59 protein-coding genes and 1 pseudogene (2 of these 60 running past the window's edge) are annotated in these 57,671 nt (G+C 28.9%); 46 read left to right on the top strand and 14 right to left on the bottom strand.

Translation table 11 applies throughout. The features are described from left to right. The 3 genes from IPP08_08310 to IPP08_08300 all read right to left on the bottom strand — a co-directional run. Positions 1–218, bottom strand: partial view of a BamA/TamA family outer membrane protein gene (locus tag IPP08_08310; GenBank protein ID QQS65777.1) — the 5' end (the start) only. Its footprint begins 1,399 nt before the window's first position; 218 of the gene's 1,617 nt are visible here — the first part of the coding sequence; it begins with the start codon at positions 216–218; the stop codon falls past the left edge of the window. Positions 219–354: 136 nt separating this feature from the next. Then, the gene (locus IPP08_08305) at positions 355–1,722 is read right to left on the bottom strand and encodes an ATP-dependent Clp protease proteolytic subunit (protein ID QQS65776.1); all 1,368 of its coding nucleotides are present in this window, start codon (positions 1,720–1,722) and stop codon (positions 355–357) included. 93 nt (positions 1,723–1,815) lie between these two features. Next, positions 1,816–3,906, bottom strand: coding sequence for an insulinase family protein (locus tag IPP08_08300; GenBank protein QQS65775.1), 2,091 nt, complete (start codon positions 3,904–3,906; stop codon positions 1,816–1,818). A 414-nt stretch (positions 3,907–4,320) separates the two neighbouring features. Here IPP08_08300 and rpsJ point away from each other — a divergent pair, with 414 nt between their 5' ends. The 30 genes from rpsJ (at position 4,321) to rplQ (ending at position 19,670) form a co-directional block, all read left to right on the top strand. After that, complete coding sequence (rpsJ, locus tag IPP08_08295; GenBank protein QQS65774.1) at positions 4,321–4,629, top strand: 30S ribosomal protein S10; 309 nt, start codon at positions 4,321–4,323, stop codon at positions 4,627–4,629. A gap of 55 nt (positions 4,630–4,684) precedes the next feature. Continuing rightward, positions 4,685–5,311: a 50S ribosomal protein L3 gene (gene rplC, locus IPP08_08290; GenBank protein ID QQS65773.1), complete on the top strand. Its 627-nt coding sequence runs from the start codon at positions 4,685–4,687 to the stop codon at positions 5,309–5,311. A 28-nt stretch (positions 5,312–5,339) separates the two neighbouring features. Further along, positions 5,340–5,963, top strand: a complete 624-nt coding sequence (gene rplD, locus IPP08_08285) for a 50S ribosomal protein L4 (protein QQS65772.1) — start codon at positions 5,340–5,342, stop codon at positions 5,961–5,963. Positions 5,964–5,982: 19 nt separating this feature from the next. Continuing rightward, complete coding sequence (rplW, locus tag IPP08_08280; GenBank protein ID QQS65771.1) at positions 5,983–6,276, top strand: 50S ribosomal protein L23; 294 nt, start codon at positions 5,983–5,985, stop codon at positions 6,274–6,276. A 38-nt stretch (positions 6,277–6,314) separates the two neighbouring features. Next, positions 6,315–7,157 carry a 50S ribosomal protein L2 gene (gene rplB / locus IPP08_08275; GenBank protein QQS65770.1) on the top strand — a complete coding sequence of 281 codons (843 nt, stop codon included), beginning with the start codon at positions 6,315–6,317 and terminating at the stop codon, positions 7,155–7,157. 34 nt (positions 7,158–7,191) lie between these two features. Beyond that, positions 7,192–7,458: a 30S ribosomal protein S19 gene (rpsS, locus tag IPP08_08270; protein QQS65769.1), complete on the top strand. Its 267-nt coding sequence runs from the start codon at positions 7,192–7,194 to the stop codon at positions 7,456–7,458. A gap of 66 nt (positions 7,459–7,524) precedes the next feature. Continuing rightward, on the top strand, positions 7,525–7,866 hold the full coding sequence (gene rplV / locus IPP08_08265; protein QQS65768.1) for a 50S ribosomal protein L22: 342 nt from the start codon (positions 7,525–7,527) through the stop codon (positions 7,864–7,866). 28 nt (positions 7,867–7,894) lie between these two features. After that, entirely contained in the window at positions 7,895–8,533 is a 639-nt protein-coding gene (gene rpsC / locus IPP08_08260; protein ID QQS65767.1) for a 30S ribosomal protein S3, read from the top strand. Positions 8,534–8,585: 52 nt separating this feature from the next. After that, positions 8,586–9,002: a 50S ribosomal protein L16 gene (gene rplP, locus IPP08_08255; GenBank protein QQS65766.1), complete on the top strand. Its 417-nt coding sequence runs from the start codon at positions 8,586–8,588 to the stop codon at positions 9,000–9,002. A 23-nt stretch (positions 9,003–9,025) separates the two neighbouring features. Beyond that, a complete protein-coding gene (rpmC, locus tag IPP08_08250) occupies positions 9,026–9,229 on the top strand; it encodes a 50S ribosomal protein L29 (protein ID QQS65765.1) in 204 nt (67 codons plus the stop codon). A gap of 29 nt (positions 9,230–9,258) precedes the next feature. Then, positions 9,259–9,558 (top strand): 30S ribosomal protein S17, encoded by a 300-nt coding sequence (rpsQ, locus tag IPP08_08245; protein ID QQS65764.1) that lies wholly within the window; start codon positions 9,259–9,261, stop codon positions 9,556–9,558. 61 nt (positions 9,559–9,619) lie between these two features. Next, complete coding sequence (rplN, locus tag IPP08_08240) at positions 9,620–9,988, top strand: 50S ribosomal protein L14 (protein QQS65763.1); 369 nt, start codon at positions 9,620–9,622, stop codon at positions 9,986–9,988. Positions 9,989–10,026: 38 nt separating this feature from the next. Beyond that, a complete protein-coding gene (rplX, locus tag IPP08_08235) occupies positions 10,027–10,392 on the top strand; it encodes a 50S ribosomal protein L24 (GenBank protein ID QQS65762.1) in 366 nt (121 codons plus the stop codon). Positions 10,393–10,414: 22 nt separating this feature from the next. After that, positions 10,415–11,017, top strand: coding sequence for a 50S ribosomal protein L5 (rplE, locus tag IPP08_08230; GenBank protein QQS65761.1), 603 nt, complete (start codon positions 10,415–10,417; stop codon positions 11,015–11,017). Between the two features lie 32 nt (positions 11,018–11,049). Continuing rightward, entirely contained in the window at positions 11,050–11,319 is a 270-nt protein-coding gene (gene rpsN / locus IPP08_08225; GenBank protein ID QQS65760.1) for a 30S ribosomal protein S14, read from the top strand. Positions 11,320–11,363: 44 nt separating this feature from the next. After that, complete coding sequence (gene rpsH, locus IPP08_08220; protein QQS65759.1) at positions 11,364–11,753, top strand: 30S ribosomal protein S8; 390 nt, start codon at positions 11,364–11,366, stop codon at positions 11,751–11,753. 41 nt (positions 11,754–11,794) lie between these two features. Further along, complete coding sequence (rplF, locus tag IPP08_08215; GenBank protein QQS65758.1) at positions 11,795–12,340, top strand: 50S ribosomal protein L6; 546 nt, start codon at positions 11,795–11,797, stop codon at positions 12,338–12,340. A gap of 27 nt (positions 12,341–12,367) precedes the next feature. Further along, complete coding sequence (locus tag IPP08_08210; GenBank protein ID QQS65757.1) at positions 12,368–12,733, top strand: 50S ribosomal protein L18; 366 nt, start codon at positions 12,368–12,370, stop codon at positions 12,731–12,733. A gap of 35 nt (positions 12,734–12,768) precedes the next feature. Beyond that, positions 12,769–13,272 (top strand): 30S ribosomal protein S5, encoded by a 504-nt coding sequence (rpsE, locus tag IPP08_08205; protein ID QQS65756.1) that lies wholly within the window; start codon positions 12,769–12,771, stop codon positions 13,270–13,272. A 14-nt stretch (positions 13,273–13,286) separates the two neighbouring features. Beyond that, positions 13,287–13,469: a 50S ribosomal protein L30 gene (gene rpmD, locus IPP08_08200; protein ID QQS65755.1), complete on the top strand. Its 183-nt coding sequence runs from the start codon at positions 13,287–13,289 to the stop codon at positions 13,467–13,469. A gap of 28 nt (positions 13,470–13,497) precedes the next feature. Then, positions 13,498–13,959 carry a 50S ribosomal protein L15 gene (rplO, locus tag IPP08_08195; protein ID QQS65754.1) on the top strand — a complete coding sequence of 154 codons (462 nt, stop codon included), beginning with the start codon at positions 13,498–13,500 and terminating at the stop codon, positions 13,957–13,959. A 10-nt stretch (positions 13,960–13,969) separates the two neighbouring features. Then, complete coding sequence (gene secY / locus IPP08_08190) at positions 13,970–15,316, top strand: preprotein translocase subunit SecY (protein ID QQS65753.1); 1,347 nt, start codon at positions 13,970–13,972, stop codon at positions 15,314–15,316. A 17-nt stretch (positions 15,317–15,333) separates the two neighbouring features. Then, entirely contained in the window at positions 15,334–16,110 is a 777-nt protein-coding gene (map, locus tag IPP08_08185; protein QQS65752.1) for a type I methionyl aminopeptidase, read from the top strand. A 3-nt stretch (positions 16,111–16,113) separates the two neighbouring features. Then, positions 16,114–16,332: a translation initiation factor IF-1 gene (gene infA, locus IPP08_08180; GenBank protein ID QQS65751.1), complete on the top strand. Its 219-nt coding sequence runs from the start codon at positions 16,114–16,116 to the stop codon at positions 16,330–16,332. A 2-nt stretch (positions 16,333–16,334) separates the two neighbouring features. After that, entirely contained in the window at positions 16,335–16,451 is a 117-nt protein-coding gene (rpmJ, locus tag IPP08_08175; protein ID QQS65750.1) for a 50S ribosomal protein L36, read from the top strand. A gap of 42 nt (positions 16,452–16,493) precedes the next feature. Next, positions 16,494–16,871: a 30S ribosomal protein S13 gene (gene rpsM / locus IPP08_08170; GenBank protein ID QQS65749.1), complete on the top strand. Its 378-nt coding sequence runs from the start codon at positions 16,494–16,496 to the stop codon at positions 16,869–16,871. Between the two features lie 32 nt (positions 16,872–16,903). Further along, complete coding sequence (gene rpsK, locus IPP08_08165; GenBank protein ID QQS65748.1) at positions 16,904–17,293, top strand: 30S ribosomal protein S11; 390 nt, start codon at positions 16,904–16,906, stop codon at positions 17,291–17,293. Positions 17,294–17,317: 24 nt separating this feature from the next. Next, a complete protein-coding gene (gene rpsD / locus IPP08_08160; GenBank protein ID QQS65747.1) occupies positions 17,318–17,950 on the top strand; it encodes a 30S ribosomal protein S4 in 633 nt (210 codons plus the stop codon). A 103-nt stretch (positions 17,951–18,053) separates the two neighbouring features. Continuing rightward, entirely contained in the window at positions 18,054–19,040 is a 987-nt protein-coding gene (locus IPP08_08155) for a DNA-directed RNA polymerase subunit alpha (protein ID QQS67855.1), read from the top strand. A 69-nt stretch (positions 19,041–19,109) separates the two neighbouring features. Further along, positions 19,110–19,670, top strand: coding sequence for a 50S ribosomal protein L17 (gene rplQ, locus IPP08_08150; protein QQS65746.1), 561 nt, complete (start codon positions 19,110–19,112; stop codon positions 19,668–19,670). 76 nt (positions 19,671–19,746) lie between these two features. Here rplQ and IPP08_08145 read toward each other — a convergent pair whose 3' ends face one another. Both IPP08_08145 and IPP08_08140 read right to left on the bottom strand, forming a co-directional pair. Beyond that, on the bottom strand, positions 19,747–20,733 hold the full coding sequence (locus tag IPP08_08145; GenBank protein ID QQS65745.1) for an aspartate-semialdehyde dehydrogenase: 987 nt from the start codon (positions 20,731–20,733) through the stop codon (positions 19,747–19,749). A gap of 2 nt (positions 20,734–20,735) precedes the next feature. Next, the gene (locus IPP08_08140) at positions 20,736–22,268 is read right to left on the bottom strand and encodes a DUF4397 domain-containing protein (GenBank protein ID QQS65744.1); all 1,533 of its coding nucleotides are present in this window, start codon (positions 22,266–22,268) and stop codon (positions 20,736–20,738) included. A 326-nt stretch (positions 22,269–22,594) separates the two neighbouring features. Here IPP08_08140 and IPP08_08135 point away from each other — a divergent pair, with 326 nt between their 5' ends. Further along, a complete protein-coding gene (locus IPP08_08135) occupies positions 22,595–24,886 on the top strand; it encodes a carboxypeptidase-like regulatory domain-containing protein (GenBank protein ID QQS65743.1) in 2,292 nt (763 codons plus the stop codon). A gap of 78 nt (positions 24,887–24,964) precedes the next feature. Here the strand turns inward: IPP08_08135 and IPP08_08130 are convergent, their stop codons facing one another. Beyond that, a complete protein-coding gene (locus IPP08_08130) occupies positions 24,965–25,405 on the bottom strand; it encodes a hypothetical protein (GenBank protein QQS65742.1) in 441 nt (146 codons plus the stop codon). A 70-nt stretch (positions 25,406–25,475) separates the two neighbouring features. Continuing rightward, positions 25,476–26,684, bottom strand: a complete 1,209-nt coding sequence (locus tag IPP08_08125) for a thiolase family protein (protein QQS65741.1) — start codon at positions 26,682–26,684, stop codon at positions 25,476–25,478. 217 nt (positions 26,685–26,901) lie between these two features. Here IPP08_08125 and IPP08_08120 point away from each other — a divergent pair, with 217 nt between their 5' ends. The 6 genes from IPP08_08120 (at position 26,902) to IPP08_08095 (ending at position 35,806) form a co-directional block, all read left to right on the top strand. Beyond that, entirely contained in the window at positions 26,902–28,239 is a 1,338-nt protein-coding gene (locus IPP08_08120) for a hypothetical protein (protein QQS65740.1), read from the top strand. Positions 28,240–28,292: 53 nt separating this feature from the next. Next, positions 28,293–29,000, top strand: coding sequence for an ABC transporter ATP-binding protein (locus IPP08_08115; GenBank protein ID QQS65739.1), 708 nt, complete (start codon positions 28,293–28,295; stop codon positions 28,998–29,000). A gap of 39 nt (positions 29,001–29,039) precedes the next feature. After that, positions 29,040–29,831: a hypothetical protein gene (locus IPP08_08110; protein ID QQS65738.1), complete on the top strand. Its 792-nt coding sequence runs from the start codon at positions 29,040–29,042 to the stop codon at positions 29,829–29,831. A gap of 5 nt (positions 29,832–29,836) precedes the next feature. Continuing rightward, complete coding sequence (locus IPP08_08105; GenBank protein QQS65737.1) at positions 29,837–30,733, top strand: DUF1460 domain-containing protein; 897 nt, start codon at positions 29,837–29,839, stop codon at positions 30,731–30,733. A 106-nt stretch (positions 30,734–30,839) separates the two neighbouring features. Beyond that, complete coding sequence (gene porU / locus IPP08_08100) at positions 30,840–34,853, top strand: type IX secretion system sortase PorU (GenBank protein QQS65736.1); 4,014 nt, start codon at positions 30,840–30,842, stop codon at positions 34,851–34,853. 149 nt (positions 34,854–35,002) lie between these two features. Beyond that, on the top strand, positions 35,003–35,806 hold the full coding sequence (locus IPP08_08095) for a DUF2807 domain-containing protein (protein QQS65735.1): 804 nt from the start codon (positions 35,003–35,005) through the stop codon (positions 35,804–35,806). A 95-nt stretch (positions 35,807–35,901) separates the two neighbouring features. Here IPP08_08095 and IPP08_08090 read toward each other — a convergent pair whose 3' ends face one another. Together IPP08_08090 and ruvX are read right to left on the bottom strand one after the other, a co-directional pair. Then, positions 35,902–37,347 (bottom strand): beta-lactamase family protein, encoded by a 1,446-nt coding sequence (locus tag IPP08_08090; GenBank protein QQS65734.1) that lies wholly within the window; start codon positions 37,345–37,347, stop codon positions 35,902–35,904. 98 nt (positions 37,348–37,445) lie between these two features. Then, the gene (gene ruvX / locus IPP08_08085) at positions 37,446–37,853 is read right to left on the bottom strand and encodes a Holliday junction resolvase RuvX (protein ID QQS65733.1); all 408 of its coding nucleotides are present in this window, start codon (positions 37,851–37,853) and stop codon (positions 37,446–37,448) included. Between the two features lie 57 nt (positions 37,854–37,910). Between ruvX and IPP08_08080 the strand changes: the two genes are divergently transcribed. From IPP08_08080 to IPP08_08070, 3 genes and pseudogenes are all read left to right on the top strand, one after another. Then, positions 37,911–39,545: a ribulokinase gene (locus tag IPP08_08080; GenBank protein QQS65732.1), complete on the top strand. Its 1,635-nt coding sequence runs from the start codon at positions 37,911–37,913 to the stop codon at positions 39,543–39,545. Between the two features lie 106 nt (positions 39,546–39,651). Then, a complete protein-coding gene (locus IPP08_08075; GenBank protein ID QQS65731.1) occupies positions 39,652–40,452 on the top strand; it encodes a hypothetical protein in 801 nt (266 codons plus the stop codon). A 136-nt stretch (positions 40,453–40,588) separates the two neighbouring features. Further along, positions 40,589–42,002, top strand: a pseudogene (locus tag IPP08_08070) (bifunctional response regulator/alkaline phosphatase family protein). Between the two features lie 42 nt (positions 42,003–42,044). Here IPP08_08070 and IPP08_08065 read toward each other — a convergent pair. After that, positions 42,045–42,950 carry an ABC transporter substrate-binding protein gene (locus IPP08_08065; protein ID QQS65730.1) on the bottom strand — a complete coding sequence of 302 codons (906 nt, stop codon included), beginning with the start codon at positions 42,948–42,950 and terminating at the stop codon, positions 42,045–42,047. 23 nt (positions 42,951–42,973) lie between these two features. Between IPP08_08065 and IPP08_08060 the strand changes: the two genes are divergently transcribed. Both IPP08_08060 and IPP08_08055 read left to right on the top strand, forming a co-directional pair. Then, positions 42,974–44,770, top strand: a complete 1,797-nt coding sequence (locus IPP08_08060; GenBank protein QQS65729.1) for a M61 family metallopeptidase — start codon at positions 42,974–42,976, stop codon at positions 44,768–44,770. Positions 44,771–44,812: 42 nt separating this feature from the next. After that, entirely contained in the window at positions 44,813–46,885 is a 2,073-nt protein-coding gene (locus IPP08_08055) for an OmpA family protein (GenBank protein ID QQS65728.1), read from the top strand. 83 nt (positions 46,886–46,968) lie between these two features. Here the strand turns inward: IPP08_08055 and IPP08_08050 are convergent, their stop codons facing one another. Continuing rightward, a complete protein-coding gene (locus tag IPP08_08050; protein ID QQS65727.1) occupies positions 46,969–48,372 on the bottom strand; it encodes a phosphatase PAP2 family protein in 1,404 nt (467 codons plus the stop codon). 301 nt (positions 48,373–48,673) lie between these two features. Between IPP08_08050 and IPP08_08045 the strand changes: the two genes are divergently transcribed. The 3 genes from IPP08_08045 to IPP08_08035 all read left to right on the top strand — a co-directional run bounded on the left by IPP08_08045 (position 48,674) and on the right by IPP08_08035 (position 52,598). Beyond that, positions 48,674–49,219: a hypothetical protein gene (locus tag IPP08_08045; GenBank protein QQS65726.1), complete on the top strand. Its 546-nt coding sequence runs from the start codon at positions 48,674–48,676 to the stop codon at positions 49,217–49,219. 104 nt (positions 49,220–49,323) lie between these two features. Next, entirely contained in the window at positions 49,324–50,937 is a 1,614-nt protein-coding gene (locus tag IPP08_08040; GenBank protein ID QQS65725.1) for a heavy metal sensor histidine kinase, read from the top strand. A 119-nt stretch (positions 50,938–51,056) separates the two neighbouring features. After that, positions 51,057–52,598 (top strand): YifB family Mg chelatase-like AAA ATPase, encoded by a 1,542-nt coding sequence (locus tag IPP08_08035; GenBank protein ID QQS65724.1) that lies wholly within the window; start codon positions 51,057–51,059, stop codon positions 52,596–52,598. 107 nt (positions 52,599–52,705) lie between these two features. Here the strand turns inward: IPP08_08035 and IPP08_08030 are convergent, their stop codons facing one another. The 3 genes from IPP08_08030 to IPP08_08020 all read right to left on the bottom strand — a co-directional run bounded on the left by IPP08_08030 (position 52,706) and on the right by IPP08_08020 (position 57,402). Continuing rightward, positions 52,706–55,339 (bottom strand): hypothetical protein, encoded by a 2,634-nt coding sequence (locus IPP08_08030; GenBank protein ID QQS65723.1) that lies wholly within the window; start codon positions 55,337–55,339, stop codon positions 52,706–52,708. A gap of 102 nt (positions 55,340–55,441) precedes the next feature. Continuing rightward, positions 55,442–56,665, bottom strand: a complete 1,224-nt coding sequence (locus IPP08_08025) for an oligosaccharide flippase family protein (GenBank protein QQS65722.1) — start codon at positions 56,663–56,665, stop codon at positions 55,442–55,444. Positions 56,666–56,790: 125 nt separating this feature from the next. Further along, positions 56,791–57,402 carry a hypothetical protein gene (locus tag IPP08_08020; protein QQS65721.1) on the bottom strand — a complete coding sequence of 204 codons (612 nt, stop codon included), beginning with the start codon at positions 57,400–57,402 and terminating at the stop codon, positions 56,791–56,793. 123 nt (positions 57,403–57,525) lie between these two features. Here IPP08_08020 and rfaE1 point away from each other — a divergent pair, with 123 nt between their 5' ends. Further along, on the top strand, positions 57,526–57,671 hold the 5' portion of the coding sequence (gene rfaE1, locus IPP08_08015; protein QQS65720.1) for a D-glycero-beta-D-manno-heptose-7-phosphate kinase. The gene runs 841 nt beyond the window's last position; only the first 146 of its 987 coding nucleotides appear in the window; it begins with the start codon at positions 57,526–57,528; the stop codon falls past the right edge of the window.

Genomic DNA, 57,671 nt, shown 5'->3' with positions numbered 1-57,671 from the left:
TTCTGATTTAACGTATCTCCTTCAGAAAAAGTCAATCTGTATCGTATTGTTTTTATTTTAGTTGTTACATGAAGTTTGTTTAAAAATGGTCCTGCTATTGGCAAATCAATTCCAGATGTATCAAATACTTCATCAGTAATATAATAAATAGAATCAACAATACAAATTGGTTTAAAATTGGTTGTAGATTGAGAATAACATTTTATTGTATGTACCAAAAACAATAGGAAAATTATGTGAATTAATCTCATTGAATATTATTTAAATCAGATAAAAATCTTTACTTTGTTTGAAAAAGTTGAAAATTTCTCGAATATTTTTTAATAGTTAATTTTATTAGGCTGATATGTCAAATTAAAAAGGAATATTTTTTCTAACAACAATCCTTCTACCTTCAATTTGAATTATTTCAACTTTCTCCTTTTTGTTGATAAAATCTCCTTCAGAAACTACATCATATTTTTTAGAATCAAACATAGCAACACCAGCAGGACGAAGTGTAGAAATTACAATGCCAGACTTACCAATCATGCTTTTAAAGTCTTCAACAGCTAAAAATCCATCTTTAGAACTTTGTACAGTTTGCAATGTTAACATTCCAAATGCTTTTGAAGTTGGCATATACTTTATTATAAAATATATTATAATAGAAAATCCAACAAATCCACCTGCAAGACTATAAATAGGACCCTTTAAAGTATTAGAATCAACCAAATTAAAAGACCCTAACATAGCTAAAAATATTGAGGATATAACCAGTAAAACACCTGCAAAGCCAGTTACACCAACACCTGGAATAATAAAAATTTCTAGTATGAGCAATAATACACCAACAACAAACATAGCAATTTCAATAACATTTGTAAGTTTAACAATATATTGAGCCCCAAAAAATAGAGCTAATGATAAAAACCCTACTGCTGCTATAACACCAAAGTGTCCAGTTTTTATACCATAAAAAAGTCCACCTAAACCAAGCATAATTAATAAAGAATTTACAAATGGCTTAGTTACTATTCTAATTAAAGTTTCATCCCAACTAGAATCAACTTTAACTAAAACTGAATTATTAACACCAAATTTATTTAATGCATCGATTATATCAATTGCAACTGTATCGCAATAACCAACACCAACTGCTTCATCTGTGGTTAATGTTAAAAGTTGTCCAACTTTTTTTAAAGAATCATTCAAACTAATATTTTCATCAACCATTGCCTCAGCAATAATTGGGTTTCTATTATTCTTTTGTGCAGTTGACCTCATTTCTCCCCTCATGTAGCTAACTACTTTTTCTGAGGCTTTAACTCCATCACCAAGTACTGGGGTTGCAGCTCCAATTGAAGATCCTTGTGACATAGCAATTTTTTTTGCAGTCAGGCAAATAAGTGAACCAGCACTTATGGCTCTTTTATCAACAAAAGAATAAACATTTATCTTAGTGTTTAACAATGCATCTTTAATATCGGTTGCAGCATCTAACCTTCCGCCAAATGTATTTATATGAAGTAGTATTCCATTTGCATTATTATTTTCAGCCTCTAAAATTCCCCTTTTAACATACATTGACATTGCTAAATCAACTTCATTCTTTATTTCGAGAATATATATTTTTGAAATTGAGGGGTTTAATTTCAGGTTTCTATTTGTATCTGTTTGAGCAATAGAAATGCAGTAATTCAAACAAAGAATTATAACTGTTAAAATTTTAAATGATTTCATTTTTTAAGTTTTGATTTTATCTTTTTTAAAACTACAACTTTAAGTTAATAAGATGATAATATATTAAAAAAAAATTATTGATAAAAATCAAAATTACTTTGGATAAAAGATTCTTTCATCTAAGTCTATATTTGCTTCATACCTAATGTCAAAAATATTCATTTTAACAAGTTTAGATTGATTAATTTCAATAGAATGGGGGAGTTTAATACCTAGTATCGGTAAATATTTCCAATCATCAAATTTCGTTTTAATGCTATCATTAATTGTCTTAGAAATTGGTAAAAATGTTTCAGAATCAATAACATACCTTATAACTATATCTATTCGAGGGTAGTTTAAATCAATAATAAAATTCTCTTTATTCTTTCCAACTTTTACTTTTCCAATAAACTCTAATTGAGCATCATTATTTAATAAATAGGCTTCAGGAATAATCTGTTCAATTGTTTTAGAAATATTAGATTCCCCATTTGTGAGTGGTGTAATATTTCCTACTTCTCCTTTAAAGCCTCCATTCTCATTTAAAAAAGATTCAATTCTAAACAATTTTAAATCTATTAATTCATATTGTTTAAATGGAATAGTTTGAATTTTTACATATTCACCTTTTAAAGGATGAGACATCATATTTGAACTATAAATTAAATTTCCTGAAGTTTTCAAAGATTTTATTCTATGTAGTTTGTCAACCCCTCCAAGTGAATCTAACATTTTAAACCAAATGTCCCTAGCAATTGAATTTGATTCAGATCTTGGACCTACTTTAATAGGCAATAAATTTTTATCATATACAGATATCTTTTGAGTTATGTTTTCTAATTGAGGTATTATCTCAGACGATTTCCCAACAACGACAAAAGATACAGCATTCATTCTAAAAATATCTCTTGCAACTTGAATAATATCATTAGAAGTAATACTCTTTATAATATCAATATAATTTGCATAAAATTCCTTTGGAATGTTATAAAAGAATGAAGACTGAAGTAATGAGATGTATTCTTCAGGCTTTTTTAATGTTATATAAAAATTCCCAATAGTTGAATTAATGAATCTGCTAAGTTCTTCTTTTGATAATGAATCAAACTGAATTTTATTAAACTCAAATAGCATTTCTTTAATACAATCAGCTGTATGGATATTACTTACTTCAGCGTTTGTAATAAAGTTACTAGTAAATCTATTTGTTGAAAATTCAGAAGTTGGAGTATAAGTATAACCATTTTTTTCACGTAAGTTTTTTGAAAGCCTGCTATTTAAACTCACACCACCAATTATATTATTTAAAAGAATTGATTTAATCCGCAAAGAATCGTCAAATTTAAATCCAGAACCAATAGCTTTAATGGTACTTTGAACAGAATTTGGTTTGTCAATTATTAAAATTTCACCCCCTTTAAATTCAGGAAAACTTGGTCTGTCATAAAGTACTTTTTCACCAACTTTCCAATTTCCAAAGGTTGCTTCTAAATCTTTTAATAATTGATCTTTATTAAAATTACCAGTAATAGCAATTGAAGAGTTTTTAGATGAAAAATTTTCTTCATATAGTTTATTAACATCATCAATCTGCATATAATCAATTAGTTCAGGAGAAAGTATATTGCCAAGATTTGTTTCACCAAATAATAATTTATTTGTTCCAATTTTGGATAAGTAATCAGCATCTGCTGTATTTGTAATTAATAATGATGAGTAATACTTCTTATACTCTTCAAAAATTTTAATATTGAAAGCAGGTTTAGAAATTGACTCTGAAACAAGGGATAATAATTTTCTAAAATTTCTATTTAAGGATTTTGCATTAAATATAAATGCATCATCGGTTACTTGAGCTTTTAAATCAATAGCATTAAAATCAATTTCATTTTGAAATTTTGTAGAAGAATTATTTTTAGATCCTAATAAAATTAGATTTACTAAAACCTCAGATGTACCAACAAGTTCTTCAGACAATTTCCCACCATTGACCATTACATTAATAGTTGCTAACGGTTTGTCCGTTTTTATAAAAAATACTTTTAAACCATTTCTTAAATTATATTCAACATATGAAGGGTATATATAATTAGAATTGGTTTCTGGAACTGGAGGTTTATTTATATCCAACTGTTGAGAATACTGATTTAAAGGATAAAGAAATACAACAATTATTACAAAGAATAATTTTCTGATTTTCATAAAAAAGTGTTTAATAATAATTCGCAAGTTATGATAAATTATTAATTTTTAAAATTGTAAAAAAAAAATAGAATTATATTTAAAAAAAGTTTTTCTAATTAAATTCTTATTCATATATTCGCGGCTCTGAAATTTAGGTTTTCCTTTTTTGGTTTCAAAGTCTTCTCGGCAGCTCTATCCGACCTATATAAATAGAGAACGCGAAATGACAAGAGCGCAGTGTAAAGTTAGTAAACTCGTTGAAATCAATTTTATTCTTTTTAGATAAAATGCTACATTGTTTTATCAAAGCTTAATAGAACTGCGAAGCAAAAAGAAATTATTCAGAATATCAAAATTAAATTTTATTAGTTTCTGTTTTATAATACTTCTGTTTATTCAGTAGTTAATTGAAAATATATAAGAATCATCAAATTGAGTACACAAACAATCAGAATCAAGTTAAAATCTTATGATCATAACTTGATTGACAAATCAGCTGAAAAAATAATTAAAACTGTAAAACAAACTGGTGCAGTTGTATCTGGACCAATTCCATTACCAACGAAGAAAGCGATTTATACAGTAAACAGATCGCCTCATGTTGATAAAAAATCTCGTGAACAGTTTGAACAGAGGTCTCACAAAAGATTGATTGATATCTTAAATTCTACTCCAAAAACAATTGATTCTCTAATGAAATTAGAATTACCTGCTGGAGTTGAAGTTGAAATTAAAGTGTAATAATTTTAATTAGAAAAGGTTTTAATTAAAAAAGTTTAAATAAAATAAATAAATAATGTCTGCACTAATAGGAAAAAAAATAGGGATGACCGGTATATATAGTGAACAAGGTGTTTACATACCTTGTACATTAATAGAATTGGGTCCATGTAAAGTAATGCAGGTGAAAACAATTGCTAACGATGGTTATGAAGCATTGCAATTAGGTTTTGGTACTAAAAAAGAGAGTCGAGCTACAAAGGCAGATATAGGACACGCAAGTAAATCAGGAGATGGATTAGCTAATTTAATTAAAGAGGTTAGATCTTTTGATATTTCTTCATACAAAACAGGCGATGTAATAAATGTCGGTGACATTTTCTCTAAGGGAGAAAAAGTACATATTACATGCGATAGTAAAGGTAGAGGTTTTCAAGGTGTTATGAAACGTCACCATTTTAGGGGTGTAGGTATGCAAACTCACGGTCAATCAGATAGACAACGTCATCCAGGTTCAATTGGAGGATCAAGTTATCCTTCAAGAGTATTTCCAGGAACTAGAATGGCAGGAAGAATGGGTGGTAAGAAGACAACAGTTCGTAATCTAGAAGTTGTTGAGTTACTTTCTGATAAAAATATTTTAGTAATTAAAGGATCAATTCCAGGAGCACCTCAAGCATATGTTGAAGTGCGCAAGAGTTAAATTAAGTTAAGAATTAATAAATTAAGAGATGAATACAAATATTTTAGATATAGTTGGTAAAGTAGTAGGTTCAATTGATTTACCAGAAGAAGTTTTCGGTATTGAACCAAATACAGCAGTAATGCACCAAGCAGTAAAGATGTATTTAGCTAATCAAAGACAAGGAACTAGTAAAGTAAAAGCTCGTTGGGAAGTTCGTGGTGGTGGTAGAAAACCATGGAAGCAAAAAGGTCGTGGAGGAGCTAGAGCTGGATCTAATCGTTCTGGTGTTTGGGTAGGTGGTGGTAATATACATGGTCCTAAGCCAAGAGATTATCGTCAAGATATGCCAAAAAAAATGCGTCAACTTGCTCGCAGATCTGCATTAGCATTAAAGGTAAAAAGTAATGAAATTATCGTAATTCAAGACCTTAATTTTCAGGAGAAGAAAACAAAGAATTTTGCTAATTTTTTAAAAGCTATTAATCCTGCAGGAAAAAAATCGCTGATATTAGTATCTAAAACTTCAGAAAATGTATATTATTCAGGAAGAAACGTTCCTAAATGTCTTATTACTGAAGCAGGTAACGCCTCTACATATGAGTTACTAAATAATCAAATTTTAGTGATAGAGCAAAGTGCAATTGATACTTTGAAACAACAACTTTCATAAATTCAGAAATATTATAACGATGAGAAAAGTATTAAAAAGACCAATATTGTCTGAAAAAAATACAAAATTAAATGGGATGGGGAAATATACTTTTGAAGTAGTTCCATCTGCAAATAAGATTGAGATTAAAAAGGCTATCGAAGAGATGTATAACGTTAAAGTGGAATCAGTTAATACAATTACAGTTAAACCAAAAAAGAAATCTATTTTTACAAAAGCAGGTGTCATTTCAGGTAAAACTAATTGGAGAAAAAAAGCAATTATTACTGTTGCAAAGGGTCAAACTTTGGATATTTTAGGTGAAAGTGTTTAAATAATAAGTAAACTAACAAGCTGATTTAGGATAAAATAATGGGAATCCGTTTTTCAAAACCATATACACCTGCTAGAAGGTATTACGCAACTTCAACTTTTGAGGAAATTACTGCTTCAAAACCTGAAAAGTCTTTGCTTGAACCGATTAAAAAGCATGGAGGAAGAAATAATACAGGTAGAATAACTTCACGTCATCGTGGTGGAGGACACAAAAGAAGATATCGAGTAATTGATTTCAAAAGAAATAAAATTGGAGTTGAAGCAGTTGTTTTAACAATAGAATATGATCCAAATCGTACAGCTCGTATTGCTTTAGTTCAATATACAGATGATGAAAAAAGATATATTATAGCTCCTGAAGGCTTGAAAGTAGGGACTAAAATTGTTGCAGGACCAGATGTGGAATTTGAAGTAGGAAATGCTTGTTTAGTTGGAAAAATTCCATTAGGGACTTTTGTTCATAATATAGAGATTAAACCTGGTAAGGGAGCTCAAATGTGTAGATCTGCAGGTTCCTCAGCTCAAGTAGCTTCAAGAGATGCTGGTTTTACTCAATTAAGATTACCTTCTGGGGAAACAAGATTAATTCGTGACAATTGTTATGCATGTATTGGAGAGGTTAGTAATGGTGATCACGAAAATATATCATGGGGAAAAGCAGGTAGAACAAGATGGAAAGGTGTTAGACCACAAACTAGAGGTATGGCAATGAATCCAATAGATCACCCGATGGGAGGTGGTGAAGGAGCTTCTAAATCTGGAGGTGGACGTCAGCATCCTCGGTCTCCTTGGGGATTGTATGCAAAGGGTCAGAAAACAAGAAAGAAGAAAAATCTTAACAATAAGTATATAGTTAAGAGTAGGCACGCAAATAAATAATACATTTTAGAATAATTTTATCTATTAATTATACATGGCTAGATCGCTTAAAAAAGGTCCTTATATAGATCATAACATTGCAAAGAAAATTACTGAGTTAAATGCTCAAAACCAAAAAAAAGTTTTAAAAACATGGGCTAGAGCTTGTACTATAACTCCTGATTTTATAGGTCATACTTTTGCAGTACATAATGGAAATAAATTCATACCAGTTTTCGTATCTGATGGTATGATTGGTCATAAATTAGGGGAGTTTGCTCCAACAAGATCTTTTAGAAGTCATTCAGGAAATAAGAGATAGTTTTTATTGAACTTGTAAAATTAATAAATTTAAATAGTAATAAAGTAAAGAACATCGTATAAATAAATGGAGGCTAAAGCATTAACAAGAAATATCAGATCATCTCCAAGAAAAATGAGATTAGTTATTGATTTGATACGTGGCAAAAACGCAAACGAAGCACTTAGTATTTTGAAATTCACTCAAAATCACGCTTCAATAGATGCAGAAAGAACTTTGAGATCTGCAGTTTCAAATTTGATGAATAAAGATGAAAACGGTAAAGTTGATGCAGATAGAATATATGTTAAAGAAGCTTTTGTAAATCAAGGAATTACAATGAAAAGAATGTTACCTGCTCCTCAAGGTAGAGCTTACAGAATGAGAAAGCGCTCAAATCATATAACTATAATAGTTAGCTCAAAGTAAATTTAAACATAAAAACTGATACAATATTTTGGGACAAAAGACACATCCAATTGGACTTAGATTAGGAATTATTCGCTCATGGGATGCGAATTGGTATGATGAAAATAATTTTGCTGAAAAGTTAACTGAAGATATGATGGTGCGTAAGTACCTTAAGAATCGTCTTAAAAAAGCTGGGGTTAGCAGAGTTGTTATTGAACGTACAGCAAAGCAAATGCGTTTAACGCTGCATACATCTCGTCCTGGTGTTGTAATAGGTAGATCTGGTAAAGAAATAGCTCAACTTGAAGAAGAGCTTCACCAGATTACCAAAAAAGATGTTAAGATTTTAATTCATGAAATTAAACGACCTGAACTTGATGCTTATTTAGTTGCAGAAAACATATCTCAACAACTTGAAGGGAGAATTTCTTTTAGGCGTGCAATGAAGCAATCAATTGCTTCAACAATGAGGATGGGTGCTGAAGGGATCAAGATAATTTTGAATGGAAGATTAGGTGGAGCTGAAATGGCTCGCACAGATAGTTATAAAGAGGGTAGAATTCCATTGCATACTTTAAGAGCAGATATAGATTACGGTTACGCGACTGCACTAACAAAACAAGGAATTATAGGTGTTAAAGTTTGGATTTGTAAAGGAGAAGTTATTGGGAATCAGAATGATTAGTTGTGTAAATTCTTAGATTAATTTAGTTTCAATTTTAGAAAATTTTTGAAAAATGCTTTTACCAAAAAGAGTAAAATATCGTAAAACCCAACGTGGGAGAAGATCTGGAAAATCTTATCGTGGAGCAACAGTAGCTTTTGGATCATATGGTTTAAAAGCAATGGAAGATGCATGGATAACAAGTAGACAAATAGAGTCAGCACGTATTGCTATAAATCGTCAGATGAAACGTGATGGAAAAATTTGGATAAGGATATTTCCAGATAAACCAATAACTAAAAAACCAGCAGAAACAAGACAAGGTTCCGGTAAAGGATCACCTGAATTCTGGGTAGCAGTAGTTAAGCCAGGCAGAATAATGTTTGAAATTGATGGAGTTTCTCCAGACATTGCATTAGAAGCTTTAAGATTAGCAAGTCATAAGTTACCTATAAGAACAAAGGTTGTTAAAAGAGTTGATTTAGTATAAATTATATTACTAACTAATTATAGATGAAACAGACAAAATCAAAAGATATTAGAGATTTAAGTACTAATGAAATAGTTAGTCAAATTAAAAAAAATGAAACTGATTTAGTTACAATGAGTTTTAAAAAAACTTTAGGTCAACTTGAAAGTCATGCTACTATTCGTACAGTTCGTCGCGATATGGCTAGAATGAAAACTATTTTACGTGAACGTGAATTACAGAAATAATTATTTTAAATTATTATAAGGAATATATTATGTCAGAAATAATAAACACAACAGAAAACTCTACAACAGAAAAGTCAATAAGTTCTAATCGTAAAGTTAGGCAGGGATTAGTTGTATCTAATAAAATGCAAAAATCAATTGTTGTTAGAGTAGAACGTAAAGTAAAACATCCTTTGTATCATAAATACTTGAAACAATCAAAAAAGTTTATGGCTCATGATGAAAACAATATTTGTTCAATTGGAGATACTGTAAGAATAATTGAAACTAGACCTTTAAGTGCTAACAAAAGATGGATTTTAGATGCTGTAATTGAAAAAGTTAAATAAGGATATACCTTCCAGTTTTTATTCTATAATTTCATAGTAAAATTTAAATTTATTATATAAAATGATACAAGAAGAAAGTGATTTAGTTGTAGCTGATAATTCTGGTGCAAGAAGAGTTAGATGTATTAGAATATTAGGTGGACATGAACGTAGATACGCTGGGGTAGGTGATGTTATTGTAGTGTCTGTTAAAACAGCAATACCAGGTGGTAACGTTAAAAAAGGTGAGGTAAAAAAAGCAGTGGTTGTACGAACAAGAAAAGAGACTAGACGTAAAGATGGTAGTTATATCAGATTTGATGAAAATGCAGCAGTTTTATTAAATGCAAATGGTGACCCAATTGGGACTCGTATTTTTGGTCCGGTAGCACGTGAATTGCGTGAAAAAAGTTATATGAAAATTGTTTCTTTAGCACCGGAAGTTTTATAATCAAGAAGATATTTAATTTTGTATTTTATTTTTAAAAGATGAAAGGAAAGAACAAATCATACAAGCTTCCATTAATTCGTAAAGGTGATGATGTAGTCGTAATTACCGGAGATGATAAAGGGAAAAAAACAAGAGTTTTAGAAGTTTATCCAAAGGATAATAGAGTACTTCTTGAAGGAGTAAATGTTGTTAAACGTAGTTATAAAAAAGGAGCTAATCCAAACTTCCCTGATGGAGGAATACATAATAAAGAGCTCCCTATTCATGCTTCAAATATAATGTTATCAGATCCTAAAACAGGTGAACCAACAAGAGTTGGCATAAAAGAATTGAAAGATGAGAAAAGTGGTAAGATTGTTAGAATACGTTTTGCAAAAAGTTCAGGTGCTGAACTTAAAAAATAAATAGAACTTATTATTCTGAAAAATGGCTAAAGAAAAAAATGCAATTGAAGTAACAGCTGAAGCTGTTAAGCCCAGATTTATTGAACATTATAGAAAAAAAGTTGTACCAAATATGGTTAAACAATTTGGATACAAAAATGTAATGCAAGCACCTAGGTTGCTTAAAATTTCGATAAATAGAGGTGTTGGTGATGCAACTGGTGATGCAAAATTAGTTCAAAGTGCTGCTGATGAAATTCAACAAATCTCTGGACAAAAACCAGTTATTACAAAAGCTAAAAAAGCGATTTCAAACTTTAAGTTACGTGAAAAGCAAGGTATAGGCGCAATGGTAACTCTAAGAGGAGCAATAATGTATGAATTTTTTGATAGATTCGTTTCAATTGCATCTCCTCGAATAAGAGATTTTAGAGGATTTTCAGATAAATCATTTGATGGAAGAGGAAATTATTCTTTGGGAATTAAAGAACAAATAATATTTCCAGAAATTAATATTGATAAAGTTCCAAAAATAAATGGAATGGATATCACTTTTGTAACAAACGCAAAAACTGATTTAGAAGCTTTTGCTTTATTAAAAGAACTTGGTTTCCCTTTTAGAAAGAAGGAAGGTGACGGAAATTAATACTTAACAAGACATTATTAATATAAATATAAATGGCAAGAGAAGCATTAAAAGCGCGAGAAGTTAAGCGCAAAAAATTGGTAGAAAAGTATGCTGAGCTTCGGGCTCAATATAAAGCAGTTGGTGATAATGAATCTTTACAAAAATTACCAAAAAATAGTTCTAAAAATAGGATTCGAAATAGATGTTCATTAACAGGTCGTCCAAGAGGTTATTATAGAAAATTTGGACTTTGTAGGAATCAATTACGTGAATTAGCACTAGAAGGTAAGATCCCAGGGTTACGTAAAGCAAGTTGGTAAAATAAACAATTAACAAACAGAACACAGGTAGACATAAATAGATTATGACAGATCCAATTTCAGATTTTTTAACTCGGATTCGCAATGCAGCTTCAGCACGTCATCGTTCAGTTGATATACCTGCATCTAATCTAAAAGCTAAGATGGCAGAAATTCTTAAAAATCAAGGTTTTATTGAAGATTTTGAGAAATTAAGCGAAGGTCCTCAAGGTACATTACGATTGATGCTTCGTTATGTAAACGGATCATCAGCAATGATAGAGCTAAAGCGTATTAGCCGTCCAGGCTTACGTAAGTATGCTAAATATTCAGATTTACCAAGAGTAAAAAATGGATTAGGCTTAGCAATTGTTAGTACTTCTCAAGGTTTAATGACAGATAAAGAAGCACGCTATAAAAAAATTGGTGGTGAGGTTATTTGTTATATTTGGTAATTCAGTAATTTTTCAGATAATTTAAATTAGTATAATATCAAGTGTCACGTATAGGAAAGAAGCCAATAGAAATCCCAAATGCTGTAACTATTAATCAAGGAGTTGGGATGATTAGTGTTAAAGGACCAAAAGGTACTTTGCAAATGTCTGTAAGTTCATATGTATCTTTGAGTTTAGAAGATGGTAAATTAACTGTAACTAGAATAGATGACTTAAGATTAAGTCGTGCTGCACATGGATTAACTAGAACTTTAATCAGTAATATGGTACATGGAGTAACTGATGGTTATTCAACTCAATTAGACATTGTTGGAGTTGGTTATAGAGCAGAATTAAAAGGTAAATTATTACAATTGAATTTAGGATATTCTCATTCAATTGTTTTTGCACCACCAACTGATATAACTGTTGAAGTTCCTCTACCTACACAAATAGTTATCAAAGGAATTGACAAGCAACTAGTTGGTCAAGTTGCAGCAAAGATAAGAGCATTAAGACCACCAGAACCATATAAAGGAAAAGGTATAAAATATTCTGGTGAACAAATTAGAAGAAAAGCGGGTAAGGCAGCTGGTAAAGGCAAATAATTATAAGAATTATCATAAAAAATTATAATGAGTAGACAAAGTAAAGCAACTAGATTAAAAAGAAGAAAAATTCATATCAGGAAAAAAGTATCTGGAACTCCTGAAAGACCAAGAGTAACTATATTTAGAAGTTTAAAACATATATATATTCAAGCAATAGATGATACAAATGGTTTAACGATTGCATTTGCTGGAACATTAAACGATTCCTTGGTTAATGATTTAAAATCCAATTCTGATTCAAGTGTGAACATTGCTGTTGGTAAAGCATTAGCACAAAGATTAAATGAGAAATCAATCACAAATGCTGTTTTTGATAGAAATGGTTACCTTTATCATGGTAGAGTTAAATCAGTAGTTGATGGTATTCGTGAAGGTGGAATTCAAGTTTAAATCTCATTAAGAAACAATTAATTTATTTATAAAAAGTGGCAAAAGCTCGTAATACAGATTCTAATTTAAAAGAGAACACAATTCATGTAGGACGTACTGCAAAAGTTGTTAAAGGAGGACGTCGATTTGGATTTAGTGCAATTGTTGTGGTTGGTGATTCTAACGGTTCAATTGGAATTGGTCTAGGAAAAGCAGCAGAAGTTTCAATTGCAGTAACAAAAGCAACCGATGCAGCTAAAAAAAATATAGTTAAAGTAAATGTATTTGAAGGGAAAATACCTCATGAAGTTATAGGAAAATTTGGAGCTGGAAAAGTAATGTTAAAACCAGCATCTCCTGGAACAGGAGTTATAGCTGGAGGAGGTGTTAGAGCAGTATTGGAAGCTGCAGGAGTACAAGATGTTTTGACAAAAAGTTTGGGATCTTCAAATCCACACAATGCAGTTAAAGCAACATTAAAGGCTTTAGAAATGTTGCAAGATGTTTCACAGGTTGCTTCCAGAAGAGGTATTGAAACTTCAAAAGTATTAAAAAGTTAAAAATTACAAAGAAAATGGCTAAATTAAAGATATTGCAAACTAATAGTGTAATTGATCGATTAGAAAAACAAAAGCGAACAATTTATGCACTAGGTCTTGGAAGACCAGGATACATAACTATTAAGGAAGATAATCCACAAGTTCGTGGTATGTTAAGGGTAGTCGGTCATTTAGTTAAGGTTGAAGAGGTTAATTAATTTTAAAAGTATTAAGATTTTAAGCATAATGTCAAATCATTTAGGTCTGTTATCGTCACCAAAAGGAACAACAAAAAATAAAAAGCGATTAGGCCGTGGTCAAGGGTCTGGTCGTGGAGGAACTTCTACTCGTGGTCATAAGGGGCATAGTTCACATTCTGGTTATGAAACAAAACGTAATTTTGAAGGAGGTCAAATGCCTTATGCTAGACGAGTACCTAAATTTGGTTTCACAAATCCATTTAGAGTTGAGTATCAACCAGTTAATTTAAGTGTAATCCAAAAACTTATTGACACTGGAAAGATATCAGATAGTATAATTTCACCAGAAAGTTTATATAATGCTGGAACTATTTCTAAAAAAAATAAACCTGTAAAGATACTAGGAAATGGTTTATTGACTGCAAAAGTAGAAATAATTGCTCATGCAATATCAGAATCAGCAAAAGTTAGTATAGAAAAAACAGGTGGAACTGTAACAATTATTTAATTAGTTCACAATGGCAAAATTTACTGAGACTATAAGAAATATATTTAAAATAGAAGAACTCCGACAGAGGATTGGATTCACTGCGTTAATGCTTCTTTGTGTTCGAATAGGATCTTTTATTTCAGTTCCTGGAATTGATGTTTCTGCAATTAAATATATGAAACAAGCAAATAATAATACGTTATTTGGTTTATTTGATATGTTTGTTGGCGGGGCTTATTCAAATGCAGCAATTTTTGCATTAGGTATAATGCCATATATATCTGCTTCAATTATTTTTCAACTTTTGTCTTCTGTAGTTCCTTATTTCCAAAAACTTCAGCAAGAGGGTGAGCAAGGGAGAAAAACTATTAATGCATATACAAGATATGCAGCAATAGGATTAGCATTTGCACAAGGAATAGCTGTTGCAGCATCTCAACAAGGGAATTCTCCATCAATAGTAGCTGAATCAGTTCAAGGTTTTTTAAGTTTCGTGTTACCATCCGCGATTATCTTTACTGCGGGAACAATGTTGTTAATGTGGATAGGCGATCAAATTACAGATAAAGGTATTGGAAATGGAACTTCTTTGATTATATTTATAGGCATCATTGCAAGACTTCCTCATTCTATAGCAGAGGAATTTCAATTAGCTTTGGCTTCTAGAAATTTTATAGTTGAAGCAGTAATTTTTGTTCTATTTATTGCAGTTATAGTTTTAGTTGTTATGTTTACTCAAGCTGTTAGGAAAGTTCCAGTTCAATATGCAAAACGAAGGGTTGGTGATAAAATGATGGGTGGTCAAACATCTCATATCCCAATTCAATTAATTACTGCTAATGTAATGCCTATTATTTTTGCTCAAGCTATAATGTTTATCCCAAATTCAATAATTCAATATATGCCTGGAACTAAAATATCAGATTTCATGGTACAATATATGAGACATGATAGTTGGTTTTATGCATTAGTTTTTGCAACAATTATTATATTCTTTACTTTCTTCTATACAGCAATTGTGTTTTCTCCAAGAAATATTTCTGAAGATATGAAAAAGAATGGAGGTTTTATACCAGGTATTAGACCTGGAAAACCGACAGAGGAATATCTTGATAATATTTTGTTAAGAGTTACAGTTCCTGGTGCTTTATTTTTAGCTTTAATTGCTGTTCTTCCTGTTTTTGTTACTAAACTTGGTGTAGCAGGAAATTTTGCATCATTCTTTGGTGGTACCACAGTGCTTATTATGGTTGGAGTTGCAATTGATACACTTAATCAAATTCAATCATATTTATTAATGAGGCATTATGATGGATTTATGAAAAGTGGGAAGCTTAGAGGAAGACAAGGAGTTAACACAGTTCAAAATACATAAAATTCTACTTGTATAAGATGATAAAAAACCCTGAAGAGATTGAGTATATCAGGGAGGCTTGTAAAATAACTTCTGACACTCTTATAATGTTAAAGGAATTTGTTAAGCCAGGAGTAAGTACATTGTATTTAGATAAGTTAACAGAAGATTATATTAGGTCTTTTAAAGCCGAACCAGCGTTTAAAGGTTATGTAGTTCATAATCAAACTTACAATTTTGCTTTATGCTCGTCAACTAATAATGCTGTCGTACATGGAATACCCAGTAATAAAGAGTTAATTGAAGGTGATATAGTTTCCTTAGATACTGGAGTTAAATATAAAGGTTTTTATGGAGATAGTGCAGTTACTTATCCTGTAGGTGTCATTTCAGTAGAGAATCAAAAATTGTTAGATGTAACTTATCTAGCTCTATTATTAGGTATTGAAAATGCAATTGAAGGTAATAGAGTGTTTGATATCTCTAAAGCTATTCAGGATTACATAAATGAGAATGGGTTTTCGGTTGTTAGAGAGTTAGTTGGACATGGAATTGGTAGAAACTTACATGAAGAACCTTCAATTCCAAATTTTGTTCCAAGTGCTTTTCAAAGACATAAATATAAAAATTATGAACTTAAAGAGGGAATGACTTTCTGCATAGAGCCAATGATTAATATAGGTACTTTCAAAGTGAAGGTAAAACAGGATGGATGGACGATATTAACTAACGACGGGAAGAATTCAGCACATTTTGAACACACAATAGTTGTTAGAAAAAACAAAGCAGAAGTATTAACTTATCATAAAATTTAATTAATGTCAAAACAAGACGCGATAAAAGTTGATGGAATCGTTACTGAAATACTACCAAATACTTCTTATAGAGTTAAGTTAGAAAACGGTCACGAAATTCTTGCTCATGCATCAGGAAAGATGAAGATGAACTATATAAAAGTTCTTCAAGGAGACAAGGTTTCTATTGAATTATCGCCATATGATTTGTCAAGAGGACGTATAACATACAGATATAAATAAAAATGAGAGTAAGAGCATCAGTAAAAAAAATCTGCGAACACTGTAAAGTTGTTAAACGCAAAGGCGTTGTTAGGATTATTTGCAAGAAGAATCCAAAACACAAACAACGTCAAGGATAATATTATTATTCAAATAAAGTAACATTAAATTTCTATTACAACGTGGCACGAATAGCAGGAGTAGACCTTCCGAAAAATAAGCATTCAATAATTGGTTTACAATATATATATGGTATTGGACCTTCATTAGCGAAGAAAATTTTAGCAGAATCTAATATAGATCCAGCTAAAAAAATAAGTGATTTGAGCGATGAAGAGATTGCACGAATTAGATACTTATTGCAAAATGATTTTAAAGTAGAAGGAGCAGCAAGAAGCGAAGTTCAATTAAATATCAAACGTCTTATGGATGTTGGGTGTTACAGAGGAATTCGTCACAGAAAAGGATTACCTGTTCGAGGTCAAAGAACTAAAACAAATTCAAGAACGAGAAAAGGTAAGCGTAAAACAGTTGCAGGTAAGAAGAAAGTAACTAAGTAATTTTAATTAGAACCTGAGCATAATAATACATAATGGCAAAAGCATCTCAAATAAAACGTAAAAAGAAAGTTGTTACCGATATTAACGGTATAGTTTTTATTAAAGCAACTTTTAATAATGTTATTGTAACTATTACTGATAAAACAGGTGGAACAATAAGTTGGAGTTCTGCAGGTAAAAACGGTTTTAAAGGTTCAAGGAAAAATACTCCTTATGCTGCCCAAGTTAGTGCTGAAGGTTCAGCCAAAGAAGCTTTTGATGCAGGATTAAGAAAAGTAAAAGTATTTGTTAAAGGACCTGGTTCAGGGCGTGAAGCTGCTATTAGAGCAATTCAAACAGCTGGATTGGAAATTAGTACAATTACTGATACTACTCCATTGCCTCATAATGGTTGCCGTCCTCCAAAGAAAAGAAGAGTTTAATATTAAAAATTTATATACTATTTAATGGCTCGATATAAAGACGCTGTATGCAAACTTTGCCGTAGGGAAAGACAAAAGTTGTTCCTTAAAGGTGCAAAATGTTACTCGGAGAAATGTCCGATTGAAAAACGTAATTATCCACCTGGACAACATGGATCTGGTGGACGTCGTTCAAAAATTTCTGAGTATGGTGTTCAGTTACGTGAAAAACAAAAAGTGAAAAGAGTTTACAGATTGTTAGAAAAGCAATTCCGATTAACTTTTGCAAAAGCTTCTCGTCAACGTGGTATTACTGGAGATAATTTAGTTAAATTATTAGAAAGTAGATTTGATAATACTGTTTACCGTCTAGGTTTTGCTTCATCTAGAGCATTTGCTAGACAACTAGTACTTCATAGGCATTTTCTTGTTAATGGATCACCAGTTAATATTCCAAGTTATCAAATGACACCTGGTGATATTATTGAAGTAAGAACTAAAAGTAAAGGTGTGACATCAATTCAAGAATCTTTGAAAAGAATGAACGAACGTCAATTAACACCTTGGTTACAGTTAGACAAACCAAATATGAAGGGTACTTATTTAAATCGTCCTGAGAGGGTTGACGTGCCTTTAGAAGCAAACGAACAATTAGTTGTTGAGTTGTATTCTAAATAATATTGAGTAATATTACGTCTCTAGTTATGTGTTTTTTATTTTTTCATTTAATTAAGATTTTCTTTAAGCCTTGAAGACTACAAATAATAATTTTGGATTATCAATGCAAATGCCTGATCGTTTGGTACTAGATGAAGCATCTAGTACACCAACTTTTGGTAGGTTTGTATTACAACCACTTGAGGAAGGATACGGTACAACAATAGGTAATGCATTCCGTAGAACTTTATTAGCTTCTATCCCAGGATGTGCAATTACAGCTGTTAAAATTAATGGAGTATTACATGAATTTCAGACTATTGAAGGAATAGCTGAAGATATGACTGAAATAGTACTTAATTTAAAAGAACTTAGATTAAAACCAAGAGATAAAAAAGCAAATAGAATTTCAATTGCTGTTAAAGGATCAAAAGAAATTAAAGGGTTAGATTTGCAAAATGAGACTGAAGAATTTGAGATATTGAATCCTGATCATCATATAGCAACTTTATCTAAAGGGGTTAATTTTGATATGGAGCTAAGAATTGGTAGAGGTAAAGGTTATGTTCCAAGTGAGGAAAATTTGACCAATGATATGCCAATTGGCATGATTGCTATAGATTCTATATTTACTCCAGTTTTGAATGTAAAGTTTACAGTTGAACCAACTAGAGTTGGTCAAAAAACTGATTATGAGAAATTAACATTAGAAGTAACTACAGACGGCTCAATATCACCTGAAGAAGCAATTGCAACTGCAGCTAAAATACTTAGAGATCATATTAAGTATTTTATGAATTTTGAAGAAGAAGAAGAAGAAGAAGCTCCTGAAGAAGATGCAGCTAAAGCAGAAAATGAAAGAATGAGGAAAATTTTATTAACAAATGTGGATGATTTAGAACTATCAGTAAGATCTCATAATTGTTTAAAAGCAGCAAATATTTCTACTATTGCAGATTTAGTTAGTAAAAATGAGATTGAAATGTTAAAGTTTAGAAATTTTGGTCGTAAATCACTCACTGAGTTATCAGAACTAGTTGTTAATTTGGGCTTGACTTTTGGCATTGATGTTAATAAATACATAAAAAAAGATAAAGAAAAAGCTGACTAAAAGTTAATTGTTTTAATAGTCAAGAATAGGTTTTTATATTTTCACAGCAAATTATTTTTAATAAATATAATGAGACATCGCTACTCAGGTAGAAAATTAGGAAGAACAGCAAGTCATAGAAGTGCATTGTTACGTACTTTAGCGACTTCTCTTCTTAAACATAAAAAAATTAAAACCACTGAAGCAAAAGCTAAAGAAACTAGAATGTTTGCTGAAGCAATTATTACTAGAGCAAAGCTTGCTTATTTATCTGAATTAAATGGTGGACCTAAAGATACTCATGCTAGAAGAATGATTGCTAGGGATGTAAATGATCCAGAAGTTGTTAAAACATTAATGAATGATATAGCTCCAAAAGTAGCAAACCGTAACGGAGGTTATACCAGAGTAATTAAATTAGGAACAAGATTAGGAGATGCCGCAAGAATTGCAATAATTGAGTTAGTTGACTACAATTCAGATCGTGATGAGAAATCAGCAAGTAATAAATCTAAATCGACCATTTCACGTGCTGAAAGAGTTGCAAGAAGTAAAAAAGTAGCTACTACAAAAGAAGTAAAAACTGAAGATAATTCAAATCCTAATACAGAATCTAGTAAAAATTTAACTAACGAGGAGACAAATAGCTAATTTTTATTTTAAATTAAAGAATTAATATGCCGAATTGAATATTTTCAATTCGGCATTATTATTATCAAAAAAATAACTACTTTTTAACAAAAAGTTCAGCTATTTGAACTGCATTTGTAGCAGCACCTTTTCTTAGATTATCAGAAACAATCCATAAATTAAAAGTATTTTTATTTGATAAATCCTTTCTAATTCTTCCAATAAATGTTTCGTCAGAACCTTCTGAGTCTAATACAGTTGGATATAAATCCTGGAGTATATTATCTTTTACAATTATTCCTTTCCCTTTAGCTAAAGTTTTTCTAACTGATTTTTCTGATGTTTTATTTACTAACTCAACATTTACACTTTCTCCATGAGCTGATGTAGTTGGAATTCTAACACAAGTTGCAGTAATCTTTAATTTGTTTAAATTCATAATTTTTCGAGTCTCATTCATAATCTTATTCTCCTCTTCAGTATAACCAGAATTATCTTTAAATGAATGAAAAAGTGTATTAAATGCAGCTTGTCTAGAAAATATTGGGTTAGTTGGAGTAATACCTTTAAGTTCACTCATCAATTGATCTATTCCTGCTTTACCAGCTCCAGAAATTGATTGATAGGTTGAAATTACAACTCTTTTTAAGCCAAATTTATCTTCAAGAGGTTTTAGTGTAACAACTAATTGAATTGTTGAACAATTAGGATTTGCTATTATTCCTTTATGCTTAAAAGCTTCTTTAGGATTTACTTCAGGTACTACTAGAGGAGTATTTTTATCCATTCTCCATGCACTAGAATTATCAATTACTAATGTACCAGCAATTGCAGCTAAAGGTGCAAATTTTAAACTTGCTGCTCCTCCTGCTGAAAATAAAGCAATATCAATTTCTTTATTTTCAAAAGAAGTTTCATTTAGTTCTTGAATTACAATCTTTTTATTCTTAAAAGTAATTGATTTGCCTTTTGAATTATTTGAGGCGAGCAATGTTAATTTAGTAATTGGAAAATTACGTTCCTGTAAAACTTTTAACATCATTCTACCTACAAGTCCAGTAGCCCCTACTATAGCTATATGCATATTTAATTCCTGTCGATATTAACTTTTACTTTATTAGATAATTCTAATAGTTCAAAGTATTTGTTATTAGGTTGATTTGCAAAAAATATTGTGTAATTTTCTCCTAGATGCAAATTTAGTATTTTATTATATAAAACATTTTTATTTTCATCAATAACCTCATATTTATCGCTTGGATTTACTTCTAAAAATCTGTCAGTTTGAAATTCACCATAACTTAAAAATGGTGTAGAAATTCCATTTATCCTCAAAGATAATTTTTTATTTTTATATTCTCCAAAAGCTAAATTTACAAATCTTACAGTAGATTTTGATTTTATACTTGGTTTAGGTAATTTATCTGGAATAACTAAAGCCTTACCCAGATTTAAAGAAGTATCTAAACTAAATTCTCCATAAGAAACAATTGTATATCTTAAATTAGTTTGAAATTTATAATCTTGTGGAGGTACAATAACTTTTTGCTTCAAAAAGTAAGAATTATTATCATGCCCAGTTCCTTCTTCTATTCTAAATTTTGAAATTGTTTTAAAACCTGGATAGTAAAAAAAATACTTGTGCCATTGTGACGTTTCGTTTACAAAATGAGCATGAGGTGGGAAGTTACCTAAGAAAAAACCAGGATAAGCTCTTCTATAATATTCGTTTTCTGATAAATTTGATGGTCGGTCAGTATCATAAAAAGCTAATGCAGTTCTGAAATCATTTGTAGAAAAATCATTTATAAAATTTACATACCTTATTCCAAAAAATTTCAAATTGTAAGGAATAGAACCAAACAAATCATTTGTAAAAGTATTGTCTTGAAAAATAGAAAAAGTTAACATAGAATCTGTATCAAAAGCATCTTTTTTCCCAGAAATTATTATAGTTGCAATTGAACCACCAAAAGTGTAAATATAAGGTTTCAAAATACCATACAAATATTCTTTACTTTCGGAATTAAACAGAAAAAGTCCTGTGCCGGTACTAGAAAATGGTGGGTATGCTTTGGTAGAAATAAATTCTGATGATTCACCGTATTTTAAATTACTTACTAAAACCCTGCCAGTATCAGAATCTTCTCGAATTTCAATTGGTGGAAGATCACTTGATAAGTTCACAAACCTTAGTAACGTTTTACTGCTTTCAAGAGTCACAGTTGGTTTGTCTTCACTGACAAGTAGGTTATATAATTTCTCATTACTATAAAAAAAGATTGTATAATAATGATCTTTTAAAAAATTCAACGAATCATATTGAACTAATAACTTATTGTTTATATCAACTATTTTAACACTTGAATTAGAGGTATCAATTGGATAATATTTTGCTTCATTATTACAGTTTTCAAATGATAGAAATTTTTGTTTGGCATCAAAAAAGTCTTTTTTGAAAATAACATTTACTTCACCAGAGTTTTCAGATGAATGAATAAATCTAACAAATGCTTTATCTTCCTTAGAAACTATATTGTATGATGGAATAAAGGCATCCTCAGGGCAACAAGAATTTAAAGAAAATAGAGTAATAACTAATATAAATAATTTATTCAAGGATAATATATTGTGAATAAAATAATAAATTCTAAGAAAAAATCAACATTTTTTATAAAAAAAACTTACGCATATTAACATAAAAAATAAGAATTTTTAATTTAAATGTTAAAATGTATTGAAACAAATATATTAAATAAAAAAATTGAAACAACAAATTTTATTTAAAATAAGATTATAGCAATGAAAGAAAAGTATGTAATATGAAAATCAATTTTTATTTTAATATAATAATCTAAATAAGTAAAATTATAATTTAACTAATAACCAATAAAAATAAAAGGGAAATCGTTATACATAAAATTGAAACACAATATTTACAATTAATGAAAAAATACTTATATACTTTATTCTTACTTTTAATTTGTACTAATATTTCTTATTCTCAAAATGAAGATGATATCAAGAAGGGAATTATAACTGGTGAAGTATTGAATTTTTCAACTCTTGAGGCAGTTCCTAGTGCAACAGTAAAAATAGTTGGAACAAAACTCGGAGCAATTACAAAACCTGATGGAAAATTTACAATTAAAAATATTCCTGTTGGAGTATATCAAATTTTAATTACAACAATAGGTTATGAACCTGAAACAATTTCTGATGTTATTGTTCAAACATCAAGACCATATGAAATTCAAGCTAAGTTAATATCAAAAGTAAACTCATTCGATACATTGGTTGTTAGGGCAAAATCTTTTAGAAGAGACCCTGATGTTACTGTAAGCCAAAATAAACTTTCATACGAAGAAATCAGAAGATTACCTGGAGGTTTTGAAGATGTTGTTAGAGCCATATCTGTTTTACCGGGTGTAGCTCAAGCTCAAAATGGAAGAAATGATTTGTTAGTAAGAGGTGGTGGTCCTTCTGAAAATTTGTATTTGATTGATGGTATTGAAGCATCAAACATTAATCATTTTGGGTCACAAGGATCAGGTGGTGGTCCATTATCATTTATCAATTTAGATTTTGTTCGAGAAACTGATTTCTCAACTGGTGGCTTTGGAGCTAAGTTTGGAGATAAATTGTCGAGTGTATTAAAAATAGATTTAAGAAAAGGAAGAGAAGATAAACAAGGTGGTAAATTAACATTAGCTGCTACACAATTTGGTTTAAACTTTGAAGGACCAATAACAGAAAAAGGAAGTTATTTGTTTTCTACTAGGAGAAGCTACCTTGATTTTATTTTTAAAGCAGCTGGTTTTTCATTTGTCCCAGAGTACTGGGATTTTCTTGGAAAGGCTGAGTTTGAGTTAAATGAAAACAACAAAATATCAGCTTTAGGAATTTGTGTTTTAGATAATGTTAAACAATTTAATGAGACACCTGAGAAGAGAGCAAACAATGCCAGATTAGTTGATAATACTCAGAATCAAGTTGTTGCAGGAATCACTTGGAAAAATCTTTTTGAGAATGGATTTGTTATTACAACTTTTGGTAGAACTTTAGTTAGATTTAAATTTAAACAATCTGATACCTCTGGAATTGAAAATTTTATAAATAATTCCGTAGAAAATGAATATAGTTTGAAATCAGATTTTAATCTTCTACTATCTCCTAAAACTGAAATATCATTTGGAGGTAACTTAAAAACAATTTTATTTAACTCTGAGATATACTTAAAAAAGATTGGTGGTGATATTAATTCAAAATTAGATAGTACATTTTATAAAGCAGGTATATATGTTAATCTATCAAATAATTTTGGAGATTTAAAAACAAATTTAGGTTTAAGAGGTGATTACTTCAATGGAATAGAAACCCAATTGTATCCTACTGTTAGAGCATCAATTAGTTATTCACTAAATAATATTACAAATTTGTCTATCTCAGGAGGTAGATATTTTCAACATCCATCATACATTTGGTTAGTTTCAAATTTAGAAAATAGAAAATTAAAAGATATTCAAGTTGATCAAGTTGTTCTTGGAGTTGACAAACTTCTTGATGATGATATAAAAGCTAGTATTGAAGGTTATTACAAAGTATATAGCAATTATCCTGCAAGTTTATTAAGACCATATTTAGTTCTAGCAAACACTGGGGCTGGATTTAATGAAGTTGATGATGGCTTTGCTTCATATGGTTTGGATTCTCTAGCAAGTATTGGAAAAGGTCGTGCTTTTGGCTTAGAATTTTTAATTCAAAAAAAATACACATCTGAATTACCTTTATATGGATTAGCTAGTTTATCATTAAATCAATCATTCTTTACTGCTCTTGATGGAATTGAAAATCCAAGTGATTATTCTCAACCAATAATTTTCAATATTAGTTCCGGATTTAGAACTAATAGTTGGGAGTTTGGTTGTAAGTTTCGTTATGCTTCTGGAAGACCATACACACCATTAGATACAATTAATGGTGCTCCTAATTATGGTTATAGGGATGTTACAAAATATAATTCGCTAAGGTTGCCAGCATCTCATTCATTAGATATAAGAATAGATAAAAATTGGCAATTTGAAAATTCCACTTTAGTTACATATATAGATATACAGAATATTTATAATCAAAAGAATTTTTCTTCACCAAGGTTTGATCAAACAAAAAGAACTATTGAAAGTGGCTCAAATGCAATTGGAATTTTACCATCAATTGGTATTAGTTTGGAGTTTTAAGTAAAATAATATATGTATTAAAAAAGAATGATTCAATATTTTAAGAATCATTCTTTTTTTTTAAATGTATATGAAATACTAACTCTCTTTAAATAAAATAACTTTATTTAAAGGTTTATAAATAAGTAAAGTATCAACATTATAATAATCTGTTGGTAAAGTACATGTTGTTTTTAATAAACTAGTTTGGTGATTTATACCAATTTCAACTGTATCATCAATAGATCTTATATATTTTTCTGGACGATAATATCTGCTTCCAGCACTAGTTTTTCCAATAAAATAAATTTTTAAAACTGTATCATTTTCTGATACATTATAATACACAACCGCTTTATTGCTTAGGTTACGGAATTTATCTTGTTCAAAAAATACTTTAGTTGTATCTTTCAAAATAGTAATTGTTGTAGAGTCTTGATGGTATTGATCTTGGTAATAAACATAACCAACTGGCGGACATGAATTACTTGAACAAGATGAAATAACTATAACAATTATTGTCCAAAAAAAGTATTTCATAAATGATAATTGAATCGAGATTAAATTAAAAGTAAACCACTTTAGAAAATAAAAATTGAGAAACAAAATTTTATAATTGACAATTTTCAACAATCATACTAATACCCTGCCCTACACCAACACACATTGTTGCTAAGCCATATCTAACATTATTAATTGGCATTTGAGATGATAGAGTTGAAATGAGTCTTGCCCCAGACATACCTAGTGGGTGACCAATCGATATTGCACCTCCAAGTAAATTTACTCTATTTATATCAAGTTCCAGATCATGAATTACAGCCAAACTTTGAGAAGCAAAAGCTTCATTTAGTTCAGTCAATCCAATATCATTAATTGTCAAACCAGCATTTTTGAGTGCATTATGGGTTGCATGAACAGGACCAACTCCCATAATTTGAGGATTTAATCCTGCAACACCATATGAAACATAACGTAGAAGTGGTTTTAAATTATACTCTATTAATATCTTTTCACTTACAATAACAACAGCCCCTGCACCATCGTTTAAGCTAGATGAATTGCCTGCAGTAACTGAACCACCTTTTCTAAAAGCAGGTTTCAATAAACTAAGCTTTTCGATTGTTGAATCAAATCTTGGTCCTTCATCTTTTTTAACAATTAATGGTTCACCTTTTATTTGAGGAATTTCAACATTAACAACTGTATCATTATATTTACCTTCATCCCAAGCTAAAGAAGCTAGTTTATGTGATCGCAATGCAAATTCATCTTGAGCCTCTCTAGAAATATTCCATTTTTCAGCAACATTCTCAGCTGTTTCACCCATCTGTTCTAGAGGAAACATTGCCTCCATTTTACTATTTGGGAATCTCCAGCCTAAGGCAGTATCAAATGCAGTTAAATTTCCAAATAAAGTTTTACCTGATACATTCTTAGGAAACACATAAGGGGCACGAGACATAACCTCTACTCCACCGGCAATCATAATGTCTGCTTCTCCACATTTAATTGTTCTACAAGCCATTGATATTGCATCTAAAGCAGATCCGCACAATCTGTTAATAGTTGTTGCAGGGGTTGTTACAGGTAAGCCTGCCAACAGAACTCCCATTCTACCAACGTTCCTATTATCCTCACCAGCTTGATTTGCACATCCAATTATTACATCATCAATTCTATCTTTAGGAATACCAGATTTTTCAACAACAGATTTGAGAATAAAACCGAGTAAGTCATCAGCACGAACTTGAGATAATACTCCACCATATTTTCCAACAGGTGTTCTCATTGCAGATATAATAAAAGCGTCTTGCATATTTAATTAAATTATAAATGAAAATTAGAAATTACAAAAATATCTTCTTTGATATGTTTTTCAAGATAAAAATTTTAAAATGTTATTCATATCTTTGTCATCTATAATTTTTTTTAATTAATTCTTTTTAAAAATATTATAAAGAATAAATTCTAAAATTATGATTAATTAATTATTAGAAATTTCTTAACGATTTTTAAATCAGATTTTTTCATATATGCCATATAAAATATTTTACTTGATTGGTTTTATTCTTCTGTTATTTTGTTGTCCAAATTTATATTCTCAAGATCCATTAACCTTTGAACAACTATCTCAAAGAATTGATGATTATTTTGCTCCTGAACTAATAGCCGATATAAAAGCATCTCTCCCAAAAACTGATTACGAAATTTGGGGATATGATGTTGGAGATTTTTCTGGAGATACTGCTTTTGATTTTGCTATTAGTATTAAAAAAGAAAATGGTGATAAAAGAATAAATGATGTTTACTTTTTTATTGATGATGGGGGTGAAATGAAAAAAGTTTTTCAAGATACAATTGGATATTTCAGATTACCCATAGAAGCAGGCTTAGCAATTTCGGATAATATTGTAAGGATAACTCAAAAACACAGAGACGGAGATTGGGAGGTAAAAGGATACAAATATAGAAGTGGAATTCTAATGCAAGTTGATTTATTTCAATTAGAAAGACAAGGATCATTAAGTAGGGAATCTTATAGGAATATGCAGACTTTAGAGAGCACTGAGCAATATTCAGTTCCAGAAACAAATGAATTTGCATTTAGAAATTATTACTCAACTTTACCATGTTATTCAAGAGGAAGAAATTTAAATACAGGTTACCAAACTTCATCTAAAATTGTTTCTTCAAAAAATATTATTAAAGGTGGTTTTAACTGGAAAAATATGTTTGATTGTTCTTTTAGTAATAGATCAGCTTATGATGATGAATATATATATTTTAGTACAAATGTTAAAGATGATGAAATAGTTTTGTCTGGTCCATCAGTTCCAGATTCAATGGCAGATAGAATTGAATTTTGGTTTGATAGTTATTCCATGTCAAACAGATTTAAATTAGGAAAAAAGAATAAAGATTTCAGATTGAAAACTGATACAAACATATATTCGTTTAATGTTTCATTAGGAGATTTGTATAATGAACAGACAACCAAAGTAAAAGTATCTACTTCAAATTCTTTAGATGAAGCTCAATCAAATGCTGCCAAATTAATTAAAGCAATTGCTATGCGTTCTGATAGTGGATACTCGATAAAACTTCGTATCCCATTTGCATTTTTAGGTTTTAATAAACCACCCTTAGAATCAAAACCTATTGAATATGGATTAACAATTGTTGTAAAGGATATTGATAATCCATACAAACAAGGCGAACTAACAGTTATGGCATCTTCTCAGAATTTTGATCAATCTCAACCAGCAAGTTATGGTGGAATTTTATTTATACAAGACAAACAATATTATGGATCATCTAATAATATACTAACTGAAATTATTAGAACAAGATTAAAAGAAGTTGGTTATTAAAGAAAAATTTTAGAAAATAATTCGTAACAAATACTATTTAAGATACTATTATAATGTTAGAAGTTAATAATTTGAAAGTAAATTATGGTGCAATTAATGCCATAAAAGGTATATCATTCAATGTTCCACAAGGGTCTATTGTAACTTTAATTGGTGCTAACGGTGCTGGTAAAAGTACTACATTAAGAACAATTTCTGGAATTGTAAAAGGATTAAGTGGAAGTATAAAATTTTTAGGTGAAGAGATTTTAAATATGCCAGCATATAAAATTGTTTCTTTAGGGTTATCTCAATCTCCAGAAGGAAGGATGATATTTCCTAATTTAACTGTAAAAGAAAATTTACTATTAGGAGCATATTTAAGAAAAGATAAAAGTGGAATTGAACGAGATTTAGAATTTGGATTTTCAATTTTTCCTAGACTTAAGGAAAGATTAAATCAAGCAGGTGGTACGTTATCTGGAGGTGAACAACAAATGTTAGCAATTGCTCGTGCTCTTATGAGTAATCCTAAACTAATATTGTTAGATGAACCTTCTTTAGGTATTGCACCATTATTAGTAAAATTAATTTTTGAGAAAATTGTTGATATAAATAAAAATCTTGGAAAAACTATTTTACTAGTTGAACAAAATGCGAATCAAGCATTAGCAATTGCAGATTATGCTTATGTGTTGGAAACCGGAGAAATTATTTTGGATGGGTTAGCTAAAGATATTGCAAAAAATGATGATGTTAGAAAAGCATATTTAGGCTTATAAAGTAATTTTAAATTGTTAGCATATTAATTTAAAAGTTTTATGAAACATGTTTTAATCTTGATGTTAACTTTTTTGATAAGTTGCAGTTCTTTTAATACTCCCTTAACTTATACGTTACAAACTGATGTTAATTTAGTATGTTGTAGTAAAATATCTTTTGTAATTGATAAATTTAAAAACATTCAAAAAAGTAATGGGGAAGGAGTTAACATTGATATTAAAAAAACAGAAAGTTTAGATGTAAACTGTAAATCTAATACACATTTTAATATATCTATTTCTAACAATTCGGATCAAGATATATATATACCAATTTCAAATGACTTTAAGAATGATACTCTTCAACTTTACCCTTGGAGAATGATTCAATCTGAGTCACTACCAATAAGGTTAGCAAGACAAGTTCCATATAGTAATATTGTTGATGAGCCATCAAATTCAAAATATATTTTAAATCTTTTACCTAAAAAATCTAAAGTAATTTTATTTGGAATTATTAAACCAGAATGGTTATGTATGTTGCCTGTAAATGTTTATTCAGATTATCTTGAAGATGAGGTTTATCCAGTTATTCATTCACAACAATCTAGAGCTGCCAGACAATCTCAAAAGCCAGATGTAAATACAACAATTTCAAATTTTTTTTTCAGATATGATGTTGCTTACACTACTTTAAATTGTTTGAATGAAATACCTTTAACTGAAAAACGACTAACTAAAAATAATGATACTATGTTTTTCAAAAGTTCTTCAATTGAAAAACCAGAAACAATTTTAGGTAAATCTTATAAAATTGTAAAAAGCAATTTAATTGTAATATCAATAAAATAAAGTTCATGAATAAAGTAATATTTTCTATATCGTTATTTTTAGTTTTATTGAAATTTACTACAATTTCCAAAGTAAATTTTGATACACCTAATTCAACTTTAAAAATTGATACAACGAATTTTAATGGTTATGAATTTGTTGGTAAATTATTAAAAAAAGCAAAACTTCAGAATTGGTCAAAATTTCCAATTGGAGATGTTGTTGCAAAAGTAGGTACTCAACTTGTTGGAATACCTTATGTTGGTGGTACATTAGATAATTTTGAAGATAAAGAAGTATGTACTATAAACATGAATGGTTTAGATTGTGTTACCTTTTTTGAAAGTTCTTTAGCAATTGCAAGATTGATTAAAGCTGAAAAAACAGATCCAAATTTGATGATGAGTCAAATTGAATTTACAAGATATAGAGGGGGAAAAATTGGTGATTATTCAACAAGATTACATTATACTTCAGATTGGATTTATGATAATCAGAAAAAAAATGTTGTTACTGATATTACTAAATCATTCAAAGGATCTATTAAATTTAATCAATTGATAAATTTTATGGGAACTCATCCAAATAGTTATAAACAATTAAAAAATGATACTAGTTTAATAAAAAAAATAATAAGTATTGAAAGTATAATTAACAAAAGAAAATTATTTCATTTACCTAAAGAGAATGTTGCTCTTATTGAAAATCAATTAAAGTCTGGTGATATTATTGCAATCACCACTAGTATTAAAGGGTTAGATTGTAGTCATACAGGTCTTTGTGTTCGAGATTCAACTGGAACTATCAAATTTATGCATGCATCGCTTACAAAAAAACAAGTTGTTATTGATACATCTTTAAGTGAATATTTGAAAACTGTTAGCAAACATATTGGAATAATTGTAGCTAGACCCAAGTATTAAAATCTTTATTCTTTTAATATAGTTTTGGTAGCCTTTTATGCATTTTTTTTGATTGATAAATTTGTTAAAATTGCAAGTAAAACTAATCCGAATTTTAAAAATCTAAATGAAAAATTTCACAATATTTATTTTATTTTATGTATTTGCTTTTTGGAATAATTATGCCCAAGAAAAAACTGGGTTTAAAGTTATTTCATCAGATCAGAAGAGTATGATTCTTGAATACAATAATAGTTATTCAATAAATTTTTATAGGGGTTATATTATTCCACAATGTGCAAATTCATATTTATCTAACCCAAAAGAAATAGGCTCACCAATAAAATTGTTAGCATCAATTCCAATTGCATTACCAAAACCAATAGGCAATAAAATTGAACTTATAAATGTTGTATTCGATACAATTATAAAAGGGAAGTTAGCCCCAGTACCTATATTAAATTCAGATAATAATGGATTTTTCAATGAGTATTATAATATTGAAAAATTAGATTATTCTAAAAGTTTACCAACCAAATTATTTTCTTTGAACTATACTGGAATCAGTCGGAATATTAATTGTGGTTGTGTTAATGTAAATCCTGTTGAATATAATATTTCAAAGAATGAGGTAAGGTTTTTAAAAAAGATTGTTTTAAAAATATCATATTCTACTAGTAATTCTGAATCAAAATTTGTTGTTACTTCGAAACAAAATGAATTGCTGAATAATGTATTTATTAATAGTGATATTGCAAACTCTTGGAAAATAGAAAATGGAATTAATAATGAATTATCAAAAAGAAACATTATTAATGAAGCAAAAATCTGGTTAAAGATTGAAGTGAAAGAGAGTGGATTGCAAAAGATAACTGCTGAAGATTTGAAGAATTCAGGTATTGATTTAAACTCTATTGATCAAGATAAAATAGCAATTTATAATGGAGGGGGGGATGACTTAGATGAAGATATTGAGCATATCTCAAAAAATACAATGAATCAAATCCCAACAATAATTGATAAAGTAAATGGAGTTTTATCTACTATATATTTTTATGGTTCAAATGCTTCAATCTGGAAATACTCCGGATTAGATTCAGTTCCAATCCATAAAATTAGTCCGTTTACAAGTAGTAATTATTTTATATTATCAATTGGAGGAGCTCCAACAAAAGAATTTTTAAAAGTTACAAACAATTCAAATCCAATAAATTTTGTTGATTACGGATTAAGTAAATTTTATTATGATGATGATAAAACAAATGCAATCAGTATAGCTCATAGTGGGTCTGGTCGTGATTGGTTTGCTGCAATACAGATGCAAACTGATAATTCTCGGGGAAGTGATTCAAGAATTTTTACTAATCAATTAGATAATCTTGATAGAACAAAACCTGTATACATAAGAGCCCAAGTAGCTCACAGAGCAATCAATTCATCTTGTACATTTAATTTTTATGAGAATGAAAAAAAAATTGGATCTGATGTCTATTTTTCAGGAATCAGTGATGGAGATAATGAAACCGTAGTTTATAAAAGTTCTGAGTTAATGGAATTTGATGCAAATATTATTCCCTTTGATAACAAATCTATATTGAAAATACAATATAATAATTCAGGAATCGGAACTGGATATTTAGATTTCTATGAGTATCACTTTTCAAAAAAATTGATTGCAAATAATGGAGAAATTTCATTTACATCACCTAACATTATAGGGAATACAGAATTTAAAGTCAGTAATTTTTCTGGATCAGAATTAATTCCAATAGAGATAACAAATCCAGAAAATCCTGTTTTAATTGAACCAATAAGTTACAATGGTAATTTTATTTTTAGAACTAGTTTAGATGGAAAAGTAAGTAATTCAAAATCTTTTTGTTTTACTGAAAAGAAAAATGCTAAATCTGTTACTTCTATTAAAAAAATCCAATTTGCTAATTTAAGAGGAACAAGTTTTGACGCGGATGTAATTGTAATAACAAGTGATGAGTTAAAACCATCAGTTGAAAAATATGTCGATTACAAAAACAAATTAGGTAAGTATAAAGTTGCATTATTTACTTGTGAAGATATCTATAATGAATTTTCTTTTGGTAGATTAGATCCTACTGCTTTAAGAGATTTTATTGGTTATGCAATGCAAAATTGGAAAGTTAAACCACAATATGTATTACTTGCAGGAGATGGAACCTATGATTATAGAAATATATCCACAAAACAAAATCAATTTGTACCAACTTACCAAACAAAGGATGATTATTTAACATCAACAGCTTCAAGTGCACATGATGATTTTTTTGTTAGAGTAGTTGGAAATGACAAACTTATTGATTTAGCGATTTCAAGAATACCAGTTGATAATAATAATGATTTTGATATTATACTCGATAAGATTAAAAATTATGAAGGTAAAAATAATTATGGGTTATGGAGAAATACCGTAATGTTAGTTTCAGATGATGCTTGGAGTGAAAGAGGATTTAATGGATCGGAAAGTTTTGTTGATCAAACTGAATCGTTATGGAAACAAATTCCAACTTGGCTCGAACCAAAGAAAATATATCTTCAAGACTATAATACTGAACAAGTTATAGGCAGAAGAAAACCTGCGGCGACTCAAGATTTACTGGAAAGTTTTCAGAAAGGGGCAGTGATTGTAAATTGGAATGGACATGGAAATCCAAATGTTTGGGCTCATGAGAAATTGTTGGAAAAAGACCAGTTCATTCCTCAACTTACCAACGATTCTACACTTTCGTTTGTATCTGCTGTTACTTGCAATTTTGGACATTTTGATGATCCAAATGTATTATCAGGGGCAGAGGACTTTATGAATCATAAGGGTGGGGGAGCAATAGCTTTGTTAGCTACAACCCGAGCAGTTTATATTTCTTATAATGCAGGGCTTATGAATAATTATTTCACAACATTATTTGCTCGTGATAAATCTACTAAAAAGTTTTTAAATATTGGTCAAGCCATGTTTAAAGCAAAGCAAAACATTACCAGCGTTGATAATGATGAAAAATATATAATAATTGGTGACCCAATATTGAGTTTAAACTTGCCTCAAGACTCTATTTTAATTACTTCAGTAAATTCTGTTAATCCAAATGAGAATATAGTATCATTAAAAGGTCTAGAAAAAGTTACTATTAATGGTGAAATTAAAAATCGTTCTGGTCAGTTAAGAAGTGATTTTAATGGTACTGCTTTAATAACTTTATATGATGCTGATAGAAAAGTAACATTTAATGAAACTGTAATTACACAAAGTGCAATTTATTATGGTGGTCAATTATTTAAAGGAAACTGTGAAGTGAAAAATGGATATTTTTCAATTACTTTTAGAATTCCAAAAGATATTTCATTTGATACTAGTAATGCTAGAATTCATGCTTATGCTTACTCCTCAAATGAAGATGCTTCTGGATCAACAGCCAATATAAAAGTATTTGGATTGGATACTACTACAATTACAGATTTATCTGGACCAGAGATTAAAGTTTTTTTAGATGATAGGTCTTTTAGAAATGGTGATTTAGTTACAGAAAAACCTCAAGTTATTGTTGACTTAAAAGACATTAGTGGAATCAACTCATCTGGTGCCGGGCTTGGGCACAATATAGAAGCATGGATTGATGATAAACCAACATCTATTGATCTTACTCCAACTTATAGGGCTTCTAATATTGGATTTGGTGAAGGTACTGCTCAAAAGCAGCTAATTAATTTAGAACCTGGCGAACATAAAATTAAAGTTAGAGCTTGGGACATTTATAATAATACAACAACAACTTCAACTAATTTTAAAATCTCTTCTGAAAACAATGGAAAGCTTCAAGTGATTGATATTGTTAATTTTCCAAATCCAGCACAGAATGAAACTGACTTTCTTTTCAGACATAATCAAACCAAACCTATTGATGCAAGTATTGATGTTTATACTTTAAGTGGTAGAAAAATATTTACAAAATCAGTAGATAATATTACTGATAGATTTGTCAAAATTCACTGGGACTTAAGTGATAAAGATGGAATTAAATTAGGTAATGGTGTTTACTTATATAAGTTGCGAATTAAATCAGAGAACGGCGATTATTTTGAATCAATTGAAAAAATTTCAATTGTTAAGTAGATTTAATCTTTAGAAAAAGTCGATAATAAATACAAATTCATTAACCAAATGAACGACAACTTTTATAGGTTGTCGTTTTTTATTTTAATTTTTGTAACAATATATTTTATTTATAAGTCTTAGAATTTAACAAACTAAACAAAAATAAAATGAACGAAAAAGTATTATTCAAAACTAGAGTTACAGAAATTATCTATATGATATCAATCTACATTTTGATTCTAACTACATCAATTTTAGCTTTCACTGGTTGTAAACTAAATAAAAAGAGTAAGGATTCTAATGGAAAAATAGTAATAAACTCAGAACAAAGAGTTGATTCAGTATTTTCTGTTAGTAATTTTAATGGTATTAATGTTAACTCAATTTGCAAAGTTATTGTTATACAAGATTCAATTATAAATTCACCAATTGTTAAAATTAATTCAGATAAAAATTTTATCAAAAATGTAATTTTATTGGTTGAAAATGGGATTTTAAAGATTGATTATAATGAAGAATCGTCTTCAGATAAAGACAATATGAAAAATGTTATTTATGTTACAATCAATGAATTAACTTCATTAGAAGTTTCAGGAGCAGCAAGTATTAGTTCTCAAGGAAATATCACTGCAAAGAAATTAAGTTTAATCATGAGTGGGATTGGATCAATAGATGTTAATTGCAAAACAGACTCATTATTATCTGAAGTGTCTGGTACTGGAAAATTAGAAATCAATGGTAGTACCTTAAATCATCAAGCCGAAGTAAGTGGTATTGGTGGTATTGAAGCAAAAAATCTTATTGCAAAAAATTCAAATGTCCAAGTAATTGGTGCTGGTGGATGTGAAGTATTTGTAACAGACAGTTTGATAGCTGAAGTGAGTGGAATTGGTGGAATAAAATATTATGGTAATCCTAAATGTATTAAGAAAGAATTAAGTGGATTTGGGAGTATTGAGAAAGATGAATAACAAAACAATTTTAAAGTATTCTTAAGTTTATACAATTTAAAATTTGGTAATTAAAATAATATCAATAACATTTTTATTAATTAATGTTATTGATGTTAATATTTTAACAAAACAAACTTCTTTGAAAAGTTATACGTTTTGAAAAAGTAAACACCATTTTCAAATTGATTAACATTTATTTTTTGATTAGGATAAATAAAACCAGACCATACTTTAACTCCTAAATAATTAACAATATCAGCAATACCTTTAAAGTCATTAACAGATAAAAAACCATTTGAATTATTTATAATTTGTGTAGAATTTAAATCATCAGAATTATTTATACTATTTGTTGGCGTAAATAAATCATGCTTAGGCCAAGATTTAATTTGAAAAAACTCGTTAGTAACTAAGTGAATAAATTCATTGTAAAAAGGGGTATAATCTTTTGGAAGAGTATTAAACAAAATTGCATAATTTATTTGATGAGATTCATTTCTTTTTATAACAGTTGCTGTGCCTTGAATTCCACCTGTATGCCAATAATCATTTCCTGTAACAAACCAACCAAGTGCATAATCTTTCCAATTTATAGATTTTTTAATCATGGTATCAATGGTAGATGGAAGCAGAATATCTGGTTTATTTGAAAATCTATCAACTGAAATTAGTAACTTACATAAATCTCTTGCTGATGCAACCCAACCTCCAGCAGGAGTCATTATCTCCCAATTGTAGCCACCATATTGAGCAGAAACCGAACTTGGAATACCAGTAAAAATAGAAGTAGATAATGGTGAGCCAGGGTAATCATAATAACTAACTTCATTTTGATATTTATCTTCTTTCATAGTTTTTCCAGGATACATATCAGTTACTCCAATAGGTGCTAATATCGAATCTTTAACAAAATCTTTATAAAGTTTACCAGTTACTTTTTCAATTATTAATCCTAATAAAGTATATCCAAAATTTGAATAACCTGCTGCAGTTCCTGGATTAAATCCAAGTTCTTTATTTTTTAAAGTCCATTCTAAAACAATTGGAAACGAATATACAGGTGGAGTTAATTTATTTTCAATTGCAATTTCATATGTTTTCCAAAGGGGTTCGTTTGCAAAATCAAAGTTAAAACCAGAACTATGGCTTAGTAATTGCCGAATTGTTATTTGATAAATTCTAGCATCCTTTACCACTTTATATATGGAGTCATTTAAAATTCCATTTGTTCCAAACACTTTGTCATCTAACTTAAATCTATTATTTTCAAAAAGTTTCATAATGGCAATACTAGTAATAACTTTAGAAACACTAGCAAGTCTAAAAATACTATATGGCTGAACTAAAGTTTTCTGTAATGTATCAGCTAAACCAAAACCTCTATTATAAACTAATCTACCTTCATAAGTAATAGCCAATTGACCACCATTGATTTCATATTTATTCATAATAGAATTAATTTTATCATCAAACAAAGTTAACTCAGGAACAAATACTCCTGTTTGAGCTTTTACACTAATTTTAAGAATTATGATAAATAACAAAAGGAATTTTCTCATTTTGATTTTAATTATACAAATAGATACAGAGGTAATAAACAATAATAGTATAAAAGTGATTTATATCGAAAAAATATTGAAAAAAAATTAAAATTATTTTAATGGCAATCTAGATATTCTTGAAGTATAATTGCAGCTGCCCACCTGTCAGTTGTACCTCTTTTATTTCTTTTACCTTCTTTAATTCCAGCTTCTTTCATTTTCTCAACTGCATAAAAAGTTGTAAAAGATTCATCCCACTCTATAATCTCAATTTCAAAATTATCTTTTAACTTATTTAAAAATTCAATTGCAATATGAGTCATCTTTAAACCATATTGATGTTCAGCAATTGGAACTCCAACAATAATTTTATAAATATTATTTTCTTCTACAATTTTTTTTAACTCATAAAGATTTTTGTGAGAAGTAGTTAAATTTCCAAATGGTTTAGCAGATTTATTCCCTTCATTAGAAATAGCTAATCCAATTTTTTTTGTACCATAATCAATTGCAAGAACTTTCATTATCGTAATTTATCTTTTTACAAATTTCATAATTAAATTTCACTTAGAAAAAATAAAATGTATTCTATAGGATTAGATTTCGGGACAGAATCTTGCAGAGCAATTATAATTGATGTTAATTGTGGGAAAGTTTGTGGATCAACTATTTCTAATTATAGAAATTCAGTAATTGATAAATTCTTACCTAATCAAAGTGATTTTCAATTACCTGATAAATGGGCATTACAAAATCCAGATGATTACATTGAATCAATGATAAAATCTGTAAAAAAGTTGTTAGATATTTCTAAAATTTCGCCAGATAAAATTTGTGGATTAGGAATTGACTTTACGTCGTGCACAATCATACCAACAGATGAATTTGGAAAACCATTATCTTATTTTGTTGAATATAAAAATAATCCACATGCTTGGGCAAAACTCTGGAAGCATCATTCATCTGACGAACAGGCTAAAAAAATTACAATGATTGCAAATGAAAATAATCTTGATTGGATTGAGAAATATGGTGGTAGTATTTCTGCTGAATGGCTTATTAGCAAAGGGTTGCAGATTCTTGAAGAAGCACCTGAAATTTATAAAGCATCAAAATATTTTGTAGAAGCAGGTGATTGGATAGTTTGGCAATTAACAGGTAAGTTGATAAGAAATAAATGTGCTGCTGGTTACAAAGGATTGTGGAATGAAGACAATGGTTATCCTGATAAAATTTTTTTAAGTAAACTTAATAAAGATTTTATTGATTTTTATGATCATAAAATTTTTGGTGAAGTAATAAATTCTGGGAAGAAAGTATCAACATTAAACAAAGAATTTTCTGAATTACTTGGATTAAATATTGATACAATAATTAGTTCTGCAATTATTGATGCACATTCTGCATTTATTGGTGTTGGTATTTCAAAACCAAAAAAAATGATGATAATATTGGGGACTAGTGCTTGTCATATTGTATTGAGTGAAGAGTATAAATTTATAAAAGGAATTTCTGGTATAGTTAAAGATGGTATAATTGATGGTTATTATGCGTATGAAGGAGGACAAGCAAGTTTTGGAGATAATTTAAAATGGTTCGTTGAAAATTTAACTCCAATTAAATATTTCAAAGAAGCAGAAAATCTTGGTGTAAGCATTTATGATTTACTTGAAGATTATGCATCAAAATTAGATGAAAGTAAAATAATTTCACTTGATTGGTTTAATGGTAACAGAACACCGTTAGTAGATTCAAACTTAAGTGGATTAATAGTTGGTATGAATGTTACAACAGAGGCACCTGAAATTTACTTATCATTATTAGAATCATTAGCTTACGGATCTAAAATAATTTTAGATCAGTTTACAGAAAATGGAATTGAAATTGAAGAGATAATTTGTAGTGGAGGTATTTCAAAAAAAAGTAAATTACTGATGCAAATTTTGTCAGATGTAACTAATAGAAAAATATCTGTAATAGAATCCGATCAAGCATCGGCAATTGGTGCAGCTATTTTAGGTGCTTTAGCTTCAGGTAGTAAATTTGGTGGTTATGATAACATTGAAGAAGCAATGTTGAATATGTCTTCAAGTATAAATGAAGTTTATTCTCCAAATACTGCTAATCAATTAAAGTACTCAAAACTATTTTATGAGTATAAAAGATTGTTTCATTACTTTAGTAAAGAAAATAATATAATGAAAACCCTAAATTAATATATAACCAATAATTTTTTTAATTAGAATTATTTTCTTCAATAAATAATTTACATGAATTGCTATATAATGTAAAATACATTTAAAAATATAATCCCCAACAAAAATGAAATTACTAACCCTAATTGGTATTATTCTACAATTGATTTTTACTGAAAGTAAAGCTCAAGTTAACTTTGAGAATAACCCTTCAACTATTTCCTATTCTGGATCTGATGTAACTAGAACCGATGTATTGTCAAATCCCGCTACCATTTACAAAACAAATCAATATGTTAAATTGTTTTATACTCCTCTTAATTTTGGGTTTCAATCTTTTAATGAGTTAGGATTGGAATGTAATTACAAATTTGGACTAAGTAATGGTGTTGGATTTAAAATTAATTCTGTAAACATTTTAACTTATAGCGAAACTAATTTAAGTTTGAATGGTGGAATAGAAATTTTTCCAGGCATTGGTTTTGGCATTGGATTTGGAATGATTTCTAAATCTATTCAAGGTTATAGCTCAGCAATTTCCTTTCCGATTAATATAGGGACATCTGTTGATGTTACCAAAGAAATATCATTTGGAGCAAAAGCTGATAATATAAACAGAGCATCAATTTCTGGTGAAAATCTAAGCCAAAATATTGCAATTGGTTTTGGATTTTTGTTAGCAGAATTAACAAATATTACTTTTGAAGTAAATCAAGAACTTGATAATAATTTAATTACTTCATTAGGGATTTCACATATTTTATCGAAGGAATTAAAATTTAAATCTGGAATAAAAAGTTATCCAGCAACAGTTTCTGGGGGATTAGATTTAAAAATAGATAACTTCAACATTGATTTTGGATCTTCTTATTCTTATCCAATAGGATTTAAACTTTGTTTTGGGTTGGGATATGTTTATGGTAATTAAAAATAGTATATAATAATTAGATGATAAACTTTGTAAAATTTAGGGAATAAAAAATGACTTTAAAAAACTATTAACTTTAATTATTTTTAAATATAAGTTATTTGTAATTTTGGTTTTTAACATTAATAATTTTAAAATGATTTCTTGGAATATTCTTTGGGTAGATGATGAAATTGATTTGCTCAAACCACATATAAAACTTATACAAGCAAAAGGAAACTCAGTTGAAACTGTCACAAATGGTGAAGATGCCTTAGTGCTCGTTAAGAAAATAGATTTTGATTTGGTATTCTTAGATGAAACTATGGTAGGCATGAGTGGTTTGGAAACATTGGAAAAAATAAAAGATATAAAACCAAACTTGCCTGTTGTTATGGTAACTAAGAACGAAGCAGAGCATTTAATGGAAGAAGCTATTGGCAGAAGAATAGCAGATTATTTGACAAAACCAGTAAACCCAACTCAAATCCTCTTAACAATTAAAAAAATTCTTGAGAGTAAAAAATTTGAAGCAAATGTTGTTACAAAAAAGGGAAGCGAATATGGAGTTTGCAAATTTTGTAGAAAAAAATTATGTTTCTTGGTTGGAAAATGATAATTTTGATAGACCAATTTTAAGTACTGATGTAATGACTGAATATGTATTTCCAAAAGTTCAGCAAGATAAAGGTCCTGTTTTTTTATTTGTTATTGATTGTATGAGGTTAGATCAATGGTTGATTATGGAAGAGCTATTAAAAAATTATTATTCTATCGAAAAAGATTATTATTATTCAATTCTACCAACGGCAACTCCTTATTCTCGAAATGCAATTTTCTCAGGTCTTTTTCCTTCAGATATTTCAAAACATTATCCAGATTTATGGGGTCCAGGTAAAGATGATGATAATTCATTAAACAAATTTGAAAAAGAATTACTTGAAAAATTAATTGATAGAAAAAGATTGTATTTAAAAAGTGGGGTAAGGTATGTTAAAATTGTAGATACTGATTTTGGAAAAAAAATTGAACATGATATTCATTCATATACAAGATCACAGTTAACCACTATTGTAGTTAACGCTGTTGATATAATGGCTCATTCAAGAAGTGATTATCCTATTTTAAAAGAAATTGCTCCTGATGAATCTGCTTACCGTTCTTTAACAAAAAGTTGGTTTGAGCATTCAAGCTTTTATGGGATGTTGAAAGCATTATCTACTGTTAAAAATGCACAGATATTAGTAACAACAGACCATGGTTCAATAAGGTGCATGAGGGGTGCCAAAGCAACAGGTGATAAAGATACTTCTACAAACTTAAGGTATAAACATGGGCATAATGTTAAAGTGGAAGATAAATATGCCGTTTTTGTTAAAGATCCTTTAACTTACAAACTTCCTAATAGAGGAAATATGAGCTCCTATGTAATTGCAAGGGAAGACTACTATTTTGTTTATCCAACTGAATATCATCATTATTTAAATCGTTATAGAGATAGTTTTCAACATGGAGGTATTTCAATGGAAGAAGTAATTCTGCCTATTGCAACATTAAAACCAAAACAATAGAAAGCATTTTATTCTCAAATTTTATAAGATATATTTGTTATATTATTTTAATATTTCGAACAATATTTTACAACAATCAACTATTCTTGGTGATGGTCTGAATGCTATATCTGGGTCTATAGAAAAAATTTTTTTATTTTGAATTGCTTTTAAATTTTTAAATTCAGGATATAAATTAACTAATGATTTTAATGCATCACTGTTACTTAAATTTGATGGATAAATTATTACATCAGGATTATCGCTTAAAAGTTCTTCTCTACTAAATTTTGGGTAATCTTCTAATTTATCTTCAGCAATATTAACACCCCCAGCTAAAGTTATACTCTCATTTAAAAAGCCATGAGCAACTGTGATAATTGGTTTTTTATCAATTATTACAAAAACTTTTTTTGGGATTTTATTAATAGATAATGACTTTAATGAATCTAGATTCTTTGAAATTTTATCTATTAAATTCTTAGCCTCATATTCTTTACCAATTATTGCCCCAATTTGCATAATACTTTTTAAAACATCTTTATGAGTTCTTCCGCAAACAGCATAAACATTAATTCCTAAAGATTTTATCTTTTTGTATGTTTGAGATGAATTGCCATCTAAACTCATAAAAACAACATCTGGTTTTATAGCCAATATTTTTTCATAATCTACATTTTGTAAATTTCCAACAACAGAAATTTGTTTAACTTCTTTTGGAAAGTTGCAGTATTCTGTTATACCTCGTAGTTTTGTAAAACCACCAATTGAAGCAACTATTTCTGTTACATTTGGTGCTAAAGATATTATTACATTTACTTGTTTACCTATTACTAAAGTATCTCCATTAAAACTAGTAAATTTTAAATTATCGAATCCAATATCTTTTTTTTGGTTGCAACTTATAAATGATACCAAACAAATTATTGTTATAAGTAAGTAATATAATTTTGTTAGAGCAATTTTCAATTTTAATAATTATAAATAAATTAATGTATAATATAGAACAATTAGATTCACAGTTAATAAATTCAAAATCAAGTATAAGATACTATTTAACTTTCCCAAGAGCTGCACAACATGTTGTAAATATTAAAATGGAGTTAGATTCACCAAATGACATTGAAATATTTGCATTACCAAATTGGATTCCTGGTTCATATAAAATACGGGATTTTGTTATGAATCAAGGAAATTTAAAAGTTCAAAATGAATTAAATGAATCTTTGAATTATAACTGGATTAATAAAAATCGGTTGCAAATTTCAGCTAATAAATCTAAAAAAATTGTTTTAGAATATATATATTTTTCGTATGAAAGAACTGTAAGACTTTGCCATGTTAATAGATTTCACGCTTTTATAAATCCAGCTAATTGCCTTATGATGGTTGAAGGAAAAACTAATTGTATTCATCACGTAATTATTAATAATCCTTGGACTAAAATTTCAACAGCACTTTCAAAAGTAGAAAACGATACCTTTGGAGCTTTAAATTATGATATTTTAATTGATTCACCTTTAGAAATTGGTGATCACAATGTATATGAATATGAATTACATGGATCAAAACATGAAGTTGCAATTTATGGAGAAGGGGGCTTTTATCCTGATTGGATAAATGAACAAACCAAACGAATTGTTAATGGTGGCTTTGAAATGTGGAAGAAACTTCCATATGATAGATATGTTTTTATTATTCAACTCTTGCCAAATTTACGTGGTGGATTAGAGCATTCAAAATCATCTGTAAATATGTTTAATTCTAATGCAATATCAGATTCTATTGGAATGAACAAGTTATTAAGTCTATTAGTTCATGAGTATTTTCATTTGTGGAATGTAAAAAGAATCAGACCTTTAGAACTTGGAAGTTTTGATTATAATAATGAAGTTTATACTTCAATGTTATGGCTTTGTGAAGGTTTTACAAGCTATTATGATGATCTGTTAACTTACAAAGCTGGCTTTAGAACAATTGATGAATATTTTAAAATTCTAAATGAAGATCACCTTGAAAAATTGCTTAATACTCCTGGAAGATTAGTGATGTCAGTAAAAGAAAGTTCATTCCATGCATGGTCAAAATTTTACAATCCAAACCAAGATACACATAATAGATTCCCAAGTTATTATATAAAAGGTGGAACGATTGCTTGGTTATTAGACATTTATATATTGTCGATTACAAATGGTGAAAAAAATCTTGATTCTGTAATGAGGGGGTTAATGGATAATTATAATTTAAATCAGAGTGTTGGAATAACTGATGATGATTTTTATAATATAGCTGAAAATTCTATTGGTTATGAAATAAAATCTTTAACTGAAGCATGGTTAAACTCAATTGATGAATTGCCCATTAATCAGTACTTAGAATTAATAGGATTAGAATGGGTAGAATTGGTTAATAGTAATGAAGTTACTTTTGGAAATAATTTAATTTTTCAGAATATAAATGTTAATTATGATTTTGGAATGGATTTAAAAGATGAAGATAGTATGCTTATAGTAGATAAAATTTATGATAATTCATTAGCCGAGATTAATGGAATTGGTGCTGGTGATGAAATTTTAGCAATAGATAATTATAGAGTTACAAGTACAGACAATTTTATTTCATTAATTGGATCTAAAAATAACGATGAGATTAACTTATTATGTTCATCAGAATGCAGGATTTATAACACTAGGATTAAGTTAAAACCAAAGAAAAAGTTTATTCTTAGAATAAAATCTGAACTTTCAGAATCTCAAAATCATTTGTTTAATTGCTGGTTAAACAGATAAATTAAATAAATATTAATGAACCAAATTATTTCAATTTAATATTTGAATTTCAAATTAATTATATATTTAGTAATCGTAATTCAATTTATTAGTTGCACTCCAAAAGTAACTGATAGTGTTGATGTAAATAAAATTCTTAACAAAAGCAACTCAATTCAATATAAAAAAGACTCAATTGGTTTTGGTATATTTTTTGAAAAAACAATATTTAATTCAAGTAATATAGCAATTAAAACTTGTGATTCTTTAACGAGTGAAGTCCTATCAAATGGCTTTAATACAGGTATAACATTGTCTTTAGAAAACTTGATTTTAGAAAATAATTTTCAATTTAGGTTAGGATTTAAAAATAGGAAAGGAACTTTAAAAGGGATAGTAAATGATTACAAAGTACCTTTTAGAGATAATAATGATTCAATAGTTTATGGTGTAATAAGTGAAGAAAGTACATATAATTTAAACAATTTAAATTCATCAATATTATTTCAATACCCCTTTAAAAAATCTTTCCCATTAATTCCAGTTATAAGTTCTACAACATTATTATTAGGATTAGTATTTGAATACAATTTAAGTTTTAGTCAATTTGATTCTTTACAAGCCATTAGTCCTGATAATCTTTTAATGCCAAACAAAAAAAGAATTCAAGAAAAATATTTTCAAGATGAATTGCATTATAATAATAAATTTACATCAGAAATTAGAGCAGCTTTATCTTGGGAGTTGCAATTATCTAACACATTAAAATTAAATCCAGAAATTTCATTTAATTATCAATTAAATAGTTCAAATTCAAATGATAAATGGAAATCAAATCAGTTAAATTTAGGAGTATCATTTATGTATGTTGGAAATTCTGAAAATATAATTGAGGCAATTGATTCACCAAAGGTTATAGTAAAAACAATATCACCAAAGCCACTCTTATTACCATCAGTTACAACATTACCAGAAACAATTGAAGTAAGAATTGAAGAATATGATTCAATTGAAACTTTACCATTACTTAACCAATTGTTTTTCAAAGAAGGTAGTTCTGAACTAAGAGAAAATTATAAATTGTTTGTAAATAAAAAAGATGCTAAAGAATTTACTGGCAAACTATATGGTAATGCTCTTGATGTTTATTATGAATATCTTAATTTATTAGGGATGAGAATGAAGCAATTGCCTGAAGCAAATTTGGAAATAACTGGATATTGTAATTCAAAAGAAAAAGATAAAAAGTTAAGTAATGATAGAGCATTAGTGGTAAAAAGATATTTAAATTTAATTTGGGGAATAGCAGAAAATAGAATAAGAACACTCTCTGGATTTTTGCCACCAAGCCCTTCTTCTGAACTTACTGAAAGTGGGTCTGAAGAAAATTCAAGAGTTGAGATTGAGGCAGATGATCCAAGAATAACCATACCTTATGTAAGGAGATATATTCAACAAAGAGCAAATCCACCAAGAGTAGTATTTAAACCAAAAGCTACATCAGAAGCTGGTTTGAAAGAATGGAAACTAATTATATCACAAGATACTTCAGTTTGGAAAGTATTTAGTGGAATAGATTCATTTCCACCTAAAGAGATAGTTTGGAATTGGAAAAATGATAAAGGAAAAGTACCTTCTTTCCCAATGAACCTTAGCTATTTATTATCATTAAAAGATAGTGTAAATCAAGACACTCTTAGCAATTCTGTTATTATAAAAGTAAATTATGATTCTTTAAAATTTAAATTAGAAAACAATAGGAATGATACTATAATAGAAAATTTCTCATTATTATTGTTTGATTATGATTCGCCAAAAATTAGTCCAAGTGATAAAATTCTTCTTAAAGCGATTGCAAGCAGAATTGTAGATAATGCAATTGTTACAATTATTGGTTATACCGATTCATTAGGGGCAGAGGGTTATAATAAAAATCTTGCAATCTCAAGAGCAAAAGAGACTTTAAAATACCTGAAAATATTGGTTCCAAAAAATGTAATATTTTCAGTTGATGAAATAAATAGTGGAGAGTTCGAAAGGTTTTCTTACAATTCCCCTGAGGGAAGATCACATTGTAGAACAGTTATAATTGATGTTCGTATTCCAATAGTGAGGAATAAACATAATAAAAAGTAAGTTCATTTGAACTATAAAAAAAGCTGATTCAACTTAATGAATCAGCTTGAATATTAATTACAAATTATTCTTTAAAATCTTCCTTAATTAGCACCATCTAATTTGGCTTTTGCAATTGCTAAATTACCGATATTGTTACCAGAAACTATTCCTTTATCACAATCCATTCTATAATGAATCCCTCCATAAACTCTTGATATAGATGCTTCCTGTGCTAAAGACTTAAACAAACCAGAATCTGATGGAAAGAAATATGATAAAACTTGTGAAGCAGCTCCAGAAAAGCTAGAATGCCCAGATGTAAATGATGGGAAGTTAGGCAACCCTATTGGAGTAGTAATTTTCGGATCTGCTTGAGATGGACGAAGTAACCAATAAGTATACTTCGCATCCCAACAACAAATACCTGCATCCATAATTGCCATATTCATATATGCCATTACTCTGGCACTTCTAACTTCATTCAATGAATTAGTTCTTATATAATCAGAAGCAATTTGGTTCCAATGACCTGGAGGTGTAAAAGTTCCTGCTCCATCTGCCCATTTTGTAGCAATTGCTAATTGTTCTGCAGTTCTTGTATCAGAAATTGATCTAACTTCTGCTACTTGAGCCTGAAATTCTGGTGAATTGAAAGCAGGTGGTGGTAATGGACGCATTGCTTGAACATCTACAAACCAAGTTTTAACTTTCCCCCACAGAGGTAATACAGGAGTTTTGCCAGCTGCAGTTGTCCACATACCTAGTCCAGTTGGAATTGTACCAGTCCATACACTATTACTTCCATCAGTATTACTTAAGTCAATTACTGAATTTGCAACACTAATACCAATATTTTTTCCAGCCTCGATATCAGATCTAGAATTAATTCCAGCATACATTCTTGATTCAGTATGCTCTTTAAATTTAGCCAAAATAGAAATAGAATCACTAGGGAAAATATAAATTAAAATAGCCATTGATGCAGCTGCAACTGTAGAATGCTCAGATGGATAAGATTGGCTACTAAAATTATCATGAATCAATGATCTAACCCTAGAATCACGTACAGAAGGGTTCTGACGATTATATTTATTTTTAGCATTCCATGTTGTAACCAAAGCGTCAAATTGTGCAATGCTCATTAAAGCATACAAACGAGAAGCAACTGGTGGCAATATTTTATTTTTGATAACCAACTCTCTTGCAAATTCATTCCACCTAACAACAGCTCCATTATTCCAATATGAAATATTTGCATCAGTTTGTAAAGTTGAAGTCTTTTGTAAGTTAACAATTTCATCTAGCTCTGAATTCGAATTGATTGGAGCTGATACTGCAATAGTTGTACTAGAAGGAATAACTATTGTTTTCCAAGTCCCAGCTTTTTCCTCTACTTTAACTTCATTGTTTGGTACAGTTGTTACACTTTCTTTACAAGAGAATAGTGTAAATGTAATTGCAATTAAAGGAAGTAGTAGTTTTTGAATTTGTAAATTACTTTTCATTTCAGTTTAGATATTATTTAAATAGTAAATCACTTATTAAATTTGTTTGAATATATTTTACAAAAGTATATTTATTATTTCAATTAGTATTGTATGAAATTGTAATTTTATGTTATTTCTTTAAAGATACTGTTCTTTCTATATCTTTGATTAAACAAATTCAATCTACAATTATTAGAAAAAAAATAATTATATAAAAATAAAATTAAATTCATAATTGAAAACAGTATTTACACAGTCAAAATTTTGCTTAAATTTGTTATACATTTAATTTATTTTTTAATCTTAATATTTAATCTCGATGAAAAAAGGAATATTTATTTTATTGGCAGTGCTTATGGGTTCATTATTTATACAATCTTGTACAACAACACCTACAAGTACAGTAGTTGTTAAATTAGGCGAAACAACAATTAATGAAATTGAAAATAACACTGGTTATATTTGGTATAAAGCAGCTTATGATTCTTACCCAGATTCTATTAATAAATTAGTTTTTGATTCAAGTGTTAACTCAATTAAATCAAATGACTCAGGTCAAACTCATTCAATAGTAATGGTTATAAAACCAACTTGTACTTGCCCTTACACAAAGGAGTATTTCCCTCAAGTTATGAAGGTTATTGATGCTGCAGGTATTTCGAGAACAAATAAAGTAAAGATATTTGTAACAGATGCTTCATTGGCTGGAATAGATGATGTTAAACAACAATATAAATTTGGAGCAGCTCCAATATTTATACTTTTAAAAAATAATATAGAAGTTGGTAGGTTTGGATTTGATGATTTCGAGAAAAATAATTTCAGTACTATTAAAGCAATGACAGATTTATTTATGATAAAATAGTTACATTAGTTTTATTATAAAAATTATTGACAATTTTTTTCAAAAAATTAAATCTAATTAAGTTAAATGATTAAATGTGTTCTGTTCAAAATTCCCTTGCATAAATGAACATCTCACTCCGTTTTAAATTAGTTTTATGGTTTGGAGCAATAATGGCATTAGCTCTTGGGGCTTTTGGGACTTTAGCATATTCTTCTGTTAGAAATAAGTTAATTTCTAATTTAGATAATTCACTTAATAATGTAATTGAAACTCTAGACGGTGTTTTAGCAAAAGAACCTGGAAAAGAAAAAATATCAATTGATCCAAAACGAATAAAATCTTTAATAGATAATCCTACTGATAAAAAAAATAATAAAAATACAACTAATGTAATTGTAGATACTAGCACAAAAAAAACAAATGACGCATTATCTGAAGCTATATATGAACAGATTATTTTAAATCCTAGGAACTTCATGATTGAGGTTCTTGATAAGAACAATAAAGTAATTTATTCATCGGCTTCTTTAGCTGGAGATACTTTAAAATTGCCTATTGACTTTATATCAAAGGCAAATGAAGTGAAACCTGAATATCAAACATTTCAACACAACCCTAGTAAATCTGAACCCCAAACCCTTAGAACTTCAATCTATTCAAAGCAAAAATATATTGTTGTGGTTGCTTATCCTATTGATGAAATAGAAAACTTTTTAAAAGATTTTTTTGGAACTATTTTAGCGATTACTCCAATTGTATTATTCTTTACTCTTTTAGTTGGGTGGTTTATAACTCGTCAATCGTTAAAACCATTAAGTGAAATAATAATATCAGCTCAAGAAATAAGTGCATCTAATTTATCAAGAAGATTACCTGTTCCAAAACCTCAGGATGAAATTAGAACTCTTACAGTTACTCTAAATGATATGATATCCAGATTAGAAAGTTCATTTGAAAGAGTAAAGCAATTTACTGGTGATGCCTCTCATGAATTAAGAACTCCATTAACAATTATAATGGGTGAACTTGAACTTGCTTTAAGAAAGAAAAAGTCAAACGAAGAATACCAAGATATTATTTCAAGTTCATTAAATGAAGTAATGAGGTTGTCAGATGTTGTAAAATCTTTGTTAATGTTATCAAGAGCTGAGCAAGGTAAAATTTCAACAGATATGAAAGAAACAAACCTTAGCGAAATGATGCAAGAGTTAACAGAAGTTGCAACAATTTTAGCTGAACCAAGGAACCAATACGTTACACCAAGAATTGAAGAAAATTTATTTGTTGCTGCCGATGCCCCTAAACTTCATCAAATGTTTTTTAATTTAATTGATAATGCTATCAAATATACTCCTGATAATGGAATGATTGGAATTAATCTTGATAGTGATGGGAAATATGCAATTGTAAGGGTTAGAGATACTGGAATAGGAATATCGCCAGAACATCAAAAGAAAATATTTGACAGATTTTATAGAGTTGATAAGGCAAGAAGTCGTGAAATGGGAGGAGCTGGCTTAGGTTTGTCAATTGTGGAATGGACTGTTCAAGAACATAATGGTGATATTAGTGTAACAAGTGAAGTTGGACAAGGAAGTACATTTATTGTTAGAATACCATTATTTGGATTATCACCAAAAGAAACAATTATATTAAAAACTAAAGAAACTACAACTCAAAAAATAAGTAAAGTTTTAGATATTACTAGATATATAAAAAAGAAAAAAAATAATTGAAAATAATATTATAAAGAATTTAAATTCCTAAAGATTTAAATTTTAATTATTACTTGAATATCCTTTTATAAACTCAAAAATTATTATTAAGATCTTATAACCCTATTCTGAATTTTTAAATGTTTTCTCAAATTTTATCAGCAAGTACATTTGGTGTTAATGCCTTTATTGTACAAATAGAAACTCATGTAGAAAACCAACTCTACAGTTTTACTGTTGTTGGTCTTCCAGATAATGCAGTTCGTGAAAGCCGAGAAAGGGTTTCAGCCGCAATTAAAAACAGCGAACTTCAACTCCCAAATAAAAAATATACTGTTAATCTAGCACCTGCGGATATCAGGAAAGAAGGGTCTGCTTTTGACTTACCAATTGCACTTGGTATCCTTTCTGCTACTGGTCAGATTCCAATTTCATCATTAAATGAAACAATAGTTTTAGGTGAATTAGCATTAGATGGTGCTTTAAGATCTGTTAGAGGATCATTAGCAATTGCTTTGGAAGCTAAGTTCCAAAATATTAAAAGAATAATTTTACCAAAAGGGAATGCTGAAGAAGCAGCTTTAGTAGATAATTTAGAAGTTATTGCAGTTGAATCACTAAAGGAAGCAGTTGATATTTTAAACGGTATAAATTCACCAAATTATTTTAAAATTGATAGAGCAAAGCTGTTTAGTAATAAATCTGAATTCAATGTTGATTTTTCGGATGTTAAAGGACAAGAAAATACTAAAAGAGCAATAGAAATAGCTGCAGCTGGTGGTCATAACCTTATAATGGTTGGTCCTCCAGGATCAGGCAAAACAATGATTGCAAAAAGGCTTCCAACTATTCTACCTCAAATGACATTTGATGAAGCATTAGAAACTACAAAGATATATTCAGTGGCTGGAGTACTTCCAAAAAATGTTCCTATTTTAACAAAACGTCCATTTAGAAGTCCACATCATACAATATCCGATGCAGCCTTAGTTGGTGGCGGTATGGGTATTGCCAGACCAGGAGAAATATCTTTATCTCATCATGGAGTACTTTTTTTGGATGAACTTCCTGAGTTTGCTAGAAATGTTCTAGAAGTAATGAGGCAGCCCCTTGAAGATAAAGTAATTACAATATCAAGGACGAAATTGAGTTTGACTTTCCCATGCAATTTTATGTTGATTGCAAGTATGAACCCTTGTCCTTGTGGAAATTTTGGGAATCCAAACTCAGATTGCAGTTGTGGAAATCAACAAATTCAAAAGTATATGTCAAAAATATCTGGTCCATTATTAGATAGAATTGATTTACATGTTGAAGTTGCAGCGGTAAAATACAACGATTTAACTTCAAAAAAAACTGGAGAATATTCAAAAGATATTAGGGAAAGAGTAATAAATGCAAGAAAATTACAAGAAGATAGATTTTTAAAAGATGATAATGTTTTTAAAAATGCTGATATGACTTCTAATAATATTAAATTGTTTTGTGAACTTGATTCAGCAGGACAAGAGTTATTAAAGATTGCTATGTCAAAATTAGGATTATCAGCACGAGCATACGATAAAATTTTAAAAGTATCTAGAACGATAGCCGATTTATCTTTTGAAGAAAATATTAAAACAGATCATCTAGCTGAAGCAATTCAATATAGAAGTTTAGATCGGCAGTTTTGGAATGTATAGAATTTTACTAATTAGTTAAAAAATATCCGTACAAAGAATTGAATCTTAAATTCAAAATATGTACGGATACTTTTAATATTTTCTTTAAATCTAAGAATGAGTTAAATCTAAGAATGAGTTAAATCATCTTGTATTGGTTTTAATTTTCTATTTTGCATCAATCCATATCCTATCATACCGAACATAATTATATTAATTGCTAATGAAACCCACTTGCCTAAATTAATTGATTCGCTTATACAATCTAATTGAATTATATGTTTTCCTTTAGGAACTATTATTCCCCTCATCAAGTAATTTGTTCTTATTATCTCAGAAGGATTACCGTCAATGGTAGCTTTCCAGATTGGTTGATAGTACATTTCACTCAAAACTAAAAAATTATTCCCAATTGCATTGGCTTCTAAAGTAATATGATTTGGTTCATACTTTGTAATGTTTACAGTAGATTTAATTGAATTATCTTTTACTTCTGTTGCATTAATTGAATCAATAGTTGAATCAGAATTCTGTTTAATAGTTAAACTATTATTATAACCTGATGATTCAACATTACCATTAAAAGACTTATCAACATATGCAATATCATAAGGGTCAAATTTAGAATTTTTAATATTTTCTAAAATTTCTTTTGGTTCACCTGGTTTAATGCTATTTACGAACCAAGCTCTAGGCATAGAATTAGGATTTTCAAAAACTTTACCTCCAGTAATTTGTGAAGTATAAACTTCTTTATAATTCTCCATACCTGGCATTTTTTCTTTGTTAATAATGTATTTGGTATTAAGCATATTCCAAGCTTGAGGGGCAGTTATAACATTTCCATTACCACATATATCAAGTAGATCTTGGTAACTTCTCATTTTAGCTGCATGATAACCAAGAATATGATCCATTTGTCTGTGAGCCACATAATTCGCTTGAGTAGTTAAATCCATAATTCTAAATAAAGATTTATCTTTTAACAAATAATCATCAATATCTGTTTGTTGGAAAGGTGCCATTGCCTCTTCTCTGGTTTGAGATTCCATTGGTCTGGAGCTTACCCTCCATAAATCGATTGTTATTATTAATAGTAACAATACAAGAAAAGTAAATTGTTTTAGTTTACCATTCGAGTACATAAATAATATTAGAATTGTAACACCCGTAAAAAGAAATGCAAAAAAAGTATCTGTTTTCATTAATGAATTTGCACCTTCATAAATAGAATCAGCATAACCACTAATTTGTTCTGGAGAATATTGCTCAGCTTTAAATTTCTCTTTAATACTACTTACAACAGAAGATTTATAATCACCTATCAAATTTACTGTTGAAGCTAAAATTAAAACTGCACTAAAACCAATGCAGATTTTCATTATAGTAGAAAAATTAATTCCTTGATTCTCTTCTGAGCTCTTGTTTATTTCTAATACTGATTTTATTCCAAAACCAGCTAATATTGGAAGTACAAATTCTAATAATAATAATGATTGACTTGGTGCACGAAATTTATTAAAGCTTGGGAAATAATTATAAAATAGATCATACAAAAAAGACATGTTTTTTCCATAAGATAAAATTAACCCAAACATACCAATCGCAAATAATGATTGCACTAATGGATTTTTTTTGTTAGCCCAAAAGCCAATACAAGCTAACAACAAAACTGCAATTCCAGCATAATGCCCAGCATCTGTAAACGCCATTTGTCCCCAATAGAAGTTATCTTTTTTACCATCTTTAACAACATTACCAAAACCGTAATATGATGGAATTAAATAAGTTATTGTTTCACTGGGAGAAAAGGACCAACCTGTTGCATAATCATATCCATGACCTCCATCTTCAGTTAATTTATCGTTAGGGTTTTCAACAATTGATTTTGCACCACGAGTAGAATATTTTAAATACTCTTGAACAGATAAATTTCTATCTAATCCCATTCCATAAGTTAAGCCCCCAGCAACAGCAAGAAGTATAGCAGCTCGAATAACCCCATTAAGCCTTGATTTATCACCCCCTTTATTCCTAATTGCAGAAATTAACTCAAACAATAGATAAATACCTAAAGCACAAGCACCATAAAATACAGTTTGGAGGTGAGTAGATTCCCACATAATATGAACTGCCAGAATTAGTAATCCAGCATATAGCCATGACCATTTATCTATTAACTTTTCTAAACATAAATAAACATAGGGAAACGCCATTAAAGCCCAAATCTTGGTATTATGTCCAATCATTATATAAACAATTATCCATGTAGAAAAAACTGCAGCAATTGATGTTATTAATGATGTTAGATGATTAGCTTTTTTACTTCTCATCAATAAAAACATTCCAGTACCATAAACAAAATAATGGAAAACAACCCTCATTACATCATGATTTATAACCCCAAAAATTGATTCAAAAGTGGTTAGTAATTTTACACCTAAATCCCACCATCTATCCCCTGTAACTAATAAGGCAGCAAAACCTGGAAGTCCACTAAAAATATGTGGCAACCATAATGGCATTTCTCCTTTTGCTTTTAAACTTTGAAGGTAAGGTTGAAAGCTTTCCCATGAGATATTATCACTTGCTGAAAAAAGTTTGCCACTAAAAATTACACCACCAAAAAAGACTAAGAGTAAAATTAGTATTACACTTATAAAAATTGGAGTTAAAAATTTTGGATTAATATTATCCAAAAATGATGAATTTGAAGTGGTCTTTTTATTAGGTTTTAAATGTGGTTTGTGAGTATTAGACATTTCCAGACTTTTAATATTGTTTAATAACTATTTTATGATAATTTTTAATATTTTTCTTGAATAACAAATTTTAGAGAATTCAATTTTCAATAACTTAACAATTTATTTCTTGAAAATTTTCATCACAAAAGTTGAAGCATCTTTCCATCTTAAAAAAGTGCTTTTAACACTAAAGCCAATTTGATTATAAACAATTCTTGTTGATGCAAAACCAATAAGAGCATAACTTATAACAACAGTAATTGCTGTACCAATTGCTCCAAATTTTGGTACTAAAATAATTCCAAAGAATACTGAAGTTAGAACTGATGTTGCATTTAATTTCAACAAATTTTTAGATGCACCCATTCCTAAAAGTACATAAATATTCATTGTTAATGGCATAAAGAAAGCAGCAATTGAGAGTGTTCTAAAAATATTTGGTGCTAAAGGATAATTGCCCTTATAAATTAATCCTAAAATAAAATCAACTGGACCGAACAATGAAAAAAGGACTAATGGAATTAAACCAATACTAGTAAAACACATCATTTTTTCAATCAAAACTCTAAGCTCTGAAATTCTTTTTTCTTGAAATAATCTTGCAACTGCGGGATATATTGTAAGACTTCCAGCTTCTCTTAGAGCTTCAAATAATCTGAACAATTTTTTAGCAATATCATAATTTCCAACTACAGATGATGAATAAAAAATCTTTAAAAGTATTGCATCACCTTGAGTTTGAAGTGCTGTTGTACCAGAATTTATACATTGGGAAAAACCGAATTTCAATATTTCCTTAAAATAATTTTTATCAATTTTTGTTGTAAAAGACAAATTTTTTCTTGTAAGAATTAAACCTACTATTGATGAAATAAAAGGAGATATAATTGCTATTAAAATCATTTCATCAACTGATTTAATCCATAAAGTTTTCCAACCAATTAGTATCATTAAAGTGCTACTGAAAACCCAAGCAAAATCAATCCAAAATATAAAGTTCATTTTAAGATTAATTTGTGAAACTCGTAAGAAATATGTTCGAGTTAGAAACCCAGAGCATAACAAAGGAAACATTTGAAAAGATTTCAAATACATAGGTTCATTGAACAAATCAGCTAAAAATCCCTTTGAAAGATAAATTAAAACTGCAAAAAATAAAACAAATATCAAATGAATAATAAATGTAATTGTTAGAGTTTGATCTTTCTTACTTTCATTCATACCAAAATTAACAATAGCTTGTAATGCAATGCCATCAGTTAACATAAAAATAGATGTCAGAAATGTGTTTACGATAGTGAATACACCCCAACCTTGAGCACCAATCATTTTTTGCGGTAACATATAAGTTACACCCATAACAATCAATAATCCTTTATCTGCAACCGACCAAGCAGCTTTTCCTATATGTTGGGAAAGTTTCAGAAAGAAATTTTATTTGTAATAATTTTTGAATAGTTCATTAATAATTAATTTACTTTTGTAGTATCTTTTTTAATATCAAAAGCTCTATCAAAAGATTCTTGTGCACTCAAACCTAAAGCAAAATCTCTCCTAATATAATTTACATGATCAGGAGTTCCATTTAATTGAATAAATTTCATTATCATGTTTTCGTCAAAATTTCTTGTTTTAAGAACAGCATAATCATAACCACTTGCTTTTGTCTTTTTTTCTACAATTAGTTTTGATATTTTTAATATTGTAGAATCTGAAAAATTATTTTGTTTTAGCTCAAAAATATCATCGGTATGGAATGGTATAACTTTTAAATCTATTAATTGAGATATAAATTCAGGGTTAGCTTTTAAAGTAAGTAAAGTTTTGAAATCATCTAAAAGGCTATCAGCATTTTTAAGTTTAATTACTTTTAAAGATTCAAAACATAATGGTTCATTTTCAGTTACTTGTTTTAATGATATTAAAACATCTATATCTTTTGAATTAAATTTTTCATCAATAACTCTGTTAATAGATTCTTTTGAAAATCCTGATTGAATAAGTTTATCTTTATCTTCATTTGAGACTCGATTACATGATATAATTGTAATTAACAGTAAAATAAAAAATATAAATTTCATAAAATTGAGAGTAATTAATTTAGTACAAATATAACTCACCTAACCAATAGTACAAACATTGAAAATCATTATGTGATTATTTATCTCGTTTAATTATTTTCACATTTTTAGAATTTACTTTATATGAACAACGGAGTTGAAATATTAAATATTTTAGATAATTTTAAAGGTAAAAGGATTGCAGTTATTGGTGATGTAATGTTAGATTATTTTATTAGAGGCACAGTTAATAGAATCTCACCTGAAGCTCCAGTGCCAATTGTGGATGT

It is taken from the genome of Chlorobiota bacterium (assembly GCA_016700335.1).
Classification (GTDB): domain Bacteria; phylum Bacteroidota; class Ignavibacteria; order OLB7; family OLB7.
This window is presented reverse-complemented; position numbering and strand designations above follow the sequence as displayed.

What these genes read in the sequence shown, in the direction of transcription:
- IPP08_08305 (QQS65776.1), bottom strand. Translation starts at nt 1,722, where the DNA reads ATGAAATCATTTAAAATTTTAACAGTTATAATTCTTTGTTTGAATTAC.
- IPP08_08300 (QQS65775.1), bottom strand. Translation starts at nt 3,906, where the DNA reads ATGAAAATCAGAAAATTATTCTTTGTAATAATTGTTGTATTTCTTTAT.
- rplC (QQS65773.1), top strand. Translation starts at nt 4,685, where the DNA reads ATGTCTGCACTAATAGGAAAAAAAATAGGGATGACCGGTATATATAGT.
- rplD (QQS65772.1), top strand. Translation starts at nt 5,340, where the DNA reads ATGAATACAAATATTTTAGATATAGTTGGTAAAGTAGTAGGTTCAATT.
- rplW (QQS65771.1), top strand. Translation starts at nt 5,983, where the DNA reads ATGAGAAAAGTATTAAAAAGACCAATATTGTCTGAAAAAAATACAAAA.
- rplB (QQS65770.1), top strand. Translation starts at nt 6,315, where the DNA reads ATGGGAATCCGTTTTTCAAAACCATATACACCTGCTAGAAGGTATTAC.
- rpsS (QQS65769.1), top strand. Translation starts at nt 7,192, where the DNA reads ATGGCTAGATCGCTTAAAAAAGGTCCTTATATAGATCATAACATTGCA.
- rplV (QQS65768.1), top strand. Translation starts at nt 7,525, where the DNA reads ATGGAGGCTAAAGCATTAACAAGAAATATCAGATCATCTCCAAGAAAA.
- rplP (QQS65766.1), top strand. Translation starts at nt 8,586, where the DNA reads ATGCTTTTACCAAAAAGAGTAAAATATCGTAAAACCCAACGTGGGAGA.
- rpmC (QQS65765.1), top strand. Translation starts at nt 9,026, where the DNA reads ATGAAACAGACAAAATCAAAAGATATTAGAGATTTAAGTACTAATGAA.
- rpsQ (QQS65764.1), top strand. Translation starts at nt 9,259, where the DNA reads ATGTCAGAAATAATAAACACAACAGAAAACTCTACAACAGAAAAGTCA.
- rplN (QQS65763.1), top strand. Translation starts at nt 9,620, where the DNA reads ATGATACAAGAAGAAAGTGATTTAGTTGTAGCTGATAATTCTGGTGCA.
- rplX (QQS65762.1), top strand. Translation starts at nt 10,027, where the DNA reads ATGAAAGGAAAGAACAAATCATACAAGCTTCCATTAATTCGTAAAGGT.
- rplE (QQS65761.1), top strand. Translation starts at nt 10,415, where the DNA reads ATGGCTAAAGAAAAAAATGCAATTGAAGTAACAGCTGAAGCTGTTAAG.
- rpsN (QQS65760.1), top strand. Translation starts at nt 11,050, where the DNA reads ATGGCAAGAGAAGCATTAAAAGCGCGAGAAGTTAAGCGCAAAAAATTG.
- rpsH (QQS65759.1), top strand. Translation starts at nt 11,364, where the DNA reads ATGACAGATCCAATTTCAGATTTTTTAACTCGGATTCGCAATGCAGCT.
- IPP08_08210 (QQS65757.1), top strand. Translation starts at nt 12,368, where the DNA reads ATGAGTAGACAAAGTAAAGCAACTAGATTAAAAAGAAGAAAAATTCAT.
- rpmD (QQS65755.1), top strand. Translation starts at nt 13,287, where the DNA reads ATGGCTAAATTAAAGATATTGCAAACTAATAGTGTAATTGATCGATTA.
- rplO (QQS65754.1), top strand. Translation starts at nt 13,498, where the DNA reads ATGTCAAATCATTTAGGTCTGTTATCGTCACCAAAAGGAACAACAAAA.
- secY (QQS65753.1), top strand. Translation starts at nt 13,970, where the DNA reads ATGGCAAAATTTACTGAGACTATAAGAAATATATTTAAAATAGAAGAA.
- map (QQS65752.1), top strand. Translation starts at nt 15,334, where the DNA reads ATGATAAAAAACCCTGAAGAGATTGAGTATATCAGGGAGGCTTGTAAA.
- infA (QQS65751.1), top strand. Translation starts at nt 16,114, where the DNA reads ATGTCAAAACAAGACGCGATAAAAGTTGATGGAATCGTTACTGAAATA.
- rpmJ (QQS65750.1), top strand. Translation starts at nt 16,335, where the DNA reads ATGAGAGTAAGAGCATCAGTAAAAAAAATCTGCGAACACTGTAAAGTT.
- rpsK (QQS65748.1), top strand. Translation starts at nt 16,904, where the DNA reads ATGGCAAAAGCATCTCAAATAAAACGTAAAAAGAAAGTTGTTACCGAT.
- rpsD (QQS65747.1), top strand. Translation starts at nt 17,318, where the DNA reads ATGGCTCGATATAAAGACGCTGTATGCAAACTTTGCCGTAGGGAAAGA.
- IPP08_08155 (QQS67855.1), top strand. Translation starts at nt 18,054, where the DNA reads ATGCAAATGCCTGATCGTTTGGTACTAGATGAAGCATCTAGTACACCA.
- rplQ (QQS65746.1), top strand. Translation starts at nt 19,110, where the DNA reads ATGAGACATCGCTACTCAGGTAGAAAATTAGGAAGAACAGCAAGTCAT.
- IPP08_08145 (QQS65745.1), bottom strand. Translation starts at nt 20,733, where the DNA reads ATGCATATAGCTATAGTAGGGGCTACTGGACTTGTAGGTAGAATGATG.
- IPP08_08135 (QQS65743.1), top strand. Translation starts at nt 22,595, where the DNA reads ATGAAAAAATACTTATATACTTTATTCTTACTTTTAATTTGTACTAAT.
- IPP08_08130 (QQS65742.1), bottom strand. Translation starts at nt 25,405, where the DNA reads ATGAAATACTTTTTTTGGACAATAATTGTTATAGTTATTTCATCTTGT.
- IPP08_08125 (QQS65741.1), bottom strand. Translation starts at nt 26,684, where the DNA reads ATGCAAGACGCTTTTATTATATCTGCAATGAGAACACCTGTTGGAAAA.
- IPP08_08120 (QQS65740.1), top strand. Translation starts at nt 26,902, where the DNA reads ATGCCATATAAAATATTTTACTTGATTGGTTTTATTCTTCTGTTATTT.
- IPP08_08115 (QQS65739.1), top strand. Translation starts at nt 28,293, where the DNA reads ATGTTAGAAGTTAATAATTTGAAAGTAAATTATGGTGCAATTAATGCC.
- IPP08_08110 (QQS65738.1), top strand. Translation starts at nt 29,040, where the DNA reads ATGAAACATGTTTTAATCTTGATGTTAACTTTTTTGATAAGTTGCAGT.
- IPP08_08105 (QQS65737.1), top strand. Translation starts at nt 29,837, where the DNA reads ATGAATAAAGTAATATTTTCTATATCGTTATTTTTAGTTTTATTGAAA.
- porU (QQS65736.1), top strand. Translation starts at nt 30,840, where the DNA reads ATGAAAAATTTCACAATATTTATTTTATTTTATGTATTTGCTTTTTGG.
- IPP08_08095 (QQS65735.1), top strand. Translation starts at nt 35,003, where the DNA reads ATGAACGAAAAAGTATTATTCAAAACTAGAGTTACAGAAATTATCTAT.
- IPP08_08090 (QQS65734.1), bottom strand. Translation starts at nt 37,347, where the DNA reads ATGAGAAAATTCCTTTTGTTATTTATCATAATTCTTAAAATTAGTGTA.
- ruvX (QQS65733.1), bottom strand. Translation starts at nt 37,853, where the DNA reads ATGAAAGTTCTTGCAATTGATTATGGTACAAAAAAAATTGGATTAGCT.
- IPP08_08080 (QQS65732.1), top strand. Translation starts at nt 37,911, where the DNA reads ATGTATTCTATAGGATTAGATTTCGGGACAGAATCTTGCAGAGCAATT.
- IPP08_08075 (QQS65731.1), top strand. Translation starts at nt 39,652, where the DNA reads ATGAAATTACTAACCCTAATTGGTATTATTCTACAATTGATTTTTACT.
- IPP08_08060 (QQS65729.1), top strand. Translation starts at nt 42,974, where the DNA reads ATGTATAATATAGAACAATTAGATTCACAGTTAATAAATTCAAAATCA.
- IPP08_08050 (QQS65727.1), bottom strand. Translation starts at nt 48,372, where the DNA reads ATGAAAAGTAATTTACAAATTCAAAAACTACTACTTCCTTTAATTGCA.
- IPP08_08045 (QQS65726.1), top strand. Translation starts at nt 48,674, where the DNA reads ATGAAAAAAGGAATATTTATTTTATTGGCAGTGCTTATGGGTTCATTA.
- IPP08_08040 (QQS65725.1), top strand. Translation starts at nt 49,324, where the DNA reads ATGAACATCTCACTCCGTTTTAAATTAGTTTTATGGTTTGGAGCAATA.
- IPP08_08035 (QQS65724.1), top strand. Translation starts at nt 51,057, where the DNA reads ATGTTTTCTCAAATTTTATCAGCAAGTACATTTGGTGTTAATGCCTTT.
- IPP08_08030 (QQS65723.1), bottom strand. Translation starts at nt 55,339, where the DNA reads ATGTCTAATACTCACAAACCACATTTAAAACCTAATAAAAAGACCACT.
- IPP08_08025 (QQS65722.1), bottom strand. Translation starts at nt 56,665, where the DNA reads ATGTTACCGCAAAAAATGATTGGTGCTCAAGGTTGGGGTGTATTCACT.
- IPP08_08020 (QQS65721.1), bottom strand. Translation starts at nt 57,402, where the DNA reads ATGAAATTTATATTTTTTATTTTACTGTTAATTACAATTATATCATGT.